Origin of the sequence: Geminisphaera colitermitum TAV2, assembly GCF_000171235.2 — a bacterium.
Taxonomy (GTDB): Bacteria; Verrucomicrobiota; Verrucomicrobiia; order Opitutales; family Opitutaceae; genus Geminisphaera; species Geminisphaera colitermitum.
In genome coordinates, this window is the sequence record NZ_ABEA03000157.1 from 1 (window position 1) to 57,671 (window position 57,671).

Below are 57,671 nucleotides of genomic sequence, written 5' to 3' on the forward strand. Positions count from 1 at the left end.
GAGGGAGTTGCCAGGTGTTTTTCCAGTCGGCGATGGCGGTGGTGTCGCCGAGGGCGAGTTGGAGGAGGTTGATGCGGTCGCCGCCGGGGCGATGGGGGGCGGTGAGGGTGATGTCGAGCGTGGTGGTGGTGGACGAGGCGATGAGGTCGGAGGGGAGGGGGGGCGTGGTGAGGGTGTGGAATTGCTTAAAGGTGGTCTGGTCGCGGAGTTCGGGGAAGGTGGCGACAGGCCGGCCGTTGACGCTGACGGCGAGGTCGAGGACGGCTCCGGATTCGTTGACGGTAATGAGGCCGATTTGGAATGGTGCGGTTGCTGCTGCGGCATCACGTGGTTTAGGGAGGGGGAGGCGCAGGCGGAGGGTCTGCGCGGCGCGGGAGGTGGGAGCGGTGCGGAGGACCTCCTGTTGTCCGTAATACCAGTTGCCGAGCCGCCAGACTTGCGCGGGGGCGACGAGCGCCGGGCGGGCGGCGGCACCGGCGCGGAGGAGGGTGAGGCCGGGTTGTTGGTCGATGCCTCCGGCGGGTGGTTGTAACGACATGGTGGATACGGTGGTTGCGGCGGAGGAGGGGAGGGGGACGGGGGCGGGTTGTTGCCGGCCAGTGAGTGGATTGCGGGGGCCGAATCGGTCGGGTGTGAGGGCCTGGCCGGTAAGGCGGACTTGGGCGATCATGCCGGTGAAACCGCGGGTGATGGGCGTGGCGGGGGTGACGGGGTCCTGCTTCATGCCGCCGATCCAGAGAGGGCGGTCGCTGGGGCCGATGGAGGTGTAGCCGCCGCCTGCGAAGGTTTTGCGGCCAAGCCCCGTCCCCTTGTCAACAGAGCGTCCGTCGATGAAGAGTTCAATGGAACCTTGGCGAAGGACGCCGGCGAGGTGGTGCCAGTTGCCGTCGTCGAGGGCGCCGTGGGCGGGAGCAGAGACGGCGTGGAGGCGGTTTTCCTGCCAGATGTTGAAACGGAGGCGGACACCGTCGGCTTCGGGAAAGAAGTCGAGGGAGAATTGTCCTTGTTTTCTAACTACAATGCCGCGGTGGGGAGAGGAGGAGGGGGGGAGTTTGATCCAGGCTTCGATGGTAAGGTTTTCTCGCATGGCGCCGTGGAGGCGGGCGTGGGGGGCGGTGGCGGCTTGCGTGCCGTCGAGTTTCCAGGCGGGAGCGCCGAAAAAGACATCGGGTGCGAGCGTGGGGGCGGTGGTCCAGGCAAGGGGGGCGATGCCGCCGAGGTCGGGGATGCTGGTGATTTGTGCGACGTCGGTGGCGGCCTGCCACTGGCTGACAGGCGCGGCATCGGTATTAACCGCTCCGGCTCCAAGGGGAGCGAGGGGCAGCAACACGATGGCAAATAGGAGTCGGACGACCGGGAACCTCATGGATGGATTTTTGCTTACAAACGCATAAACGGATGGGGAATCTTCGCCATCGGCAGGAGCCAATGGTTGCGATGCTGCTAATATCCGGGAGAGCTATCCGGCAGGCAAGCAGGCCTGCGCAAATGCAGCGGAACTGATTCAGCCAGTTGAACAGAGGGATGGAGGACGGCCTGAGAGTCAGTTCCAAGGCTCAGAGAAAACATTGCCCTTCATCGAACGTAGTCGCCGATGATGCGGCGGCTGTCGCGCACGCCGCAGTCTTGACGGGTGATCCGCCAAGCCCGGTAACCGAGCGATGTCACGGAGGGACCTTCAGACGGCCGATCCAACTTGGCCATTCCGCAGGATGGCGTCATCCGGTCACTGCCCTGCGTATTCGGGCAGGCGATTGTCTGCGAGAACGTGTCCGAATTCCGGATCGCTGGCGAAAGCGCGCAAAAAAATGATTTCACCAGAAGAGGTATCGCGGGAAAGGATACGGAGGGTTTCGTTGTGTTCCGCCATCTGGCCAACCAACTGGCCAATGGTGACGGAGTCATCCACGCGATGGATATGGGCGATCCGGGCCAGAAAGCGCCACGGGCCGGCCAGCAGGTTGTAAAGACCGGAAACATGCGGACGGCAGGCTGTCAGCACAAGCGCTCCGGACGCTGCGGAAAATACGGCCGGGTTTTCCGATATGACCCTGAAGACGATGGCGGGAGAAGCGGAGGCATCTTGCGTCCGCTGGCGGGCGTCCGCGAGGCGATAGATGGCGCTGAGCGGCCAGTCAGCTCTGAGCGGTAGCGGAGAGAGCACGGTGGCGTTCATAGACTGACGAGACTGGGCAAACATGAGTCCGCTGGAGGAGAAAAATAAACCGCAGGCGGGTTAAGTTTGCGTGACGATTGCCGGTCGCTGGCGATAGGTGTGCTTTGTTTCCAAATCGTAACGTGGCGGGCCTTTACTTTCCAGCGCAGGAAAGTCGCCTGTCCGGTTGTTATGTCACGACGCATGCCTACCACTGCGGACACGGAATTTCCCTTCGATGCCGCCAGAGCCGCCAAAAGACGGCTTACGCTGCTCGAACTGATCGACAATACCGACGGGGCGCTGCGACCCGGGTTTGTGTTCGACGACTGGATACGGGGACTGTTCTCCAAAAAAGGACTTAGCTCGCACGAACGGCATCTCTACTACGCAGCGTTGATGATGTGGCTGCGCATTCGCAACTGGTGTCGTCCCGTGCTGGAACTCGATCCCGACACCGGGCTCGCCCTGATCTGCCTGGCGCTGCCGCCCGGCCAGGTGCGGAGCGCTCTCGCCTCCGACCTCGCCCTCCCCGAAAGCGAGGCGGGCCGCCTGCCTTCGCCGGATGCGCTGGCGACCGTCGCCCCGGATTTCGCTCCGTTCAACCTCGCGAAGTTGATGCCGTCCTGGTTCACCGATCAGGCGCTCTGGACGTTTGCCGACGACACTCTGGAGCGGTGGTTCACCCCGACGCCGATGTGGCTGCGGTGCCGGCCCGGCTGGCGCGACATCGCGCGCGACATGATGGAAAAGGAGGGACAGCCCACGCAGGTGCATCCGTTGATCCCGGACGCCCTGGGCCTGCCGCCGGATACGCTGGTGAGCAACCTGCGGGCGTTCATGGGCGGACTTTGCGAGGTGCAGGACATCGGGGCGCAGGCCATCATCGCCATGTCGGAGCCGCAGTCGGGCGAGGTGTGGCTCAATACGTTTGCCGGTCTCGGGCGGCATGCCCGGGCGCTCGCCGATCTCGTCGGGGAAACCGGGCGCGTGGACGCCGCCGACACGCGCCAGAACGAGTTGTATTCCCTGATCCCGGGCAACGATCCGCATGCGCGAAAGAATATCCAGATCGTGGATACGAAGGGGGGGGGGGGGGGGCTTACGACGGCGTCTTTGCCTTCGCGCTGTCGTCGTGCTCCGGACTGTTGCGGCATCGCCCGTGGCTGCTGCACCAGATGTCACCCTCGACGCTGAACGATTTTGTGGGGGCGCAGCACGACCTGCTGCGCGAGAGCGCGAAACAGGTCCGTCCGGGCGGCCGGCTGGTGTATGCGGTGACATCCGTCTGCCTCGCCGAGACCAACAACGTGGTGGAGTTGTTTGCGGAGACGCACCCGCAGTTCGAGGTCGTGAAACCGGCGCTCGCGGACCGGCTGGCGCGGCTGGCCGGGCTTGGCTGGCGGATTCATCCGGCCGACCTCGACGGCGACGCGCGTTACATGGCGGTGTTCAGGAGACGCGCGAAGCCGGCCGGCGTTGCAAAACGAAAAGCACCGCGCTGCTGAGGAGCGTGGCGCAGGTGGCCATTGCCATCGCCCGGGCCATGTTGCCCTGCTCGAATTGCGTGAAGATGAAGCTGCCCACCGTCTGTACGCCGGGCGGGAGCAGGAGGATAGAGGCGACAAGGTCGCGCATGCACACGACGAAGGTTGTGATCCAGGCCGCCAGCAGCGCGGGCCGCAGGAGCGGCAGCACGATGCCGGCGAGGATGCGCCAGCGCGGCGCGCCGAGGATGGCGGCGGCGTGTTCGAGATTCTGGCCGATGCCGCGCATGCCGGTGTCGGCGAACCGGACGGCGTCGCTCTGGTAGAGGGCGAAATACGCGACCAGCAGAATCCAGATCGTGTTGTACACCGGCAGCACCACCCAGGGCGCGTTCCACGCGAGGATCATGCCGACCGCGATGACGATGCGGGGCACGATGCGCGGCAGCAGGCTGAGCTGGTCGGCGAGGCGGGCGAAAAAGCCCGGATGCCGCGACATCGCCCAGGCCGCGAGCCCGCCGACGAGCACGCAGACCGTGGCCGTGATGCCGCCGAGCAGCGCGCTGGTGCCGAGCGCGCCGAGCCCGTTGCCCTCGGCGGAAAACGACAGGAGATCGCGGTAATGCTGCAGGGTCCAGACCGGGGCGCCGGCGTTCCAGCGTTCGACGAGGCTGGCCAGGACAATGACGCCGAGCGGGAGCAGGCCGCTGATGACAAAAAGAAAGGCGAAGTAACCCTGGACCGCAGCGACGCCAGCCAGCCCGGGCGTGCGTTGCGCCGGGGAGCCGGGCCGGGTGCGGATGCCGCCGTGCCGGGCGAGGAGCCGCCGGGTGGCTTGCAGAAGCGCGATGGCGGCAAGGCAGAGGAGCAGCGAGAGCGCCGTGGCCAGCGGGATATTGACCGGCCAGTTGGTGACGAGCGCGTAGATCTCGGCGGGCAGCAGAGGGAGGTTAGCGCGGGGACCGAGGATGGCGGGGACGCCGAAGTTGGACATCGCCTCGACAAAGACCAGCACGCCGGAGTTGAGGATGGCCGGGAGCAGGAGCGGCAGCAGGATGCCTGCCCAGATGCGTGCCGGCCGCGCGCCGAGGCTGGCGGCGGCATCTTCGAGGCGGGAGCCGAGATTGAGCAGCGCCGCCTCGACAGCGAGCGCCACGCCGCCGAAGCAACCCATGACCATGACAAAGGTCACGCCCCAGAAACCGAAAAAGGCACGTTGCAGCCAGGGCGGCACGCCGCCGGTGTTGTCCCAGAAACCGCCCGGCTGCATCAGCAGGATATAGGCGAGCGCGAGCAGGTACGGCGGCGTCATCACGGGCAGCAGGAGCACGATGCGCGCGAGGCGTTTCCCAGGGAAATGTATCCGGGCGAGCATGACGCCCGCCGGCAGGCCGAGCAGCCATGCGCCGGCCGTGGTGGCGAGTCCCCAGAGGAGCGAGTTGCCGAGCATCTCGCCGAGGCCGGGCGTGCGGACCATCGCGGCGAAGGCGCTGAACGCCCCGTCGAATTTTCCGGCCAGCGCTTCGGGAAACACCGACTGCACGGCGAGGATGGCGAGCGGGTAGCCGACGGTGACGAGGACAAAGCCGGCGGCGAGCCAGAGCGGCCAGAGGGTGAGGACGGACGAAAGGCGGGAGGCGGGGCCGGAGGTCTTGAGGGTCATGGATCGATGAAGACCGCGCGCTCGATCTCGTATTGGAAACGGCGCATGGCGGCGGATTGCGTGGCGAGTGCGGCGGAGGCTTCGAAGGGAAAGGCATGGGCCTCGCCCGCCGCCCGCCGGACCGGGCTGGGCGGGATGCCGGTCCGCGCAGGCAGGAGGTGGACGCGAGCGGCCTCGCGCTGGGCGGCTTCGCCCAGACAATAACGGACAAACGCCGCGGCGGCGTCGGGCTGGCGGGTGCCGGCCAGCACGGCGGCGGGACGGGTGACATACACGCCGCCGGATTTCGGATAATAGATGCGGACAGGTTCGCCGCGTTCGACTTCGCGCAGGACCACGTAATCCACCGCGCCGATCACGGCTTGATTGGCACCGGTCATCAGGCCGGTGAGGGCCTGGGCGTTGGCCCCCGCGATTTCCAGTCCGTGCCGGCGCGCCTGTCGGAAATCGCTCCAGCCGGCCTCGCCGCGCGCGAGCAGCCAGGCCATCACGAAGTCGCCGGAGGCGCCGCTGCGTGTCGGCGACGGCAGGCTGATCCGGGTGTTTTTCCCTTCGGCCGAGGAGGGATAGCGGCTTTGCAGGAAATCCTCCCAGTCCCAGCCGCCGGCGGGCGGCGGCGGATGGTCGGCGCGCAAGGCCACGCCGATGACGGCGGCGGCCATGCCGTAATAATAACCCTCGGGATCGTGCCAGTCGGGATGCCCGGGCTGTTCCGTCGGCGGCAGCGTGACCGGGAGCAGGCGATGGCCTTGTTTCAGCGCCTCGGCGGCCACGCGGCTGGCGAGGATGACGACATCGGCGCGCGGATGAAACCGCTCGGCTTCGAGCTTGGAAAGGAGCTGGCCGGTGGTCGCGGTGAAAAGCTCCACCGGCATGCCGGTGGCTTCCGTGTAGCCGCGGCAGATGCGCTCGGCGAGCGGCCGGGGGCCGGCGGAGTAAACCACGAGTTTGGCCGACGGGCGCGCGCAACCGGCAAGGAGGGCGAGGCCGAACGCGGGAAGGATGGCGAGGGTCGCCCATTTCATTCGCGCACCTCCCGCAGGTGGCGAGCCTCGAAGTCGGCGACGACCGGCGTGCCGGACTCGATGCCGGCGGAGGCGAAACCGCGAATGAAGCCGATGCCATCGACATCAAGGGTGATCTCGTGACGTTCGCCGGTGAAACGCGAGCGCGTGCAGCGCCCGGGCAGGCGTTTGGCGCCGGAGGCTGCGGAGGGTTTGCCGGCGGCCCCGAGCGGGCGGACCGTCACGACTTCTTTGCGCAGGGCAAACACGCCATGCGCGACCGAGGTGCCGGCGAGGCTGTTGACCGCGAGGCCGGAGTGGAAGCCTGCCGATGCGGAGGGGGCGGAGGTTGTCGTGGCGGGAGTGCTTTCATGCGCGTGAAGCTCCACCCAGCGGCCGAGCCAGGTTTTGCCTTCGCGGCGGACGAAGGGTAGCAGGTTGGCACCGCCGAGAAAACCGGCGACATAACGGGTGGCCGGTTCGCGGTAGATTTTTTCGGGCGTGTCGAGTTGTTCGATCACGCCGGCGCGCATCACGGCCACGCGGTGCGCGATGGCGAGGGCCTCGCTTTGGTCGTGGGTCACGTAAACCGCCGTCATGCCGAGGGTGCGAATGAGGTGACCGATCTCGTCACGCAGTTCATCGCGCAGGTGGACGTCGAGCGCGCTGAGCGGTTCGTCGAGGAGCAGCACGCGCGGCTCGACGACGAGGGCGCGGGCAATTGCCACGCGTTGTTGTTGTCCGCCGGAGAGCGTGGCCGGCATCCGGTTGGCGGCGGCTTCGAGCGACACTCGGCGGAGCGCTTCGCGGACGCGGGCTTCGCGATCAGCGCGGGAGACGCCGCGGATTTTCAACCCGTAGCCGACGTTCTCGCCGACCGTGAGGTGGGGCCAGAGACTGAAATCCTGGAACACCATTGCGAAGCGGCGACGGGCCACGTCGGTGAAGGCGCCGGCGGCGGCGTCATCGAGCGTCTCGCCGGCGCAGCGCACGCGGCCGGTGTCGGCCCGGAGAAAGCCGGCGAGGATGTTGAGAAGGGTGGTCTTGCCACAACCGGAAGCGCCGAGGAGGGCGAGGCATTCGCCGCGGGCGAGCGTGAAGCTCATGCGGTGCAGGACAGTGGCGCCGCCGAAGGTTTTGCTCACGTCGGTGCATTCGAGAAAGGCGGCGGAGGGATCGGCAGGAGGCGGAGGTGTGGCGGAGTCGGGCATGCGGACGGAATGCGTGCGAGTATGGGAGAGGTAGGTTACAAGTGTGTTACGAACAGGTGTGATTCGGGTGACGATTTGCAGGAGCGGGCGGGCACGGGAACGGATGGAGGGGAATCATGCCTCGCCCGCGACGATGCGGACGGGGCCGGGATGTTACTGGCATTGCAGGAACCCTGACTTGGGGAAGGGGGGGGGGGGAGGGGGGGCGTCATCGTGCGGGCAGAAACTCCGCACTACGGGTTTTTCCAGCCGGGCAAATGGGCGGCTTCGGGCGAGCGGGCGAGGATCACGGCCTCGCGCACGGCGCGGGCGAAATCGGCGTCGTCGGTGTCATCCCACTGGAGTTTTCCCCGGAAAAAATCGGCCCAGAGAAACTCCTGAAAATACACGTTCTTGCGCTCCTCGAAGCCGCCGGCCTCCATCACCGCCCACATGAGGCCGCGCCAAGGGTTGCTGCGCAGGTCGAGGAGCGTGGTGGGCAGTTGCGCCGGCGGCAGCGGCGTGCCGTCGTCTGGCGAGCCGAGGTAGGTGTAGCGATGTTCGATCATGCGCCGCCAGAATTCGTCAGGCGAGAGACTGGACCAGTTGGCGAGGATGTGGCCGTAAGCGGTCTTGTCGGGCTGCCGGGAGTCGATGAGACCGCGCAGGGTGTGGTGGCCGTCGGTCATGTAAGGCATGCCGCCGGGGCCGATGACAACGGGTGTGTCTTTCTTTTTCAGATACGCAACGAGTTTGTCGGGCGAGAGGGCGCCGATCGTGGCGGTCTTGAAGGCGACTTCACGAAAGCCCACGGCGAATTGTGTGGGATGAAGCCGCCGGGCGTCGATGGTGACGGCGGCGCCAGCGGGAAGGTCGGGATGGAAGGGGACGTAGGTGGTCTCCCCCCCTTGTCCACTCCGCAGCACGGAGCAGAGGAGAACGATCAGCGGGAGGCCGAGGAGGAAAAGATAGTGACGTTGGTTTCTCATGCTGGCAGGCAGGACGAGTCGCTCGGAGCTAGAGGCTAGTGACTAGAAACTAGACTCCGCCTCCCGGTGACGTTTGGGCCGGAGGGCGGAGTGATGCAGGTTAGTTTGTTGTTTACTTACTATGGTGTGAAATCCGGGGCGGAATCGCTCCGGAAAGTGTTTATTGCAGCTACATCCCCTTGGCAGCGTATGAAAAAATCTGCCAGACGATGTCAGGTTTGTCCTGTTGCCCCAGACCACTTCCGGAGGGACTTCCGGCGAGGATGTAGCTTGTCTTGAAGCTGCGCACGCTCCCGTCCGCAAACAGCAGGTTGGTTCTCTTTCCGTAGCGCGATCCTACGTGATTGGCCTGCCCACGAGCGCGAAATACATCGGAGCCACCATTTTGGTTAGCATCCAGTTCGCTGTTTTCAGTCCTCCCCTCCGCCATCAGCGGGATCACCGTGGGAGAGCGAAGCCCGCTCAAGAGCACAAAATCGACTCCTCTTTCCCGAAGAGTGGAGCTGCCTACGCCGTGCACTTTCGCCGCATCTGAATTGTAGAGCTGTGAATTGATGAAATAGCACATGGGGATCATGTCCGCCGTGGAGCCGGTGCCCGCCTCCCGCAGGCGTGAGCCAGGCGAGTAAAAGAGCGTCCGGCGGAAAGTCCGCGCGAACTCATCCTTCTCCGCGCGACTGGCGCCGGGCAGCCAGTCCTTGAGCGGGCGTTCGTTGGCGTAGGGCGGCAGCACATTGAACCAGGCATTGGCATTGTAATCCGCTCCCACATCGCTCCACCACGCAAAGTCTTCTTTTTCCAAGCTTCCCGACTTGCCCTTCGAAGTGCCTTCCGTCGGAAGGCGGTTGCGGTTTTCTACAATATAGAGGCCGAAGGCCACGCCCCATTGCCGCAGGTTGCTGGCCGAGGCTGCACGATTGGCCTGCATGCGCACCCGGCCGACGACCGGGAGAAGAATGGCGGCGAGAATGCCGATGATGGCAATGACGGCGAGCAGCTCGATGAGCGTAAAACCTCGTTGTCTGAATGAAATAATCATAACGGCCTCAGACGCTGTTTTTTCTCCGCACAAAGTGAGCCGAAAAAGTGTTACGAACAGGTAACATCTTTACTCGCATTGAGGCATGACGGAACACGACATGGCGGCAAAAAAGTCCGCCTCCCGGCGATGATGCCGGGAGGCGGAGTGATGCGAATCGGATCGTGGCCTGCACCGTTTCAGCAGTGCGATTCCCCACCCGACTTATTTGGTGATCTGTACGTATCCGCTGCTGAAGCCGATCGTGCCGCCGCCCACGATGGTGACGGAGCTGATGTCAGCCGTGCCGGTGACCGCGAACAGGTTGTAGGTGCCGGTTCCCACGTTGCCGGTGTCGATCGTAGCGGTGCCGAGATCGAGATTGCCGTTGATGGTCAGGACCGGAGTGGAGCCGTCCACCACAATCGTGGCATTGGAGGCATACGCCACGCTGCCGACGACGGCGCCGGTGCCGCTCAGGCTGGCCGGAGCGGCCGCGCCAACCGTGGCGCCAACGGTGATGTCCACCTCGCCGCCAATTTGGCCGAGCACGGTGTTGATGACGGTCGCGCCGTTGAGGAGCGTGAACGTGCCGGCGTAGCCGGTGGCCGTTCCCGTGATGACGACGGTGCCGCCGCCCGTGCGGGTCAGGTCATAGGAGCCAGTGGAGGACAGGTCGCCCGCCAGAGTGAACACCTTTTCCTGGCCGTCCACGTGGATGTCGGAGTTGGCTGTCACCACGACGCCGGAGAAGAGGGTGGCCGAGTGCACGCCTGCGGCAGGATCGTAGCGGAGACCGCCGAGGATGCCGAGGCCGCGATCATCCTGCACATTGCCACCGATGGCGCGCTGGGTGCTGCCGAGGTAGACCAAGCCGCCGAATCCGTATTCGACGCCTTCTCCGTTGGTGGAGAGGCGAAGCTGGCCGCCTTGCTCCACCGTGATGGAGGCAACGCTGGCAAGCGCCGCCGGGGCGGACACATCGAGCACGCCTTGCGACACCGTAACCGTGCCGGTGAGGGTCTTGGCGTAGCGGGAGAACCGCAGGTAGCCGCGACCGCTTTTCACGAAGTTGCCCGCGCCAGTGATGTCTCCCTGGAAGCGGGTGTCGTTTTCAACCCATTCGCCAACCTCGTCGTCGTAATACACATCGTCCGCCTGGTTGACGGTGAGGGTCTTGCCCGAGGCAATTTGGAGGAAGGCGTTGTTCACGCCGGCTTCCGCCGGATCGGGCGAGTTGCCGTCGAGGAGGCTGACGGTGGAGTCGGCATTGAGGATGAGCGTGCGGGTGTCCTCGTCGTTGGTGAAGAGGAGCGGGCCGCTGCCGAGCGAACCGGTGGCGGGCACGACGAGCGTGCCGTTGCGGACGTTGGTGCCGCCGGTGTAGGTGTTGCCCGCGCTGGCGAGCGTGAGCGTGCCCTGACCCTGCTTGCGGAATCCGCCTTCACCAGTGATCGCGCCGTTGAGCGTGAGTGAACCGGTGGCGCCACGGGCAAAGATCTGGTTGCCCAGATCGGGACGGCCCTGCGCGTCGAGGTCAGCGCCAGTGGGGATCACAAGGACCACCGGGTTGGCGAGCGTCACCACGAGATTGGTATCGGTGGCCAGCCAGCCGCCATCGAGGGTGATGATCGGAAGGTTGGTGAGCGCGGAGCCAAACGTGTAGAGACCGTCACGATTGAGGAGGAGCTCTCCGTAGTCGAGGTTGTCATTGCCGTTTTCATCCTCGGTCGCGGGGCCATAGACTTTGATGGCCTCGGTGTGGGTGAGGATGCCATTGCGGGTCACGGCCAGGGTGCCTTGGACAATGGCGGTTTCGCCCGTGTAGGCTTTGGTCGTGGTCTGGAATTCCTGCAGGCCGACGCCCGTCTTGATGATGTCGCCGTTGCCGATGATCGCGCCACGGTAGCTGACGTTGCTGCCCTCCTGCTTGAGCGTGAGGACTGCGCCGTCGATATTGACCGTGCCGGATTCGGAGCCGGTGAGGCCGCGCACGGTGAGATTACCACCGAGCTTGAAGGTCGTGCTGTTGCCGAGATCGACGCGAGCGGTATTGGAAACAGTGAACGTGGAGGCGGTATTCACCGCGCCCTCGTAGACCTTGAGGTCGCCGGTAAGGTTGGCATTGCCGCCGAGCACGAGTGTGCCGGCGCCCTGCTTCACGAGATCGGCGCCGTTGATTGTGGCGGTGATTGTGGCGGTGTGGGCGCTGTTGGGAATGTTGACAGTACCAGAAAACAGAAGATTTCCAGAACCATTGGCGAGCGTCACGTTTGTAGCGCCAAATTCGATACCATTAACAACGAAATTTCCATTCACTGAAATCGTATTATTGGCATTAGAAAAGACGGCCTTTCTGCCACTGATCCAATTATCGCCATCCCAGTTGGCGCTCGACCAGTTGCCGTTGCCACCATCCCAAGGTAGCTGGACCCCTCCCGTAGGGACAGCCTCAATCTCGATGTCGGTGATGCCGAGACCGTCGCGGGTGCCGCTGCCGCTGTTGGTGGAATACTGCCAGCGGAGGTAGGCGGTGGCATTGTTGGCCAGCGGACTGGGCAGGACGATGACCACTTCGCGCTGGCTGCTGTAGGCGGGCAAGTTGCCATCGTAGGCGATGTTGCCGCCGGCGTTGATCGGAGCCACCCACACGTCGGAGTCGGGCACGCTGCTGAAGCCGCCGGTCGAGGTGTTGTATTTGAGACGGATGGAGTTTTCACGGGCGCCATCACGCCAGATGGCCGCTCGATACTTGACGCGCAGCGCCGTGATCGCGTTGCCGGACGTATTCTTGATCTCAGCGAAGAGGCGGGAATCGCCCAAGCCGCTGCCTTCAAGGATGCCAAACCAGCGTTTGTTCAAATCCTCCGTGCTGGCCGGGTCTCGGAAGGTGCGGAAGCCAATGGTGCCGTCGCTCCCAGTCACCGTGCCGCCAGCGCCTCCGGGAACGAAAGGCGGCGACGATTGCTCCGCCTCGGCAAAGAAGCCATCCGGGAGAGAGCCGCTGGTGCCGTTGAACCCGGAAAAATCCTGGGTGTAGGTCCCGCTGCCATTCCATGCAATTTGGGCGGCCAGTGGATTGAACGCGAGCAAGCTCGCGGAGAGGAGCATGAAGCTCCGGGTCATGTCTTTATTCATGATGTTTTCTCTGGTTTATATTTGTTTGTTGCCTGACGATGCCGGAATGGGGCTGGCGCCCGCCTCGCTCCGACGCACGCACTATCGGGAAGGGCCTCGCCGGGCGAAACGAGAATATCGTTACAGTCAGGTTAATTTTGCGGCCGGGTGCAGTGAATAACTTTTTAATGCATTCGTTGATTGTGTATTGCGGAAGATCGGCGTGAACGATTTTTTGGAGCCGGAAGGGGCTTGACAACATGCGGGAGGAACCCGGATCCTCGTCTTTATTAATCGGATACGATTCCAGCAATGAATTGACCTCCAACGGGAAAGACTGCGCTTCCGAAAAGCATCCGAGCGCGAAAAAAATGCCGGATAATTTTCCAAGCAATGGAATTATGAATACAGCTAGAAATGCGTTTCCGTAACCTGGTTTTTACATTGGCCGCTGCAACCGAACCCAAGAACCACGGATGGCTTGGATTGGCTGCGCCAAAACCGAAGGACCCAAACAGTAACCGCAAATGAACGCGAATGGTCGCGAATAAAACAATGAATCCAGCCTCCTTATTCGCGTTTAGAGCATTTTTTAAAAATTTGAATGGCCACAAAAAGGCACAAAAATCCAAGCTGACGACGAGGCCGCCCCGCGCGCCTATAGGCGCCTGCAACGTCTCATCCGCTCCTGGATTTTTTGTGCTGCCTTTTCGTGGCCATTCTCTCCTCCCGTTGCGGCTCTGCCGCCTCAAGAGATCCGTGGTTAAAAAATCGAACGTACCACTGAAAACGTCGAGGAACCTATTTTCATAATTCCGTAAAAACTCTGTGTCTTTGTGTCTCTGTGGTTAAAAATCGGTTTTTGAGAAGTTCCCATAAGCCTGCCCAGTGTCTGGTCGCCAGTCTCAAGACGCTAGTTGCCAGGATGCAAAAAACCCCGCCCCGGAATCAACCGGAGCGGGGTTGTATTCATTCTGATATGACTCCGACCAAAATCATCCTGCCGCCATCCGGCGGCGGCGGATGACCAGCACGCCGGTCAAAGCCAGTCCGCCGAAAATCGCTACATAGGTGGCAGGCTCGGGCACTGCGGCCGCGGATACAGTTAATTTCAGATCGTCGAAAAACATCTCCGGAAACGCGCCGGCTGCGGTCGGATTGGCAGTGATTCGAAGCCACACTGACTCGCCTTCAATCGTCTGGGCGGTGCCGACCACACTCTTCCATGCGTCCGATGCGCCGCTGCCCTCTCTGATCCCATTGAAAAAGCTCAGTTCCACCTCTGTAAAAGTAACACTGTCCCAACTTATGGAGAGGGTGAAATAGTCGCTGACATCAGGGAAGGCGCCAGGCGAGAGACCGCGGAACAGGAATTCGATGGCGAGGGAATCGCCGACATGGTCGGTCAGCGGTATCGCGTTGAACTGATACCACTGCGTTGTAGTGCTGGAAGTTGAGCTAAACTCGGAAAATCGCAGCAGGTTGCCTCCCGAAGCTCCGTCTATACCATCCCAGGAGCTGTCGGAAGAGTAAAAACCGAAAAATGGATTCTGGATTCCTGTGCCTAGATTGGTTACAGTATCTCCAAACCAGATACGGTAAGAACTTGCTTCAACATTGCCTCGGTTATCTCCATATTGTGAATACAGTCCTATGTTGTTTCCGCTCGGACTGGTGCTTCCGAATGTCTCGAAGAAAACCACTTCAGTGGTCTGGCCGAAGGAGACAGTGAGGCAGGCAATGCCAAAAAAGGAAATCAGGGCCAGCGGTCTGAATTTCGGGAATAATTTCATGGTAATTTCGGAAGAGAGTCAGTCAGGCTTGTATCCGCATGTTTCGGCGGCGCAGGACGACAAAAAGTAACGCACTGGCAGCCATCCCCAGGACGTACACCGCAGGCTCAGGCACGGCTGCAGCCGTGATCGTCAGGGAATCAATGCGAATCGGAGCGCTGTATTCCTCATAAACGCTTGAGGTGCTGTATGCTCCCGTCTCCTTCAGAAGTGACGTATCCTGGAACCGGAGTTGCAGCTCGGTGCCAACCACGGTGCCCAGATCCGCTTCCCATATCGTCCAGGGCCGGGTGGGATCGACCGTGGTTCCGGGTGTGCCGATATCCTTCTGGTAGAGCGTCAGCTCCGACCAGGAGACTCCACCGTCGTAACTGGCCTCGAACTTTACATAATCGTTCAGATTGGCTGTCAGTTCGCGTGAGGTCGCGACTAGGTCTCCCCACTCATCGGTCTCGGAGGTGAACGCGGGGTAAAACCCCGCCCCGCCATTGTTCGCAGCCCAGCCGATGAGCGCCGATAGTTGCAGGGTTAGCGACTGACCAATGACTGAAGACGTATCAATTCCCGAGATACCGAGTCCTCCTCCAGCTTTGGCGATTACAAAGTGAGCATCAGGAGCGATGTTGGGGGTATACCCAGCATTCTGATTGGTTCTCCAGTTATTCCGGGTCTCTACTTTTACAAACAGACCTGAGGTGGAATAATTGTAGTAGGCTACATCGGGTGCCGTGAAATTGGCAATCAGCTCATTGAAGTTATAGTTAGTAGTCCCCGGATCAGTCCAGGTAGCGGTGCCAAACGTCTCCTCGTAGATAACTTGGGCGGACGCGGTGGCGGCCGAGACGGCGAGCAGCGCGCCAAGGGCGGCGCTGCGGACAAGACTGATGTGCGTGTTGTTCATGTTTGTAATGAATGAAGGTTGATTGTAACTGAATTAATGGTACAAATTGGGAGAGGCGTTTATTATCGGTATAAGGAATTCCAGACAGCCCAGATGACGTCGGGTTTGTCGGCGCGGGGGTAATTGCCTCCGAGTTTTTTGACGAGGTAGGCGCTGTCGTAGGTGCGCACACTGCCGTCGAGGAAGACGATGTTGGAGCGCTGTCCGTAGCGGCCGCAGACGGAAAGACCGTCGCCCTTGGCCCGGCCTTCGCCCCCGTCGCTGCCCTCGGAAGGTTTCTCGGCGTTCCAATCGAGCACCGATTCGGTCATGAAGGCGATGCGGGAGATCGGAACACTTTCTGGCAGGAGGCGCAGGGACATGCCGCGCGAATCGTTGCGGACGGCCATGCTCTCCTTGCTCTCCTTGGTGTAAATCTGCGAGTTCATCATGTAGCAGAAGGTGGGCAGGGAGCCGAACCCGCCGCCGCGGTATTTTTCCACCGGCGCGCCCGGCGCGTAGAACATGCTGTTGCTCGCCATGTAGGAGGGGTGGAGATTGTCGGTGGCGCGTTCCGAATCAGGAGTGGCGCTGAGCGGAAGCTGGCCGACATAAGGAGGCAGGGCGTTGAACCAGCAGGTGGCGTACTGGGGATCGTCGATCTCGTTCCAGCGGGGAATGTCGGCGGTGCTTGCCACGACTTCCCAAGGAAGCCGGTCGCGCGAGTCCTGAAAATACATCTGGAGGGCGATGCCCCACTGGCGAAGATTGCTGGCCGAGGCGGCGCGCCGGGCGCTGGTGCGGACCTTGCTGACCACCGGCAGGATGATGGCGGCGAGGATGCCGATGATGGCGATGACGGTGAGCAGCTCGATGAGCGTAAAGCCGGAGCGGATACGGGAGCGGCGGGCGGCTGGCCCAGCCACCGACCGGTGTGTGGTAGTGGTGTCGTGAGTTGGTGTGGTGTCGTGTCTGGTCATGTCTGAACGGGCTGTGGTGCGCCCGTGAAACCAGCGAAGCGACGGAGCAAAATTCCGAAACAGGAAGATTGTTACAGGAAGGTTAAATCTGTTTCGCGAGAGGTCTGGTTTCTTTTTTAGTGATTCGTAATTGGTGAGTTGGGTTTTTGGGAGAAAGTCGGAAAAAGTGGATGTCAAAAGGCTTGACAAGCTGTCGGGAACGGTCGGGTCGCCTGTATTAGTCATTGGTTCTCAAGGCAGTTAGCGGGCGGTTTCGATGTTCACGGGTTTTCCGGGGAGCGGGACCGTGCCGAGCGTCTGACGGGCGACGGTATCGTAGATCACCAGCGTATCCGGATCAGTGATACCGATGGCGACGAGCGCCGGGTGGCCTGGCAGGCCGGCGATGCGGACGACTTTGCCGGGCATGGGCACGCGGGCGAGTGCGGAGGAGTCGCCAGAGGCGGCGCGGGACACGTCGATCAAGATTAGGTCGGTGCCGGGTGTGGTGATGTTTTCAAGGCTGTCGGCGAGGCGGCGTTTGCGCTTTCCGGATACAACGGTGGCCACGGTGTGGCCTTCGTCCACGAGCACGGGATAATCGCAGCCAGCCTCAACGGGTAGGAAGGCAACGCGGCGGCGGGCGGCGACGTCGAAGACCGTGATACCGCCGTCCTGCGAGGCGTTGCTGACGAAGGCGAGGGTGCGCCCTTCGTGCGGGGCGAGGATCACGCGGTCGGGGAACGCCGTGCCCCATTGGCCGGCGTCGGCTCCGGTGGGCAGGTAATCGGGGTTTTGCCATTTGCCGGCGAGCGCGGCGTCGAGATCGGCGAAGGCGAGCGCGCCGTAGAGGTCGAGCGTGACCAGCAGGGTGTTCGATGCGCGATCCACGCGGATGACTTCGGGCGAGGGGCCGGCCTCCTTGTCGGAGAGGTGCAACTCGGGGTGGTTGCGGGGGAGGGGGAGGTCGGCGACGAGCGAGAGGTCGGTCGCCTTGAGGATGACGATGCGGCTGCCCTGACGGCCTTTCTTGCCGTCTTTCTGGTGGCTGACGAGCAGGAGCTCTTCCGTATCCATAATCTGGATATCCTCGGGCTTGTGGCCGGGCGGGGTAAGCTGTTTGCGGGAATTCCAGCGGTGGGTGATGCGGCCGGAGGCGAGGTCGATGGCCACGAGGTGGCCGTCCTTGCCGCCGACGAAGGCGCGGTCGCGCCAGATGCGGTGCTCTTCCGGAAGGAAGTCGAGGGTGACGAGGATAGGCGGCGTGCCGGCGGAGGCTTGCAGGTCGAGGAGCGCGAGGTTGGGTTCGCCGCTGCTTTCCGTCTCCGCGTTGAGGACGGCCCGGCGGCCGTCGCCGGAGATACAAAGCTTGGCGGCATCGCGGAAGGACGGGGCGCGGAAGAGGACGGTGGCGGCATCGGGGGCGCCGTCGGCACCGAGCACGACGCGGGCAAGCCCGCCGTCGTCTCCCGACCGGAAGGCGACAAAAACGCTGTCAGCCCACGGGGTGGACAGCGGTAGGATCGCGAGAAAAATCGACGCGAGGACGGTGAACGGGAAACGGAGACTCAGACGGAGGCGCGGGTGATCGTGTTGGTGCGAGTGGCTGGTGGTGGTCATGCCACACACACGATGCGAGACGATGGCGGCGGGGCGGCGGCGGAATTGTCACGATTTTGTAATATTTTTGACGCCGTATCTTCGCCATGCCGGTGCCGGTCGGTGTTGTGTATTCGAAATTTAATGACGGTTTCCTGTGCATGTCATCGCAGGTCCCTCGTCGCAATTTCATGGGCTGAGGTTGGGTTGGAGTTTCAACTTACAACAGCATATCGTAAACTGGCGGAGAGGGGGGGATTCGAACCCCCGGTAGGCTGTTACACCTACAACGCTTTAGCAAAGCGCCGCTATCGACCACTCAGCCACCTCTCCGGAAGTGGAGCAACAGAGGCAACGAACCGAAAAAAAAAGTGCAAGGCCTTTCTCCCCCTATTTTCACCTCCGTTTTCCCTCCTCTCCGTCACAATCAAGCCCGACACCCATCCGCATCAGTTGGATTTTGAAAATAATCCCCTTTGCACCGATGCATTTATCTGTCCACACATTCTCTCAGCGATTTCTAAATCCTGCTTCCCCTCCTCATCTATTTTTCCTAACTCAGTCACCATGCAAACGATCGGCGAACGCCTCGAAGAAGCCCGCAAACGGAAAGGCATCTCCATCCGTGAAGCCGCGGAAGCCACCAAAATCCGCAGCGACTACCTGCACAAATTCGAAAGTAATCAATTCGATATCAAGCTCCCAGATATATACTTGCGTGGTTTTCTGCGCAATTACGCAAATTTCCTGAAGCTTCCCGGTGATCGCATCGTGGCCGATTTTCAGGCGCTCGGTTTTGGCGAGGTGCGCTCCGCAAAGGCTCTCAATCGAGAGGTCTATGGCCGCATGGACATCTCCGCGTCCAACGCCAAGGCATCGGGAGATGAGGCGCCTTCCTCCAACACCGCCCCCGGGCTTCCCCCGTCAGCGGCAAATGCGACCGCGGAACAACCGCCGCGCAAACTTGCTTCGGGACCCGCCGCAGCTTTGCCGGTCACGGCTCGGCCTTCTTCTGTCGGCTCCAGCATTGCCGGACTCAATCTTAACCGGGGACTGCTCTTGAAAACCGGCACGCTCATCGCGGGTGCAATTCTCCTGCTGATGCTTGTCGTGTGGGGCGGGGTCGCTCTTGTCAGGGGGAAAAAGAGTCCGGTGCAGCAACCGTCATCAAATCCGGCCTCGGCAGCCTCGACGTCCGTGCCGACGCCTGTGGGTGACTTCGTGTCTCTGATTGTAACCAACCGCCCTACCAATCTGAAGGTCACCCGGGTCAGCGATGGCCAGGTTCTCTACCAGAGTGACACTCCGAAGCCGGTCGGTTTCTCCGTGCGGCTGTCGCGTGAACTGGTGACGATTACCACCGATGCGGCGGAAAATATTGCCATTGATTACCGGGGGCGCCGGTTCAGCCATGGCCAGGTGGGTCGTAGAGAGTTTCCGGTTGATCTGAACTCATCAATCATCCGCTAGTGATGTTGTGCCATGCGGGATAAGTCGGTTCCCGCTTGGCGTGGAGGCACGAGAGACTCTTAGTGGCGGGCTTTTCCATGATCTCCATTCGCCATCTCCTGCCTGCCGTGGTTTTAGGTTTTGTGACTTGGGTTGCGGCTTCCACCCAGCCCGCGACTGCCCCGGCGATCTCGTTCAGTTTGTCCAGCTCATCGGCCTCGATTGCGATTGCCGATGCTCCGAGTCGCAATGTCGTGCCTCTGACCCGTCTGGCGGCGCGCGATGCGTTTTTTGTCGCTTATGTCGCCGATGTGCCGGGCCTTCTCGAATGCGTGGAAAAGAGTCCGTGGGCGCGGGGGTTGAATGACCCGATGTGGGACAAAACAATGACGGTGCTCCGCCCCAAGCTGGCTTTTCTCAGTGGATGGGATGGCGGCACGTTCAAGTCAGCCTCCGGATTATCTGCACTCGATCTGTTGTCCTGCGCGAAGGGGGATGCGGTGCTGTTTATCCCGCAGTTTGAACTGCCGGGCAAGTTGGGTCTCGACGTGGACAAGATGTTGGGTGCGACGAAGGGGGCCGGGGCGGTGCTTGCCTTGCGCGTGGGAGAAGAGGCGGCGCGATTGCGCAAGCTTTTGACGGAGGCGGCAACGAAAACGCGAGGCGAGGCCGTGCTTGTGGCTGTCGAGCAGGTGGAGGGCGCAACGATCCACACCGTGACGGTGCGGGAAAAAAACACGGAAACAGGCGCATGGGAAACGACGGCCACGGTTCACTACACGTTTGGCGGGGTTGATGGAGGCGTGTTTTTGGCAACGTCGGGCAGCAAGGCTTTGTTGCAGGCTTCGCTTGCGCGGCTGGCGAGGGTGTCGGCGGACGGCGGTGCGGGGAGGGCGGACGTACAGGACGACATCACGGCGCATCCGGGCTATGTGGCGCTCCGCGATGGGACTCCGGGGACGCAGGTGGTGGCGTTTCTCAACTGGCAGGCGATTTATCCGCGTCTTGCCGCTGCTGTTGATCAAAAAAGCGGAGCGGGAGAGGACGGCGAAGGGGGGGGGGGGGGAGCGGTCAATTTGCTGATTCCACAGGGCGGGCATGTCCTGCGGGCGTTGGGGCTGGATGTGATTCAACATGCGGGGATCGCCGTTGCGATTGGCGCGGCTGAGATGCGTGTGGATGGCGTGCTCGCCTACACGGAGGAGCGGGGGTTGATAAAGCTGCTTGCATATGAGGCGGGGCCGGTGGCGCGTCCGGATTGGGCGCCGTCCGCTGGATTGGTGCAGATCAATTCGTTCAACTACAACTATGCGCGTGCTTACGCGGGGTTGGAGGGGATGATTGGCGAGGCGAGTCCGATGCTTTTGGCGATGGCGCAGGGGTATTTGGGGCAGATCAACATGGCGGCAAAGGTCGATCTCAAACGCGACCTGATCGGGAGTCTGGGCAATCGCTACGTGACGTGCGTGATTGCACCAGGCGCGGGTGGTGCGGGCGGGACGGGGCGCGCGGCTACGATGGATGAGGCGGACCAGTTGATGGGGTTTTCGTTGCGCGATGCCGCCACGTTTGAACGGGCGGCGCTGGCGCTGACCAAAATGTTTGCGCGGAGTGACCGGGCTTTGTGGACGGAGCGGGTGTTGGGCGGGACGAAGATTCGCAGTGTTGATTTGGCCGGCACGGCAGATGGCGGCGCGGGTGGCGAGGGCAAGGGGGTTCACTTTGCGATCACCAAGGATTGGTTGTTGGTGTGCATCGGGCGCGCGGGGTCGCTGGAGGCGGCGCTGTCGGCATCGGACAAAAACGTGGCGGTGGATGGGACGGCGGCGATGACAGGCGGCCGGGTTTCGTTCTGGCAAAGTCCGGCGGCGGCGGAGTCCTTCGCGCGTGTTCCATTGCCAGCGGAGGCAGTGGGTGTTTCCTACACCGATTTGCCCCGGATGTTTTCACTATTGGCCGGCACGGTGCTGGCCTCGGTTGCGGAAGGGGAGGGGGGGGGAGTCGATCCTTCCGTGCTGCCGTCGGCAGCCGATGTGGCGCGCTTCTGGAGTTATGGCCTCTCCCACGTGAAACGGGAGTCCGACGGGCTTCATGGCCAGACGGTCATCGTGCATCCGAAGTGATGCAAATGACGCGTGTCGGCGGGGGGGGGGGGGGGGGAGGGGAGGGCGCGGCGATGGGAGCAGTGTGGGCGGCGCGGGTGGCTACGTTGTTTCCGAATTCAGAAGGGAGGCCTGCCAGGGGAGGAGGATTTCGTTGATCTTGGCCGGTTCGCGGGCGATTTGCACGAGTTGGGAACGGTTGGCGATCAAGGTGGGTTCGAGTTTGAGCTTGGTGGCCACTTTGTCGCGGGTGGCTTTGATGCGATCCTGGCGGGCGGCTTCCTCAAGGGAGAGTGATGTGCGTTCAGTGCGCGGGCGGCGGGGGAGGCTCTGCGGGTCGCGGGCGATGCCGGCGGTGAGCGCGGCGTGAAGCGAGGGGGCGAGGCGCGAGTGGCGTTTGCCAAGGTTGATCGTGCTCATGATGAGCTCGGGGGAATCTCCGCGTTCGGCGGCGAGGGCGATGCGGGCAAGAAAGTCGTTGTTGCAGACTTTGAACGGGGGGACGTCGATTTTTTGCGCCCATTCTTCGCGCCAGTGCCAGATGGCGTGCAGGGCGCCGATTCCGTGGCCGCGGAGGCGGTCGGCGGGGCCGATGCGCCAGGCGTGCTCGTCGTCGTCAGGGAAACCGATGGAGCCGGATTCGATCTGGCGCCGGCATTGCTGTTCCATCCATTCCATGCGCCCGAGGCGGGAGAGTTCGCGGGTGAGGATGTCGCGCAGGGCGGGGAGGTGCCAGACGTCGAGCGAGGCGTAGTCGAGGAGCTTGGGGGTGAGGGGGCGCTTGGACCAGTTGGCTTTCTGGCCGCCTTTGTCGAGGGTGACGCCAAAGTGTTCGGAGAGGAGGGCGGCGAGGCCGATGCGCTGGCGGTTGAGGAGTTGGGCCGCGAGCATGGTGTCGAAGAGGCTCTTGGGGCGAAATCCGCAGAGGTCATGCAGGAGGCGCAGGTCGAAGTCACTGCCGTGCATGACGAGGTGCTTGGTCGCGAGCTTTTCCCAGAGCGGCTTGAGGGGCAGGGGAGTCATCAGGTCCACGAGCCAGACTTCGCCGTCGATCAAGAACTGAAGCAGGCAGACGCGGGTCTGATAGTGGTACATGTTGTCCGCCTCGGTATCGAGGGCGACTTCCTTGACCCGGTCGAGCGCGGCGAGGAAGGGGGCGAGTTGGGCGGGCTGGTCGATCAGTTGGTAGGTGGGGGGGCGGGCCGGCACTTTGACGCCGAGGAGACAGCGAAGACGACGTGGAAGGATGCGTGAAAACAGGCGCTTGGGCATCGATTGACGAGAAAAACGGAAGAGATAAATGGAATAGTTCGTCCGGGGCGAGCCGGAAGGAAAGGGAGAGGCTTGAGGCAAAATTCGTGCAATGGCGAGCGCGCACTTATTCGCCTGACAAATTTGAGAATGGGTGAAGAAACAAAGCCTCCGCCCATGTTTTCTCCCAAGGATCACGATCTCGCTCTGCCCGATTGGGGGCCTTACTCAAATTGTTTCGTAGGCATTTGTGCTTCCCGTTGCCTGCGTCGGTGGCGACGGACAACGTGGCGACGGTGCGGGGGGGGGAGGGGAGGCTTTGGAGGTAATTGAAATATGAATACGAAAACGCGTGTGTCATTGCGCCAGGTGGCGGCGAGGGCGGGAGTTTCGCACTCGACGGTGTCGCTTGCGTTGCGTGCGCATCCGAGCATCCCGGCGGCAACGCGCGAACGGCTGCTGGCACTGGTTGAGGAGATGGGCTACCGGCCCGACCCAATGCTGACGGCGCTCAATGTTTATCGGCAGTCGCGGCGCGGGGCGGCGTTTCAGTCCGTGCTGGCGTGGTTGAATGCCTTCGTCGAGCGCGACATGTTGCAGGACAATCCCGACTGCGTGCTTTACCGCAAAGGGGCGGAGGCGCGGGCGCGCGAGGCGGGTTTTGTGCTGGAGGAATTTTGGTTGCGCGAGCCGGGCATGACGCCTGCGCGCTTGGCGCAGATTCTTACGAGCCGGCAGATTCAGGGGGTGTTGCTGCCGCCGATGCCGGTTGCGGACACTTCGCTGGGGATGCCGTGGGAGCGTTTTTCGGTGGTGGCTTTGGGATATTCGCACCAGCCGGTTTTCCATACGGTGGCGAACGCCCAGTATCGCGCCACGCGGCTGGCGGTGCGCAATCTTCACCGACTCGGTTACCGGCGCATCGGGCTGTTTACGTGGACGGAGTATGAGGACCGTTCGGACTGCAATTTTCTTTCGGGTTACATCTGCGAGTGTTCGAGGTTGGGTGTGCCTTCGATGTTGTGCTCGGTGGACAGCCAGCTCGACCGGCGTGAGCGCGACGCGGTGTTTTACGAAACATGGAAACGCCAGACGAACGCGTGGATTATGCGCGAGCAACCGGATGCCTTGTTGTTGCCCGACCCGATTGTGGCCGAGCGTCTGGGTTTCGGGGGCAAAGGACGTCCGGCGGGCAAACGTCCGGCGATGGCCGTGCTGGCGCACTACGCGCAGCATCCGTGGTTTGCCGGCATTAACCAGAATCCGGGGCGCATGGGCGCGGCGGCGGTGGACCATCTTATTCACATGATCCAGCGCAACGAGCGGGGGCGTTCTGATTTGCCGTTGCGCATTTTGGTCGAGGGAGAGTGGCGCGAAGGGGCGTCTGCGCCGGGGGTGGAAAGGCGCAGTGATATGAAATGTATCACGAAGCGCGTGGATGCAGGATTGGGATAGGGTTGTTACGCAAGCGTCGGTAAACGGAAAAGTGCGCGGTGTCAGTGGTGATGACTTTGGCGTGGGGAAACATTTCCGAGAGGCGGACAACGGCTGCGTCACAAAAATCCATCTGCGGATATTTTGCAGACAAGGCCCGGAGATGGGAAATGTGCTCAGGAAGGAGAGGAATGATTCTAAGCGCGCCAGACTCCACCATACCGTAGAGCTGATCGACTGCCTCTTGGGAGGAACCTAGTTGCCAGATAGTTTCAGCAATGACGGCTTCGCATGTGATCAATGGTGGCTCCAACAATTCCAAGACGCTCACGCTCCATGCGTGCCATTGGTCCCTTCGGTTTATCCACCCAACGAGCGGGCCGGTGTCGGTAATATAGTCGGACATGGGGATGCTTGGGAAAGTGCGTGTGCCTGCGAGGGGGGGGGGGGGAGCCGTTGAGTTCGTTTAACGACTGAAACCTTCGCGAGTGGAGAGATTGCGCGGTCCAGAGTAGATGCCTTTGGCCGAGGCGGCCAGTTCCCCAAATGTCCGTGTCGGTTTAGCGTTCAGCAAAAAAGTTTCGCCGGTTTTCCCGTCATGGATTTCCACGGTTTGTCCTTTGCGGGCAGCCGCTTTGATTTTGGGAAATTCACGGACGAGTGACCGGGTGCTAACCTTCATGTCAGACACGGTGTTTGACATGAGTTAGGTGTCAACATCGGTGCCTCGGTGCCGGATGCCCGGTTCTTCTGTTCAAGAGCTTGCCATCTGCCACAGACAAACGCTGGTAAACGGCCCCTCCCCCCCCCCCCCACCCATGAATACTCACCACGGAAAGTGACGTGGCATTTGATTTCGTTTTTTGCGCTGGCAGGGCTATCGGCGTGCCGCAAGGCGCGGCGTATATCCAAACACCCGAAAAATTCCGGAAATCCTATGAAAATCACCTCCCGTCTATTCGCTGTTGCCATTGGTCTCGGCACTATTCTGCCACTTGGCATCGCGGGCACTTATACCTATAATTCAACCATCTCCGACTGGTTTACTGCCTCGGAAAACCTTCCCTCTTTCACTGGCTACGTCGTCAAAGGCGGGCCGACACCTTCGGATACTTTTTATGTTTCAACAGTCGCCACAAATATCCTCAAGGTGGCTAGCAACCAAGGTAACGCATCCAAAGGCATTTTGCCTGCCGGCACTTATGCCGGAGCCACATGGGCCGTTCCCAATGGAGAACGCATCACCAGCATCACCTTTACTTACAAGGCGATTTTGACGGAAGGGCTTTCGCTGTCTCTTTATGGAGGAGAAGGCAACTACAGCACCAAGCTCGGAGAGGTTACCAAAAGCGCCCCGGCGGCCTCGCAGACTGGCACCGTGACATGGACGGTCAACCAGGGCGTAGTTGTTACCCAACTACAGTTTCGCAACTGGGAACTCAGCACGGCGAGCGACGGAAAAACTCCCGGCATTTCCAATGCCACCAGTTGGTATTCTCAAATCACGGACGTCACCATTAACACCACCCCTTACACCCCCGGCGTTCCTGAACCCTCAACCTTCACCCTCATCGCAGCGGGCGGCGTGTTCGCGGCAGCGTTCTGGCTGCGTCGTCGGCACATAAAAGCCTGATTCTCGTTCGTCTGTTTGTCCGCAAGGTTGCGCGTTGCGAACGATGACGCGTGCGCGCATACTCGAAGCCTGCCCGAATTCAACCTTCCTCGAATCCCCATGAGCATATCCCGTAATGAAATATCAACTACGAATGCCTTTACTCTGGTCGAGCTTCTGACCGTCATTGCCATCATCGGCATTCTGGCGGGCATTCTCATCCCGGTTGTCGGCAAGGTCAGGGCCACCGCGCGGGCCGCGCAATGCCTCTCCAACGTGCGACAACTCGGAACCGCGGTGATTCTTTTCGCCGAATCCAATCGCGGGCGATTCCCCAACGATGTTGATAGCGGCAAGTCAGTCTGGGACAAAGAGGCTCTTACGATTCTTTCCTCAGCCAGTCCCGTGCCTTGGAATGCCATGCTCCATTGCCCTGCCGATTTCGTCGAGCGCACCGCAACCAACGCGACCGAGCCTCGTTCCTATGCCATCAATCCTGTGATCACCAACCTGGACGGCGGCTACGACGGGGGCGGCTGGAACCCGGCTAATCCCGGCACTCGAGGTAGCAAGGCCACAGGCTTGCCTGCCCAGCTTGTGGGGAATCCTTCCCGCATGGTTTTGCTCTCCGAATGGCACGTCGTGACGAACACCTACAGGAACGGCAGCAATCGTAGTTACGCGGGAATAAGCGATACGCACAACGGCGGCATGAACGTTGTCTTCTGCGACGGCCACGCCAGCCGGATCAGGAAAACCGCCGAACTGACCGCGCCGGACCCGAAAGACAACGCGCGCAGCGTTTACCAGACCACCTACATCAGGAACAACTGAGTTTCCTCCCCCCCCCCCCCCCCCACACACACACACCTGTATCCAATTTACATGACACTGATACCACTGCGACTTTTCGCCTCCCTCGCAATCGCCGGCGTTGCGACAGGCACCTCCAGCGCTGCTCTCCATAATCCCGGCATCGTTGTCATCAATGCCGCCAAGTTCCCTCGCGCACTGGTCGAAGTCAAAACACCCGGCGCTGGCGCGACGGTATGCTTGCCGCTTGAAAACTTCGGTCCCGTTTTGATGAGGGAAGGGAAAATGCTGCTTCCCGGTGAATACGAAACCCGGCTTGTATCGGAAAAAAATGACGGAATCGCCACGCGGCTGACTTATCAAATCGCATCGCCTCAAAACACCGCGGCAGGAAGCGCGCCAACGTTTACCCTCGCAGTTGAGCGTCCCGCGCTAGGGAAAATTATTCTGACACTCGAAAGCGCACATCCCGCGTTGGTTGGCGCATATCCCGGACGCCTTGCTGCCTCGAATGATCTCATCGGGTTCAGCGTCCCTACGCGCTACAATGAGGATTACGCACGGCATGGACGTTTTCCCGATTTGTTCTATCATCGCAAGGCCGCCCTTTGGATGCGCGCCCGCTGGGATCTCGACTATGGGAACGCCTCGCGTACAGAAAGTCCTTACCCGGCAAGCACCGCCAAAACGCTGCAAGGTGAAGATGCTGTGTTTTTCCCTGGGCTCACCGAAGAATCACTGGCAACGCCCGGAACAAACTCCGCCTCCGCATCTGGAATGCTAACCTCGTATTTTCTCGATAGCCGCATGGTTTACCAACCGCTCGTGGATGGCGCTCGTCGCCCTCTGTGCGAACGCCTCGTGTTCACCTTCTCCCCCCGACTCTGGGATGCCGTTGCCGTTCCGTCCAACCAGCCAAGCCAATACCGTGAGGCCCTGAAAAATCTCATGTATCTCGACATTTGGGCCGGTTTTTATGCCGACCGTTCGGCCTTCACCGCATGGATGCAGGAAACGGTTGGCCGTTATATCGGCGGACTTTGCATCGTGCAAAACTGGCAAGGCGGCGGTTTCGATTCCAACCTGCCGCACGCCATTGCCGACGAACTCCCACCCAGCCCGCGCATGGTCGGAACGCCTGACCAACTGAAGTCGTGGATGGAGCAGATGAAAAGCTGGGGACTGGCCGGACTGCGCACCAACTATCAACTCTACCGCAGCAAGGAAAAACCGCTGCCGCAAACAGTGCGCCGCGCACGCGCCGCGGACGGGAAACCCAAATGGCACACGCAGCCGCAAGATGTCCTCCCGGTCATCGAAAAACAGGAACGTTACATCCAGAATCTTCTCGGCACCACGGCCTCGTTTTCCGACCAGCTTACATCGGGAGGCCCGGCCGCGCCTTATGTCGAGTTCAGCCCTGACAACCCCGACGCCGGCACAATCCGCGGCGCGCGCAACGCCCTCCGCGGCGAGGCCCGGCTCATCAAGAGCATCGTCGGTGGCCCGCTCCTCTCTGAAACTCTCAATAGCGAATTTCTCATCGGCGAATTCGTGGACTCCGGCGATTACGGGATTTTTGAGGGATTCAATCGCATGGTGACGCCCGACTACAAACTGCGCCGCTTGCACCCGCTCACCGTCACCCACGGCATGGGACTTGGCTACCGTTACTTTTTCGGTCCTCCGTATGGCGGCACGGGCAGGCAGAGCAAAGGAAGTCGCATGTATCGGGACATCTACGGCGCAGGTTCCGACGACTACCGCGCCATGACGATTGCCTGGGGCAACGCCGCCTATCTCGACTACGCGCCCGGCCCCTCCGTCCATGACAAAGCGCTGACCGAAGCGATGACGGTGGGCGTTTTGCAGCGTCATTACCTGCTTCAACCCGTGCGCGAAATCACCTATGCCGCACCCGATTCATCAACGGGCTGGCAAACGCTGGAGGAGCTGCTTCTTGCCGGTAAAAATCCGCTTCCCTATTTTTCGCGTATCAAGGTCGTTTACGAAAACGGCCTCACGGTCATCGTGAACCGTCAGGACGATTCGCTGGCATTGAGACTCCCTGTATTCGGTAACGTGATACTACCAAAACATGCCTGGGCTGTCTGGACGGCGGACGGCGCAGTGGAGGGTTTTTCCGGTATTCCGGTCGCCTCCGGCGATTTTGCCGCGACAGGCAACGAAACGCACAAAGAACAAAACCATCGTATCGACTACACACGCGACGATCATCGTGAACTCCTGTTTATAAATCCCCGTGCCACTGGCTGGCGCGGTCTGGCGGCCCCGACGATTTTCGAAAAAGGAGAAAAAACCTACGAGTTGCCCGTGGCGCTGCGTTATAGTTCCCTCCCTCCCCCTGCCGAACCTGCCAAATGAAGCCGCCTTGTCCGCGTTTTTTCCACATCATCGCCGGCGCACTACTCATTGCTGTTGAAAGTGCGCTAGTGGCATCGTCCGGGGCTATCGCGTCTGTGGTATCCGAAAACAAGTTACCTGAGACACGAGTGCCCCGGGTGGATGCTCCCGTAAAGCTGGATGGACGGGCCAGTGATCCAGCTTGGAAATCGGCGGCGTTTGTAGAACTGCGCGATTTTTGGGAAAAGCCAGGGGACGCAATGGCGCAACGCACACGCGTGTCGTTGTTGCACGATGGGACAAAGCTTTACCTCGCATTTGATTGTGAGGACCGCGACATTTTGGCGGTCCGGACAGCGAAGGAGGACCAGACATTCCGCGACGATTGCATCGAGATAATGCTCGGAGCTCCCATCGAACGGCTGGCCGATGCCGCGTGTTTGGAAATCAATGCGCTCGGCACGTTGGCGGACTACTACTATCGGCACGCCGACTGGATCAACTATCGCTTCGTTTCGCAGGCGGAGATCGCGGTCTCGCGCGTGCCTTTGACCGAGTGGAAGGGGATGGGTGGCCAAGGCTACCGGGTGGAAGTGGCGATCCCGTTCGCGGTCTTGCAGCCTGTGATGAACCTTTTCCCCGAAGAAGGCTCAGCCGGGGCGCCGGGGCATCCTCCCGCAAAACTCCGGGCCAATTTTGCGCGTTGGGATCGGAACGGAGCCAAGGCGGGCGGTGACCGTTTTACGATTTGGGCAGATCCACGTTTTCCGTTTCCTCATCCGCACCGTCCGGAGCGTTACGGCTGGCTGGTGCTGGAATGACAGTCGGAACAACGACGCGCAGAGCGGCTGACTGCGGAATGGCAACGGGTCGTTGTTTCCCGCGAGTCCGCCCGTGCGCCGTCGAATCGCTCACCAGCGGTGCGGATGGGGGCCGAAGTTGGCTTCGTAAAAGGGCGCGACGTGCGTGCCGGGCGGGACGATTTCGTCGATCTTGCTCAAGTCGGCTTCGGTGAACGTGACGTCGAGCGCGCCAAGGTTGTCCTCAAGTTGCTCAAGCGTGCGCGGGCCAATGATCGGGCTCGTAATGCCGGGCTGGTGAATCGTCCACGCCAACGCGAGTTGGGCAAGTGTCACGCCTTTGGCGGCGGCCAGCACGGAGAGCGGTTCGATGACGTCATACACGCGTTCGGTGAAACGCTTCGCCTGAATCGGGTTCGGGTTGGCGTAACGTGAATCCACGGGCACGGGCTGGCCGCGTTGATATTTGCCGGAGAGAAGGCCGCCACCGATGGGGCTCCAAGGGATCAGCGCGAGGCCGAAGGTGCGGGCGGCGGGGATGAGTTCGCGTTCGATGCGGCGGTCGAGAAGGTTGTAGGGCGGTTGCTCGGAAACGAAACGGTTGAGACCGAGTTCCTTGCTGGCCCAGAGCGCCTCGACCACCTGCCACGCGGCAAATGTGGTGGTGCCGGCGTAGCGGATTTTGCCGGAGCGGATCAGGTCGTCGAGAGCGCGGAGGGTTTCGTCGATGGCGATCTCAGGACGCGGACGGTGGATTTGATACAGGTCGATGTAGTCGGTTTGCAGGCGGCGGAGGCTGGCTTCGCATTGCTGGATGATGTGACGGCGCGAGTTGCCCTGACAGTTGGGATCGGTGTCGTCCATCGAACCGTGGACCTTGGTGGCGAGAAAAATGCGGTCGCGCTTTCCGTTGCGTTTGAGGGCTTCGCCGGTGAATTCCTCGCTGCGTCCGCGCGAGTAAACGTTGGCTGTATCGAGGATGTTGATACCGGCGTCGATGGCGCGGTCGATGATCCGGCAGGAGTCGTCGAGTTCGGTGCGGCCACCAAACATCATGCAGCCGAGGGTGAGGGGTGACACTTTGATTCCGGTGCGGCCAAAGAGGCGATAGTCGGTGAGTTTCATGGAGCCGATGATAAGGAACTACTCTCCGCGGCGTCCAGTGTGGAGGGCGACGATGCCGAAGGTCATGCGCAGGACTTCGATGTCCTTGAAGCCAGCCATGCGCAGTTCGTTGCTCATGGCGGTGTGCGTCGGGTAGGTTTCGATGGAACCGCAGAGATAATCGTAGGCGCTTTTGTCTCCTGTAACGATGCGGGCAATACGCGGGAGCAGATGTTTCAGGTAGAAAAAATAAACGGGGCGGAACCAGCGCCAGGGTTGGGAAAATTCCAACACATGCACGCGTCCGCCGGGACGAAGCACGCGGTGCATCTCGCGCAGCGCTTGCAGGCGGCTGGCCATGTTGCGCAGGCCAAAGGAAATTGTGACGGCATCCATGCATTCGTCATCGAGAGGGAGGTCCATGCCGTCGCCTTGACGGAATTCGATGCGGGCAACAGGGGAGTCCGGCGTTGTCGATGAAACCGGCGCGCGGGCGGTGAAGGCGCGTTGCTTCGCGGTGGCTTCGTCGAGCATCGGCAGGCAAAAATCCATGCCGGTGATGCGCGTCGCGGGCGGGAGGGCTTGGGCTAGGGCAAAGGCCACGTCGCCGCTGCCAGTGGCGAGGTCGAGCACGTCGGCGGGCGCGGCGCGGCGCACGCGGCGGACGAGTCGCCAGCGCCACCAGACGTCACTGCCGCCGCTGAGCAGCCGGTTGGCGAGGTCGTAGCGGCGGGCAATGCGCCCAAACATGGTCTTAACAGCGGCGGGATCAGGCATGGTGGGAGAGACTGGTTGTTTAACCACTAATGGACACTAATAGGCACTAATCTGAGAGGCAGAGGGGGGGGGATTTCGTTGGTATTCATTAGTGCCTATTAGTGTCCATTAGTGGTTTAAAAATCAGCTTTCAGCTTTTTCCAGGTCGTAAAGGGCGTAGCCGGCGAGGAGGTTCGGGGCGAAGTTGCAAGTGGTTTTCCAGTCGCCGCGCAGGTGGGCGTGACGAACGATGTGGATGCGTTTTCTGGCGCAAAATTGTTCGAAATCGTAGATCGTCACCGGATTCGTGGGGCGGCTCTCGTACCACGTTGTCGTGTAAACGGCATTACACGGTTTGCGTCCGCGAAGGGCGCCGTCGATTCGGTTTTTCCAGTAGGCGTGGTTGACGAAACCGACGGTGACGTTGCGCGCCACGCGGAGTCCTTCAGCGATGGCCTGGCCGGGGACGGGCAGTTCTTCAAGCGTGCGGGAAAAGATCACGCGGTCGAAATAACCGTCGGGGAAGCGCTGCATGAAGGCGAGCATGTCGGCCTGATGCGCGGTAAGGCCGCGTCGGATACAGGCGGAGATTTTGTCGAAATCCATGTCCACTCCCACGGCAAACACGTCCTTCGTGTGGCGCAGGTAGTCGAGCAGCACGCCGCGTCCGCAGCCGAGGTCGAGCACGCGCGAGCGCGGCTCCACCCAGCCGGCGATGATCTGCATGTCCACGCTGCGCTTGCCGCCGCCGGCGTGCGGAGCGCGTTGCCGGGCCCGGGGGGGGGGGGGGGGGATGCGTGGTAGGCGGATGCGTGCTTATGGCTGACATGTATGGTGCTGGGAACGGAAACATTTAACGCTGAACATTGAACATTTAACATTTAGTAATGAACGTTGAATGGCGGCGGTGGCAATGTAAGCGGAGCATCCATTCAGTGTTCAGTTTTTAATGTTAAATATTAAACGTTAAACGGTTAGTGTTCAATGTTAAGTGTTTGGCATTCTTGAGTCGCAGGGTTCGGGCTAAAGCTCCGAACTACGGAGGGGGGGATGTTGGGATTACCAGCCCGCCACGGTGGCGGCGAAGGCGGCGCGGTCGGGGGCTTTGAAAAAGGCGGTGCCGGCAACAAAGGTGTCGGTGCCGACGGCAGCGCACTCGGCGCCGGTGGCAAGGTCGATGCCGCCATCGACTTCGAGGCGGAAACGCAATCCGCGTTCGGCGCGCCAGCGGTCGATTTGGGCGATTTTGGGGAGCATGTCGCGGCGGAAGGATTGACCGCCGAAGCCGGGTTGCACGGTCATGACGAGCACGAGGTCAACGTGGGCGAGGTGGGGTTCGATGGCGTCGGCGGGAGTGCCGGGGTTGAGGACGATGCCGTTCTGGCAGCCGAGTTCGCGGATGCGGCGCAGGGTCGCGGCGTGGTCGTAAGCGGGTTCGATGTGGATGCTGATGAGGTTGGCACCGGCCTTGGCAAAGGGCTCGATGTAGCGGTGCGGTTCGTCGAGCATGAGGTGGGTGTCGAAAAACAGGCCGGGCAGGGTGGGGCGGAGGTCGGCCACGGTTTGCGGGCCGAAGGAGAGATTGGGCACGAAGTGTCCGTCCATGATGTCGAGGTGGAGCCAGGGGATCGCATGGCTGGCGACGATTTGCGCGCTGTCGGCGAGCCGGGCGTGGTTGCCGGCGAGGAGCGACGGTGCAAGGAGGGAGGCGTGGTGTTTCATTCTGAAAGAAAAAATCCCAAAAGGGGAAAATCCCAAAGACACAAAGGGGCAAATCCCAAAGATCGGAAAATCCCAAAGATACAAAGGGGCAAATCCCAAAAGGGATCCATGCCTTGGAGTGCTTCGCTTGTTTGGGATCTGCCGACTTTGTGATTTGGACCTTTGGGATTTGTGACTTGGGATTTCCCGGCTTCGCCGGGCATTTATTTCAGCAATTCGTCGAGTTTGGCGTCGATGGCGTCGGCCCATATCTTGTAGCCGGCGGGACTGAGGTGGAGGAAGTCGGGCATGATCGACTTGGAGAGCGAGCCGTCGGGTTGCAGGAATTTTTCTCCGATATCGAGGAAAAACACGCGCTGACCGTCGTCGAGGTTGGCGATGATTTTGTTGATCCCGGCGATTTTGACGCGGGCAGGCGTGCCGGGCTTTTCGTTGCGCGGGAACACGCCGAGGAGCAGCACCTTGGCTTGCGGGGCGCGCTTGCCGAGTTCCTTCACGATGGCGGTGATGCCTTCGGAAATTTGCGCGGCGCTGTCGCGTCCGGTGTTGTTGGTGCCAATCATGAGGACCACGGCCTTGGGCGCGATGCCGCTGCCGAGCGCGCCGTTTTGCAAACGCCAGAGGACGTGTTCGGTGCGGTCGCCACCGATGCCGAAGTTGGCGGCCTTGAGCGAGGTGTAGCGTTCGGCCCACACTTGTTTGCCGTTGTTGCTCCAGCCGGCGGTGATCGAGTCACCGAGAAACATGACTTCGCAACCGTCCTTCTTGGCGGTGGCGATCTGGCGGTTGTGTTGTTCGAGCCACGTGTTGCGCGTCAGGGGGACGGTGGCCGGATTGGGCTTGGTGGAGCCGCTGGTTTCGGGCTGCTGGGCGAAGGCCGCGACGGAGCCGGTGAGAAGGAGGGTGAAAACAAGCGCAATGCGCGTGACAGGGTTGGTTGAGATCATCGACGCCTTGGATAGCGAAATTGCCCGCGTCCCGACAATCACCAATCTTCGTTGTGACGTCGCCGCCTTCCCGCGTCTCCACGGTACAGCAGAATCCGTGCTAGAATGTTAATACCGCTTGCCAGATGACGGAGGCGGGTTTCTCTCCTGCGCTGTGCCAGCTATCAAACACATCTTTAATGAACTGCATTACGAGATGACCCGGAAGATTGCCGAGGGGGGGATGGGCCTTGTCTATGAGGCCGTGCAGCGGGGCGTTGGAAATTTCAGCAAGGTGGTGGCAGTCAAACTCATCCGTGAGGAATACTCCACCATCGTCGAATTCCAGAAAAACTTCATTGGCGAAGCCCGGCTGGTGTCCGACCTCATCCACACCAACATCGTCCAGACCTATCACCTCGGCCAGATTGGCGGGCAGTATTTCATGGTCATGGAATTTGTTAATGGAGTGAATCTCGAACAATTTCTTGACCGCCACCGCACGCTCGGCCGCCTCGTGCCGGTGGACATTGCGGTCTTCATCATCTCGCGTGTGGCGCGCGGGCTCGCCTACGCGCATTCGAAGCGCGGGCGGGATGGACGCCCGCTCAACATCGTCCATCGGGACATCGGCCCCAAAAACATCATGATTGCCTACGAGGGCGACGTGAAGCTCACCGACTTCGGCATCGCGAAGGCCCTCGACCTCATGTACAACGAGGAAGGCCAGGTCATTGCGGGCAAGGACGAGTATCTCTCGCCCGAGCAGGCCACCTACTCAGTCACCGATGCGCGCGCCGATCTCTTTGGCCTCGGCATCGTGCTCACCGAACTGCTGCTGGGGAAAAACATCTTTCGCGCGGCCGACCGCCTCGAATCCCGACGCAACATCCTGGAGATGCCCATCCCCCTCTTCGCCACCCTGCGCCCGGAGATCGATCCCAAGCTCGAACCCATCATCCAGAAACTTCTCACCCGCGACCGCGAACAACGCTACCAGACCGCCAACGAAGTGCTCAACGATCTCGAACTCTATCTTTACAGCGACGGCTACGGCCCGACCAACGAAAAGCTCGGCGCCTACCTGCGCGAGCTCATGGAATAAACGCGCAGCCCCGGCCCCGGCTCACGTCTCCGACCACTCACCATCCTACCACACGCCAGCGCCAATAAATGAGCGGCCCATCCTTTAGTCACGAACTCCGGCAGAAACAGACGCAGTCCCTGGTCCTTGCGCCGCAACTGCGCCAGTCCCTCAAAATCCTGCAAGTTGCGGCCCTCGACCTGCGCTCCGTCATTCAGGAGGAACTTGAGTCCAACCCCACCCTCGAAGAACTCTCCGGCGACACCGTCAGCCTCGAACACGAACGCGAAAAACTCGACGCCGGCGACCGTGCCGACGACTCCGGCGGCGGCAACGATGACGACGGCGGCAACCTCGCCGGGGACGACGGCGCTGGCGGCGATTACGACCGCGGCGCAGGCAACGCTCCCGCCGAACGCGATTCCGATTCCGACGCCGCCGGTGACCGCGAATCGCTCGATTTTTCCAAGGAGTTCGAAGTCCTCAGCAAGCTCGACGAAGACTGGCGCGACTACATGTCGCAGGCTGGCGGCAACCAGCCCTACACCTCGGAGGACGCCGAGCGGCGCCAGCACTTTTTTGATTCCCTGGTCAGCGAGACCTCCCTGCAAGAGCACCTCATGCGCCAGGCCGAGCTTTCCGACCACGCGCCCCACGTCCGCGCCGCGCTCGAACACCTCATCGGCGGCCTCGACGAACGCGGCTTTGCCACGCAGACCCCCTCCGAAGTTGCCCTGCAAACCGGCCTCCCGCTCGACGCCGTGCAGGAGGCCGCGCGCCTGCTCAAGACCTTTGAACCCGCCGGCATTGGAGCCGCCGACCTCGGCGAATGCCTCCTCCTCCAACTCCGCGCCAAAGGCCGTGGCGACAGCCTCGCCGCCCGCATCGTGCGCGACCACATGGCGCTCCTCACCCGCCGCCGCATTCCCGAGATCGCCCGCAAATCCGGAGCGCACGTGGACGACGTGCAGGAGGCGATTCTGGAGATCGGCGCGCTCGACCCTGCGCCCGGACGCCGTTTCGCGGAGGACACCAACCGCGTCGTCACCCCCGACGTCACCGTGGAAAAAGACGACAGTGACGGCGGCGAGAGCGCCGACGGAGGCTGGCGCATCACGCTCAACAGCGACTACATCCCGCGTCTCCGAATTTCCAATACCTACCGCGACCTCATTGCCAGAGGCACGCTCAACAAGCAGGAGCGCGACTACCTGCGCGAACGCATTCGCTCGGGCAAGTTTTTGATCAACTCCATCGAGCAGCGCCAGCAGACCATCGAGCGCATCACGCGCGAGATACTCAAGGTGCAGCGCGAGTTTTTCGAGGAAGGCGTTTCCAAGCTGCGTCCGCTCACCATGACCCAGATTGCCTCCGCCGTGGGCGTGCACGAGACGACGGTGAGCCGGGCCATTGCCAACAAGTTCATCCAGACCCCGCATGGTGTGTTTGAAATGAAGTATTTCTTTACACCCGGCTATGCCTCCAGCGGTGGCGAATCCGTGTCCAACACCAGTGTGAAGGAGATGATCAGCGACCTCATTGCCGGCGAGGATCGCAGCCATCCCCTGAGCGACGAGGAGATTGTCAAAAAACTCTCGGGCAAAGGCATCAAAATCGCCCGCCGCACCGTTGCCAAATACCGCGAAGAACTGGGCCTGCTCCCCAGCAACCTGCGCCGCGAGTATTCGTAACTGAAGAGACTACGGAGGGCGGGTCTCCCGACCCGCCGACGGTGCGAAGCACCGGCCCTTCCGTTTTCCCGGATGGGCGCGGCTACGCCGCGTCTGGCGGGTCGGGAGACCCGCCCTCCACCCTTGGCTGCCATCTGCGTGAAAGGGCAGGGGGGGGGGGGGGGGGAGGAGCCCCAGCTTATCTGTATCAATGACGGCGCGCTCGTTCTCTGCGGGGTGGCGGATTCAGATGCGCGCATGAATTCATTTTCCTCCGCCGTTGCCGATGTTTCCCCGACAAACGACGATGCCTCCGTCGCCACCGCCGCGTTTCCCGCCGCCGTCGCGCTCACGCGCGGACCGAAGCATCATTTTTTTGGCTACTACGAAAAATGTCCCTGGGATGCCTCCGGGCGTCGCCTGCTCGCCATGGAGTCCGCTTTCATGCACCGCCCTCCGACCGCGGATGACGTGCTCACACTGGGCTTCGTCGAAACGGACAGGGCAGGGGGGGGGGGGGCGTTCACGCCCTTTGCCGAGACGCGCGCATGGAACTGGCAGCAAGGCTGCATGCTCCAGTGGCTCGGCGACGGATCGAGCGGCGACGTCATTTTCAACGACCGCATCGACGGACGGCTGGTGTCGCGTATTTTTAATCTCAATACAGGACGCGAACGCGTGCTCGACCGCCCCGTGTATGCGGTCAACCGCAGTGGCACGACCGCCGTGTCGCTCAACTTCGCGCGTCTCCAGCACCAGCGTCCCGGCTACGGCTACGCGGGCGTGCCGGACGCATGGCGCGAGGTGCTCGAACCGGAGGACGACGGGGTTTACGCCATCGATCTGGCCAGCGGACGCAGCCGCCTGATTCTCAGCGTGGCGGAGGCGGCGCGGTTTCAGCGCGGGGCCGATTTCGGCGGACTCACGCACCGGTTCAATCACGCCCAGTTTGGCGCGGACGACCGGCGGTTTGCCGTCCTGCACCGGCGCAAGTCGCCCAATCAGGAAGTCGGCTCCACGCGCCTGCTCACGCTCGACATCGACGGCGGCGGACTGCGCTGCCTCACCGATCACGAACTCGTGTCGCACTACGACTGGCGCGGCGGCGACGCGATTCTGGCCTGGGCCAATCGCAACGAGAGCGGCCCGCATTATTATCTGTTCGACGACAACGACGCCCCCCCGGCCCGGCGCATCGAGATGATCGGCGACGGCGTGCTTACGTGCGACGGCCATTGCTCGTTTTCGCCGAACGGCGAATGGGTGCTCTCCGACACGTATCCAGACAAGCGTGACCACCACCGCACCCTGTTTCTCTGGCACATGGAATCGCGCCGGCGCGTGGACATCGGACGTTTCCTCTCGCCGCCGATGGAGTGGCAGATCCGCTGCGACCTGCACCCGCGCTGGGCGCGCGACGGGCGCAGCGTGTGCATTGACTCGATCCACGAAGGCCCCCGGCAGATGTATCGGATCGACGTCAGCGAGATCGTTGGACGGTGAACAACTGCGCCGCGCTCGTGGTTGTGGCCATGACCGTGATTTTCTGACGCGGGCACTCTACGATTAGAGTTTTTTGCGAATCGCTTCAGGTGAACGTCGGAAGGAAGTTTGTGGAAACATATGTTTCAAAAGACCCACCAGCCGCTTCCCGCATGGACTCCCGGCCAGCTCGTTTGCTTCTCCGGCCTCGATGGGCGGACCTGCCATGACGATGGCATTGTCGCGCGCACCCGCCCCGGTCTTGTATTGAGAATCGAACTACCGGCGACGCTTGAGGTGCGGTTTCCCGGAGCCCGATCCGGCGCGAACCTGAGCAATGATGTCATCATCACGGAGCGAACGCAGGCCGTGTTGCTTGACGCGCACCATCTCCTCATCGTCGGTCCCTGCCAGATTGCCACACCCATCCCGGACATTCCCTCTTCGCTGCGCGTGTTGGATAACCGTGCCAACAACAGTGTTCCCTCCTCCATCCCCCCCTCCCCCCGCACCCTCATCGGCGTCGCGGCCCACTGGAATCCCGCACTCATCGACGCCGACATCGACATCGCTAGGGCTGATCGCCTGCGCTGGCTCGCTGCGCAGACCCTGCCCGCCCATATCGCGCGACACCCCGCCTCCGCCGCCGCCTGGTGCAAGGCTCTGTGCATGTTCAAAAGCCAGATCTATTCTCCCGAAGGCCGCTTCCGCCATCGTTGGACGACGCCCGACCGCTGGCCCCACCGTGACCTTTGGCTTTGGGATTCCGCCTTCCATGCCATCGGCTGGCGGCATCTCGATCCGGCCCTTGCCCGCGAAATCCTGCAAGCCGTCTTCGACACGCAACACCCTGACGGCTTCATTCCACACATGGCCACGCCGACGGAAACCTCCACCGTCACCCAGCCGCCGATTCTCGCCCTTGCCGTCGGCCTCGTCGATGAAGCCGCACCCGATGACGCATGGCTCGCCGCCCTTTATCCCTCCCTCGCCCGCTACCTCGAATGGGACATCGCCCGCCGCGACCGCGACGCCAACGGCCTTTGCGAATGGGCCGTGGACCCCTCCAACCCCAACAACCGCAGCGACGAAAGCGGCATGGACAACAGTACCCGTTTCGACGCCGCCGTGCTCCTCGACGCCGTTGATTTCAACAGCTACCTCGCCCACGAATGCGAATGGATGGCCCGCTTCGCGCTCCGCCTCGCCCGCCCCACTGCGGAAATCGCACTCTGGCAACACCGTCATGCTCGTTTCATTACACTCATCAACGAACATCTCTGGGACGACGATGCCGGATTTTATTTCGACCGCGACATCGCCACCGGCCACCGCACCGGCGTCTGGTCCGGACCCGGATTTCTCCCTCTCCTGTGCGGCGCCATTGACCCCGCCCGCGCGCGCCGCCTCCTTGAGCACCTGCGTCCCGGCGGCGGCGGACGTTTCGACACGCCGGTCCCCGTTTCCAGCATCCCGTCCGGTTCTCCCGGATACACCCGCGACATGTGGCGCGGCCCCATGTGGGTCAACCTCAACTGGCTCGTGATCCGGGGACTCGCCCGCACCGGCAACGACATCGCCCACGCCGATCCCCGGACTGCCGATGCTCTCCGGCAACTCGCCACGCATCTCCGCCACAAAACCATCGCTGAACTCGAACGCTGGCACGCCAAGCTCGGCACCTTTTTCGAGTTTTACGACGACTCCGGCAGTATCCCGCCGCCTGATCTCCCGCGCAAGGGTCGCAACGCCCCCGACGTGTCGCCTTACCACCAGGTTATTCACGATTTCGGCTGGAGCGCCTCGCTCTACATCGACCTCTGCCACACCGCCACGCTCGCCGCCGTCCCCGCAAACGCACCCGCGCCCACCCGCGAACCCGAACCCGCGTCCGTGGTGTAGCCCGCAAGTCAACTACCTGCTCCGCACCGGCAGCGTGGTCCCCTCGTGCCACACCGGGGTCGTCAAGAGGATCGCCGGGGTTCCCGGCAACCCCAGCCGGTTTCGGTATAACTTCCCCACGATCTGGTCGATCGCCCGCCGACTGCTTTCCTCCACGCACGTGTAGAGACCGCTGTGTCGGTTTTCCTGCGCGTGTATGTTAATTTCAACTACGGCCAGATCGTCCGGCACCGCCAACCGCAGTCGCTGCAAGACCGGCTCGCAACGCTGCAACGACAGACTGTTTGAAACCAGCACGTCCGGCTTCCATCGCGCCAGCCATCGTTCGAACTCCGCGTCAAACTCCGCCTCGTCCACCACCAGCGGCGGGATCAACGACAACCGTTTCTTCCCGCTTTCGCGTTCCAGCCCGCTGGCAAGAAACCCGCCGCGCCACCGCCCCTGCGACGCGACATCCGAATGCGACAGCACAAAAAATCCCGGCTTCCGGTAGCCCCGCTGCCACGCCGTATGCACTGCCTGATACGTCGCCCCGAAATGATCCGTGTCCACCCGGTCCATCGGCGGCGTGCGCAGGTTGGTGCTGAACGTCACCACGGCGAAATGCTCCCAGTTGAGCGCCACCGGACCGCCTTCCGGCTCGTCCGACGGCGGCAGAAACACCCCGCGAATTCCCCGCGTGTGCAACGCCTTTTCCAGCCGCGCGTGCGACCCGAACTCCGCCGCTTCGAACGCCTCAAGTTTAAACCCCAACTCCTCTGCATGTGTCCGCGCCGCCTCGAACATCCGCGCCACATACGCATTTTCCGCCAGCACCTGCCGTCCCGCTTGCGAGCGCGTGATGAAGGCCAGCGCCCCCTGAAACTTCCCCGACCGCGCCGTCCGCCGCTGCTGCACCAGCGCTGTCAGCAACGGATTGACCCGATACCCCATCTTTTCCGCCAGCGCTCGGATGCGTTCCCGCGTCGCCACCGGCAACTGCGGACTGTTGCGCAAGGCCAGCGAAACTGTCGTCACATGCACGCCCGCGGCCTCCGCCACATCGCGCATCGCCACCCCGCGTCCGCCACTCTTCGCTGCGACCTTCGAACTCATGCCCGTAACTCTATGATTAGAGTAACGCCTGTGTCGACTCTCCAAACCAATCCCGGCAACTTTTCCGAACCGATTACCTCCGCCGCCATGTCATCACCCACCATTAGAGCCAGTGTTCATTCGCTGCCCTTGCCCGCCGAGTTATTTGCCGGGTGTCCCAAATCTCCCGGGACACGTCCAAAAGCATTCGGGACCTGTCCAAAATCACTCCGGACGAATCCCAAAGTATTCGGGACGAGTCCAACCTCCCTCCGGACAAGTCCTGGACTGCTTAGGACAAGTCCCAAGGCATTCAGGACAAGTCCTAAAGAGCTCCGGACGTGTCCTAAAATGCTCAGGACATATCCCAAGCGAACCCGGATCCCGCCTCCTCCCTCCCTTTGCCTGCCCACCGATAAAAACCAGACAGCCAACGAACCCACACCAGAACTGAAAGCCAAAACATCATGAGCAATACCGGATATATCCCCTCCGCCGACGAGAGTTTCCACGCTTGGCAGGCCAACTTCGCGCTGAAACTCGGCCCCATGGTCACGCGCATCGGCATCCCTGCGGCCAAAATGACCACGTTCGAGAGCCTCCAAGGACTGTGGATCGACGCCTTCCAACTCGCCAGCCAGCCGAGCACCCGCACCCCGCTGGCCATCGAACAAAAAAAACACGCCCGCGACGATTACGAAGCCCACATCCGCGCCCTCGTCCGCCAATACATCACCCACAACGACGCCACCACCGATGATGACCGCGTGAGCCTCGGCCTGCCCATCCCCAAGACCACGCGCACCCCCGTCCCCGTGCCTGCGGACTCGCCCGCCTTCGAAGTGGGCATCTCACACCTCCGTGAAATCCATATCTACTATCACCCCACCGGAGCCAAGCCCGCCGGAGCCAAACCCTACGGCGTGCACGGCGCGGAGTGCTGCTGGGCCATCCGCGATACACCTCCCACCGACGACATCGAAACCGACCTGCCCTATTCTCGTTTCGACACCCACTCTCCCCTCATCCTCCCCTTTAAGGAAGGCCAGCGCGGCAAAACCGTCTATTTTGCCCTCCGCTGGGAGAACACCCGTGGCGACAAAGGTCCTTGGGGCGACATTGGCTCCGCCATCATCCCCTGAAGGGAAAAGCTAAACATCTTCAGTTTTTTTTTACTCAAGATTTGCCTCTGTTATTACGCTGCCACGCTACCGCCCTTCCTCTGAATAAACCAACATCCTCCAAACAATGAAATTCAACTCCCCAAAGTTATTCCTCGCCCCACTCGCATCGTTGCTTCTCGCATCGCTGCCCGCCCCTGTCGCATTCGCGCAAGCTCTCATGATTGATTTCGGTCCCATAACCGTCGCCGGAAGCAATCTAACCAACAGCCCCTTGCATGCCGCCAATGCTCAGTTCACCGATAAAACTTGGAACAAGGTCGAACTGGAAGACGTTGCTGCGGGCGGGCTAAAATGGTCAGACAACACCACCGCGCAAGGTGTCAGCCTGCGTTTGGGCGGAGGCTTGAATTACGCCAATCATGTCAAATTCAATACTCTCGCCAACAATCCAAACCTTTCAGATTATCGTGGAGGTGCCATACGCACAGGCATCTATAGTGGCAATTCCGTGGGTAGGGACGGCATCTCGGTTAATTCTGATGGCAGCGTTATTGCGTTGCAAATTGGCGGACTTCAGTCCGGCACCTACGATGTTTACGTCACCACGCGCAACACTAATTCCAATTCCGCGCATAGCCAAAACGTCTATGTCGGCAAAACATCGACGGCGGTGGATACCATAGCCTACAGATTGGGCACCGGGACAGTCACCCAAAACGGTTTTGTTGCCCAATCGATTTCCTATCCAGCCGGAGTGACAGCCACAGACAGTTGGGTTCAGGGCACAAACTACTTCAAGTTTAGCGTTACCCTTGAGGCAGGAGAGTTCCTGAATATCATGACTTCTTCCGCAGGTGGTGTGAACAAGGGATCCCTCACCTCGCTGCAAATCATTCCATAGCCTGTTCCAGAACCAGCAACAGCCATGTTGTGTGCCAGCAGTTTTGTAATGACCGTTATTGTATTCAGCTGCATTTGACAAAAGTTCATCCGTTTTGCCTTCCCCCCCCTTCCATGAAAAAGACCTCCGCCTTCACTCTGATCGAATTGCTCACTGTCATTGCCATCATCGGTATCCTCGCGGGTATCATGATTCCCGTCGTCGGCAAAGTCCGGGGGACGGCAAGAGGTGCGCAGTGCAAATCCAATCTGAGGCAACTCGCCACAGCGATTTCCATGTATGCCGACGAGCACAAGGGACTTTATCCGACGGCGTATCCGCCGCCTCCGGGTGCCACGGACGGCAATATCAACTGGTTTTGCGGCGACAACAACAAGAAGAACTGTCCGATCGCTCCTTACATCAGTGGAGGCGAGACAGCGGATGGGAAAGTGGGGCGCGCCACCATGCGCCTTGTTGTTTGTCCGTCCAATGAAGTTGGCCAGCCGTATCCCTCTCACTGGATATTTCCCAACGGCAACGCCTACGGTTATCCCTATGCCGTGAACATGTCTGTAATATCCGACACATCCACACAAGTTGCGGCAAATAGCATTACGGTGCCCAGCCAGACGGTTCTCATGACTGATAATTCGACTCCGGTCACGGGGGGAGGAACATGGACCTACGGTTTCAAGTTCACAGCATCCGGCTTTGACGATCCCTACTGGGGAACTCGTATTGTGGAACGCATGGGCGCTCTGCATGGGGAGAAAACCAACATCGCTTGGTGCGACGGCCATGTGACAACGACGTCGGTCGAAAATTTCAAACAAACCTACAAGGTTCCTCAATAGATCTGGCGGCAGTTTCCCACTACTTCACAAAACGCATCCCCCCCTCCCCCCCTCCCCCTGAGTGAGGGGGGGACGATTACTCCACTCTCGCACGTATCATTTTTCTATTACAAATTGCCGTTTATTTCATCATGACCGTTCGCATTCCCAAACTATTTTTCTCTAGTGTGATTTTGTCGTTTGCTGCCACGACATGCTCCGGGATTGCAGCCACTGCGCTTGACGATGCGCTCAACGATGCCGATGGCGCTGCGACTGCAACTGAATCTGCCGCCACCGCGAAGTCAGAGCAGATTGTTTTTACCACGAGCGAGGATTACATTCCCGTCAAGGGACCGAGGCGCGTCAAAAAGGGAGGCATTTTCGATTTTTCCACCAAACCGTGGATCTTCGATGCGCCCGCCGGCAAACACGGATTCATTCGCGCTGTTGGCGAGCATTTTGAGTTTGAGAATCGCCCCGGAAAGCCAGTCCGTTTTAACGGTCTCAACCTGATGGATGTGCCGTCCGCCGACAGTGCTTTGGTAGAATCCGATGCCGACGCGATGGCTGAAGCCGGCTACAACTTGCTTCGACTTCATCATTTCGACGACTGGATTGCCGACTACAAGGCGTCCGACCCCAAACGCTATCATTCCGGAGAACTCGATCCCGTGAATCTCGATCGCCTTGATCGTATTGTGGCTGCCTGCAAAAAACGAGGCATCTATACAACGCTCGATTTTTATACGATCCGCCGTATCCGAAGGGCTCATTTCCCCGATTATCCAGGAACAACCGACGAGAAGTTCAACCGTCTGGAATACAAGGCGCTGGTCTGGGTTGACGAACGCACAGCCGACGATTTTTGGGCATTTGCCGAGAATCTCATGAACCACGTCAATCCTTATACCGGTCTCGCGTGGAAAGACGATCCGGCCATCGTCTTTATCAGTCTGATCAACGAGGGCCCCATGACGAAGTTGCCCGGCGTCACACCAACGGTGCAGGCGATGTTCGACCGGAAATTTGACGAATGGGCTGCCAAGCGTGGCTATGAAAACACTCCCGAATTACGCAAGGAACGACATCGGCAGTTCATCACGGAGTTTTACAATGAGACCTACGCGCGTTTTGTCCGGAGCGCCCGTGACATTGGTATCCGGGTTCCGCTCACAGACCAGAATCTCGACACCTTGCGGTATGAGACGATTTTGCAACGTCGCCAGTTTGATTACATTGATCTCCATGCCTACGGATGGCACCCTACATCGCTCGATAAAAATTTCAGATGGCATGAAAACAAGGCCGCTTTGAAAGTAGGCGCGGTCAGCACCATCAAGGCGTATTACAGTGGAGGGCCGATGTCGATACTCGCTTCGGGACGTCACTATGGGAAGCCGTTTGTTGTTAGCGAATGGGAATACTGCATGCCTGCCGAATCCGCCCAGGAAGGCACATTGCTCATGGCGTCATATGCCGCCGCGCAAAATTGGAACGGATTGGTGCGTTTTGGCCTCGGTCACGGTTTTTCGCGCGGTAATTTCGAAACCGTCAAGCCACGAGCGATCCTTGCAATCGCCAATCCGCAGACAGCACTCGCCGAAAGAATGACGTCTCTGCTCTTCCTGCGCGGCGACGTTCTCCCCTCCGTGGATAATTATCCGATTCTGATGCCGCTTGATTATGCGGAGGAGCTAAAAGCAGAGAAAGTCTGGCCAGAAAATCTCCGTCGCATCGGTTTGTTGGGCCGCACCGGTATCCTGTTTTTCGATCCGAAAAAACCGGAGGCTGTCGCGTCTATGCTCCCTCCGAACACGAAAGGCGTTTTCCAGATAGGCTCCACTCCGGTCGTCACGAACGGCGTGCCTGTCTATACCGATACCACAGTCAGGCTGGGACTGAATCTTCCGCGCAATCCTGCCGTAAACGACACGGGGGAACTTACGCTTGATCGCGACTTGGGCGTCTTTTCTGTTGTCACTCCACGCAGCGAAGGATTTGCCGTGCCGGAAGGGCAGGAGGTAAAAGGCGCGTTTGCCACGGCCAAAAGCAAAAAATCTTTTGCCACGGTATTCGTCTCCGCAATGGATGAAAAACCGCTGAGTACGAGCGAATCTTATTTGATCCTCCACCTGACCGGTAGCAAGGGGGAGGGAATGCGCTTCAGAAACGACGAGTTGGCGATTCTCGACGAATGGGGAAATGCACCGCTTTTGGCCCACCGCGGCGAAGTTGAATTCACATTCAACCGTAATTTTCCTGAAGAAGGTTTTGTTCTCTACGCTCTCAGTTTTTCGGGCGAACGGCTCTTCCGTGTTGCCATGGAAACACAGAATGGGCGCTCACGATTTACCGCCAAAAACACATCAGACGGACATGTCATCGCCGCCTACGAACTCGCACGATGATACATGTTGAAAAACAGAACACCAAAACCTCATAAGTTGCTTTATCCCGCACCGACCAATCACGGCAATTTTCAACAATCTGAAAGATATGGCTACCGCTGAAAAAGTCATTGAGACCGTCATCAAAAATCCTGGCCTCGTAATGAGCGATGCTTACCTGAAACTATGGAAGGCGGAGTATGAAAAGATCGACGCCGACATTGAGGCAAATCGCAAGGCAGACGCTCTTGTTTGCTTGGGTGATAAAATCGCTCCCGGCACAGAAGTTCGCGTCGAACAGGTGTCGCATGAATTCGTTTTCGGCGCGCATATTTTCAACTTCGACCAGTTGGGAAGCGATGAGTGCAATGCTCGTTACAAGGAACTTTACGGCACACTCTTCAACTCGGCGACAATTGCTTTTTATTGGAAGTGTTTTGAACCGGAAGAGGGGACGCCGCGCTTCAAGGCGAAGTATGAGGATACGGCGGAGTTTTGGAATTCGATCAAAGAACCGAAACGGCAACCACACTGGCGGCGTCCGGCAACCGATCCCGTGGTGGAGTTTTGCGAGAGCAAGGGCATCCGCATGCATGGGCACACTCTCGTATGGGGCAATGCCCAATGGCACATGCCAGACTGGGTGTTTGAGAAAATTCCCGAGTCGTATCGAAAAAACGCCCGTCCGCCGGAAAACCCCAGCGTCACTCCGCGCATCGAATTATTCGATTCGATGACACCTGCCCAGATTGAAAAATTGCTGCCCGGCTTCACCAACGAGGTGAACACACTCATGACGCGACGGATCATTGAAATCGCCCTGCGCTACAAAGGCCGCCTGCACAGTTGGGACATCGTCAATGAAAGCGCAACCGACTTCGGACTCGGCTTGCACATCGCAGGCGATGGTCTTTGTAAAAGTGGCAATGGACTTATGCCCGGCGACTATGCCTGCCGCTCGTTCAAAATCGCCGAGAGCGCTTTCCCAAAAAAAGTTTTCCTCAACATCAACGATTACAACCTTGGGGAGGATTATTTGCGGCAGGTGCAGGATTTGCAGACACGCGGCTGCAAGATTGATGTCATGGGAGCGCAGATGCACATCTTCAATCCGCAACAGTGCAAGGACATCGCCGATGGCAATAGTGATGAGAAGACCGATGCCAAAGTTCGTCCTGACAAGATTCGCGCCACCATTGAACGCCTGGCCACGGCGGGAGTCCCCATTCACATGAGTGAAATCACCATTTCCGCACCGACCACCACCGCAGGTGAGGAACAGGGCCGGTTGATTCAGGCGATTATCGCGAGAAACTTGTATCGCCTATGGTTCAGCCTGAAGCCGGTGATGGGCATCACTTGGTGGAACGTCGTTGATGATTGCGGCGCGCCCGGCGAGCCGTCCGTATCCGGTCTGTTCACACGCGACATGAAGCCCAAGCCGGCGCATGATGTCCTCAAACACCTCATTCATGACGAGTGGAAAACACGGCTCACCGTCCGTGCCGGAGCGGATGGGACGGTGCATTTTCGTGGGTTTCGAGGCGGATACAAATTGACGTGGCAGGATGATTCCGGACGCACGCACGTCACCCCTTATATTTTGGGCACGGAGTGCAAATGAGTTTTTCAATTTCTGAAAACAGAATTGTGATTATATAACTGAAGTTACGCGGCAGGAGCGGCGGCGTCCCCGCCGCCGGACGGACCGGCAGGTCCGCCAAAATAAAGCACTTGTGTTATTCGGGCGCGCTGTCGCGCGTCGGGCGGCGGGGACGCCGCCCCTCCTGCCGCGTAACATCAGTTAAAAAGAAAGAGAGGGGGACGAAATTTTCGTCCCCCTCTCTTCTTTTTGAAAACGTCTGACGACGATCCGTGATCTCACCACGCAGTCACATTTGTTTGCGAATACGACGACGATAAAGGGCAATGGCTCCTATCGTCACCACACCGAACGCCAACCCGATGCTGGCCGGCTCGGGCACGGCGATTGCGGTGATTTGAAGATTATCGACACGCAGCGATGAGCCGGAAGGAATATCGGCAAACGACCAGCGCAACGTCACCGACGACTGATTATTGATGGCAACGAGACTTGAAAGATCCAGTGACCAGACCGAGTAGCCCGTTCCGGTTGAGAAAGACGCAAGCGAGAGTCCCGATGAACCCCAGCCCGAACCCGTGTCATATTGCAAATTAGAGAACGACGTCAGTCCGCCGGTGTAGGAGCGGAGATCCATGCGAACCTGCAAGGAAGACAGTCCTGTTGTATCCAGTGTGACACTGAAGGAATTTCCCGTGGAGCCGCTGTTCCACGCCAATGAATGTCCTGGCGTGCTTCCCGTTCCGCTGCCCGACCATGTTGTGCCATCGAATGCCTGAAACGAAGCGGCACCGCCGTTGTTTCCGCCCGAAGTAATGTTTGAACCCGTATAGGAAAGCGTTGGGATGGTTTGAAACGTCGAGGCTGTCACGATGCTGGTAAATGTCCCCCCGGTTCCGTTTTGAGTGGTTTGGAAACTCCAGAATGCAGCGGTTGACTGAGCTTGGATTCCACTGACGGCGACCAGTGCGAGCGCAAGCGCTCCTGCGATTTTGTGGGTGTAGGATGTTTGAGATTTCATGGTGGTTTTGGATGGATTGACTGTTAGCAGCTCCTTGGGAGCAGCAACCGGTGACACAGCATCCGGCTGATCGGATAGAAGTCGATAGGTCGGTTACTCTAATCATAGAGTCATATCGTGACCGTCTCCTCACCGTCTTCCGGCCATCCATATATTGACTGCGACAAAGGAGGGCGCTCAGGGCATTTGCCGTGGGCCAGCTCAAATATCGTCATTTGCATGTTGCGTATTAACCAGCTTGCTTGCCGCGATGGCATCGCTCCCGTTTTCTCTCGTGTTCGAAATCGTATGTTTTCCGCAACCATGAAACGCCTCCTCCCAATCGTCCTGCTCTTCTCCGTGGCATCCGCCGCCCTTGCCTCCCATGTGGAAGAGAAAAACGTCTCCTATCTGGAGGAAGCGGCCTTTGCCAAAGCGGATGCCTACCGGCAGGAGCAATGCCGCATGGACTTGTGGCTGCCGACCGGGAAACCCGGTTTCCCCACCCTCATCTGGTTGCACGGCGGAGGACTCACCAGCGGGAAACGTTTCATGCCGGTGCTCCGCGACAAAGGCATCGGTCTGATCGCGGCCAGCTATCGCCTTTCGCCGAAAGTGGAGCATCCCGGCTATCTTGAGGATGCGGCTGCCATCACGGCTTGGACGCTCCGGCACATCGCGGAGCGCGGCGGCGATCCGAAAAAAATCTTTCTCGCCGGACATTCGGCAGGCGGCTACCTCGCCGCCATGGTCGGCATGGACCCGCAATGGCTGGCCGCTCAAGGCGTTTCCAACCGCGACCTCGTCGGCCTCGTCCTCGTCAGCGCGCAGGTGACAACTCACTTCCTTGTCAAAAAATTGCGTGGCGACACCCGTCCGGAATATCGTCCCATCATTGATGAATTCGCCCCGCTTTACCACGCGTCGAAGGACTTGCCCCCCGTTTGTCTCATTCTGGGTGATCGGAAAATCGAATACAAAAACCGCGTCGAGGAAAACAATCTGCTGGCTGCCAGCCTGCGCAATCTCGGCCATCCGATGGTCGAGTTTTACGAAATGGGAGGACTCACTCACGGCAGCGTGGTGAGCGGTTCCTGGATCATCGTGCCGGATTTTTTGAAACGAGCGGTCGCGTGGCGCGCGGCGGACACGTCCTCCGCCCAGGGCCGTTGACCCATGCTCGGCTTCATGGAAGTAAAATCTAAATGGCGCAAAGAGCCGTGGCGCGGGTGGAACGCCCGCGCCACTTCAAGGCCGTCTGTGTAACATCGGTTTATCAGTATCAGCGAACGAAGTCTGGACACTCCTTGGCCTGACCTGTCTGGCTTCCCGCTTGTCCTTCGTCATGCCATCCTTTCCCTTGCGCACGGTCACGTCTCTCAACGGTCTCTGGGACTTCGCGTTCCCGGGTCGCATCGACCTCGATGCGTTTTCGCCCGCATCCTTCCCCTCCGAAACGGAAAAAACGCCTGTCCCCTCGGCCTTCGACGCGCTCCCGGCACACGCGGGCAGGCGGGGCGCGGCGGTTTACCGGCGGCGCTTCACGGTGCCTGCCGGAAGGCGTGCGCGGCTGGAGTTTGGCGCGGTGTCGATGTGGTGCCGCGTGTGGATCGACGGCGTGGCGGTCGCGGAACACGCGTGTGGCTACGCGCCCTTCACTGTCGATGTGCCGGTGCGCACGGACTCGTCCGGCGAACGCGAACTCGTCGTGCTGGTGGACAACCGCTACGACTTCGCCCGCGTGCCGATGCATGAGGAGTATTTTGATTTTTACCAATACGGGGGACTCCTGCGCGACGTGACGCTGCACCTGTTGCCCGTCGCGTCGGTCGAAGGCGGCGTGTTTATCGACCACGTGCAGACTCTCGTCGGCGAAGGTTATGCGGAGGGACGGTTCCAGTTGCGCGTGCACCTGTCCGGAAAAAGCATTCCGGCAAGTGTTGCGCTCGTCACGCAGATCGACGACAACGAGCCGCGTGTCGCGGAAAATATCCCGGTGGACGCGGATGGCGTGGCGACGCTGCAACTTCAGGCGGGCGCGCCTCGTATCTGGTCGCCGGATACGCCGCATCTGCACCGCCTGACGGTGCGGCTGCCGGACAACGGCGACGCCTTGGAAATCCGTTTCGGACTGCGCCGCATCGAGGCGCGCTCCGGCAAACTCTGGCTCAACGGACAACCGCTCGTGTTGCGCGGCTACAACCGGCATGAGTGGCATCCGAATACCGGCCCCTGCACGCCAACGCTCCAGATGGTCGCCGACATCCAGCTCATGAAGGACCTGGGTTGCAATTTCGTGCGCGGTTCGCACTACCCGCAGGACCAGCGGTTCCTCGACTTGTGCGACGAGTTCGGGTTGCTCGTCTGGGAGGAAAATCTCGGGTGGGGACAGCGCGAGAAGACATTTGCCAGCACGAAGTGGCGCGCCGATCACGCACGGGCCTTGCGCGCGATGGTGCGCGCGAGTTGCAACCACCCGTGCGTCATAATCTGGGGTTTCCTCAACGAGGCCGGGACAAACGCCGATTACGTGCGCCCCGTCCTTGAAGAAACCACGAAGACGCTGCGCGCTCTCGATCCCTCGCGGCTGGTGAGCTACGCTTCGATGTATGGCAAGGTGGACAAACACTTCGATCTGGCCGACCTGATTGCGCTCAACATCTACCCTGGCTGGTACGGATGCGAAGGCGTGGAGCATCCGCTCGACTTGATTGCGCCGGCGATGCGCGAATTTTTCGCATCGATCGACGCGCGCGGTTTCGCGGACAAGCCCATCATGATTTCGGAGATCGGGGCCGAGGGGCTTTACGGATGGCGCGATGCGCACAACGACTTTTTCACCGAAGAGCATCAGGCCGAGTATATCCGCCGGGCCTGCGAGGAGGCGTTGTCCAATCCGCGCAGCAGCGGCATCGCGCTATGGCATTTCAGCGACGTGCGCACCTACGGCGGCGGCTGGTCTCTGAAACGTCCGCGGGCGTTCAACAATAAAGGCACCTTCGACGAATACCGCCGTCCCAAGGCCGCGGCGCGCGTGGTGAAAGAAATTTTTCGGCAGTCATCCGGAGCCGGAAAATAATAACCGGGCTTCCGACCCTTTACTTCAAACAGGCGTTAACTACGGTTTGTGCTCATTCGCAACATGAGCACACCGTCCGCCGCCGCATCCGCCACCGTCCCCCCCCCCCCCCCGCCATCCGATCTCGAAAAGGCCACGCCGCAGGAGCGTGTGCGTTGGGCGGTGGACACGTTTGGCGATGGGCTGGTGCTGACGACGAGCTTCGGCATCCAGGCGGCGGTCATGCTGCATCTCGTCACACGCATCGTCCCGGAGCTCCCCGTGGTGTTCATCGACACCGGCTACCTGTTTGCCGAGACCTACCGCTTCGCCGACCAGTTGACGGAGCGGCTCAGGCTCAATCTCAAGGTTTACCAGCCGCGCCTCACCGCCGCGTATCAAGAAGCCCGTTACGGCAAACGCTGGGAGCAAGGGATCGACGGGCTCAAAGCCTACAATTTCGACAACAAGGTGGAGCCCATGGATCGCGCCGTGCGCGACCTCGGCGCGCGCGCCTGGCTGGCGGGCCTGCGTCGTTCGCAGTCCGGCACGCGCGGGGCGCTCGGCGTCGTGCAGGAACAAAACAATATCACCAAAATCCACCCGATCATCGACTGGGACAACCGCACGGTGCACCGCTACCTCACGGAAAACGACCTGCCGTATCACCCGCTCTGGGAACAAGGCTACGTCTCGGTCGGCGACTGGCACAGCACCTCGAAACTCGAACCCGGCATGACCGAGGAACAGACGCGCTTCGGCGGTCTCAAGCGCGAGTGCGGTCTGCATGAAGAGTGGGGGAAGGGGAATTAACCACAGAGACACCGAGGCACAGAGAATCAATCCACGGAGAAGATCAGAAACCGCATGGATCAGTTAATGATAAAATCATCTCTGTATTTTTGCTGCCCCAGCCACGCGGCCAGGCCGGCGTCGTCGGTGATCGTTTCGCCAAATTGGTAGTCGCGGTCGAGTAGTTGCGCGTAGCTCAGTTCCACGAAGCGGCGGCAATGCAACAGCACCCGCGCCCGCTGTCCCGGCGCGCGCACCAGACGGCCCAGTGCCTGGTTCACCTTTTGCATGCCCGGCGCCTGATAAACCCTCCGGAACGCCTCCTCGCGCGACAACGCCCGCAGTGTCGCCATGCGCGCCTTCTGCACCGCGTTGACCTCCGGTAGCGCCGGGCCTACGACCATCGCATGACTCACGCGCCCGCCCAGTGCGTCAATGCCCTCGGCAAAACTGCTGCCCAGCACCAAAAACACCGCATCGGCCATCACCAGCGACTCCTCCACCCACGCCGTCTGCGCCGCAAGGTCGTTGAGGCGCGGCTGGATCGCCACTCGCACCGCCGGAAACGCCGTGTTCAATTCGCGTTCGATCATCTCCGCATACGCATAGCTTGGAAAAAACACTGCAACGCATCGCAACCGCTCCGCCCCCCCCCCTCCGCGTGAAGCCGCCTCGTGCAACGCGGCCACGGTCGCGGCGGTTGTTCGCGCGTGGCGTCCGCGCTGCAGGTAAGTCGTGTCGGCGCGCACATCGTAAGCGATGTCATAAGCCGCGTCGCGCCACGGCGTGCGGGCAACCACGGAGAAAGGCTGAAAGGCTGAAAGATTTAAACCCACCAACCCGCACGACTCCGCAAAAATTCCCGCCGGTCCCGGTGTCGCCGTGGTGAACACCACGCCGCCAAACTCCGCGACCGCCGCCCCGATTTCCGCCGCCGCGTCCAGGCATGTGAAGCGCAACTCGCCCTCCGCCGGGCACCACAGCAATTTTTCCAAGCTCGTCCGTTCCAGCCAGTCCGCCAGCGCCGGGATCATCCACAACGCCTCGCTCGCCACCGGCCCCAAGTCCGCGTAATCGAGCGGCGTTTGCTGGATGCGGCTGGCGAGCGTGCGCAGCGCGTCGGCCACGTCGTCCTCCTGGTCGAGTCCCAGCGCCTCGCACGGGCGCAACCTTGCCAGCAACAAAGCCCACTCTTCCCACGCGCGCACCAAGGGCGCGGGCACATGGTGATGATCCAACTCCGCCAGCACCGCGTGCGCCGTTCCCGCCTGCGCCGCGTGCGACCACGCATCCGCCACGCGCGAGGGCAGGTTGTGCGCCTCGTCGATCACCAGCAGCGTCTCCGCGGGTTCAAACCCCGGCTGCTCGAAAAACAGGCCCCGGTTGTTGGGCGCAAAAACGTAGTTGTAATCGCCCACCCACACGTCCTGAAACGCCAGCGCCACGCGCGTGATCTCGTAGGGGCAGACGCGCGCCGTCCGCCCCGCCGCGCGCAGGGCGTCGATCTCGCACGCCTCGTTTTCAAAACGGTAAAACCGCGAAAGTCCCGCCGCCTCCCAGCGCCGTTCCATGCCGTCGAGATACCCGCACGCCTCCCGCACGCAGTGAAACGTGCTGTTGACGCAATGCTCGCGTTTGGGCCGCACCTGCCAGGCGCGGACGAATGCGGAATGCGGATTGCGGATTGCGGAATGGCAAACCTCCGCACTCCGCATTCGCCTGAGCGTTTGCATCACTTGGAGTTGCCCCGTCGCCTTGCTCGTCAGGTAGATTAATCGTGAAAATCGTCCCGCCCGCATCTGCCCCAGCGCGCACTCCAGCAGCACGCCCGTCTTGCCAAACCCGGTCGGGGCGGTGAACAGCACCGACGGGTGCAACACCATCGCCGCCTCCAGTTCCGCCGCCGTAGTCTCCTGCCCGATACGCAACTCGGAGAACGGGGGATGAAACACCAGTCCGCGCAGGCGTTCGCGTGACTCCGCCCGCAGGTCGAGAAAACCGCGCACGGCCTCCAGCCGGGCGCGAAACAGCGACTCGTCGGTGTCCGTGCATGTGAGCGTCTGGCTCAGGCCGCTGCCCGCCTCGACGAACACCAGTTCCCCGCGCACGGGGGTATCCGGGTCGCCGATACGGCGCAGCATGACGTAGGCCGCCAGTTGGGCAAAATAGTCCGGGTGCTCTGCACGAAGTTCCTCCTCCGCCGCCGGGATGGCGCGCAGGGTGGTCTTGATTTCGCGCAGCACGACGGGGCCGGTGCGTGTCTTAACCGGCAGCACCTGGTCAATGCGGCCTGTCAGCGTGATGACCCAGCCGCCATGCGCCACGCTGCCCGACACCGGCACTTCGAACTCGGCATCGGCCCGTTCGGACGCCAGTTGCGCGCGCATTTCCTGATGCCATTGCGTGCCCAGTTGCGCCCGCCATATCCCTCTCTTCGTGCCTTGCTGTCCGTTCCCCGGCGCGCGCGGCCCGATCGCAAAGGTGGCGAATTCACCGATGCTCAGCGAGGCGGTGCGGTGTTCGAGGTCAAATTCCATGGGCCGTTAGCGCATTTGTCGTGGGATGGTATCGGTTGTTTTAACGGTAGTGAGGTCTCTCCGAGACCTCCGCTGTGCGTGGTGTGAGGATGGCAAAACTCATGGGTGGGCGGCGGCGTGGTGAGGTTATCGCGAAGGTGACGCGGAGTCCTCGGAGAGGCCTCACTACCTGGATAGGTTGTGGCTACAATTTTTTTGAGAATGTTCTAAACACGCCTGTCCGGTGGATGAAATGCAAGCTGCTTGGAACGGCGAAGGGCGGACAATGGTGTCCGCCCTTCGGTCAAAGCTAGTGCTGGTGTCGGGTTCGCTTACCGGGCGTCGGCGTAGCGGGCGATGGAGGTCACAGTGTAAGTTTCCTCGGCACTGCCGATCTTGACTTGCACGGTGTCGCCCACGCGCTTGGTGAGGAGGCCCTGGCCGAGCGGGGTCTTGTAGGCGATGATGTTCTTCTCCGGGATGCTGTCCCAGGCGCCAAGAAGGGTGTAGGTGGCGGTCTTGCCGGTGGAGCCGATCTTGAGTCCGACGATATTGCCCACGCCGATGCTGTCCGTCGGGGCGTCCTTGAAATCAGTGATGCGGGCGCGGCTGAGTTCTTTTTCGATGAGGGCCTTTTGCGCCATGAGAACCTGCTGGTCCTGCTTGGCCATCTTGTACTCGGAGTTTTCCTTGAGATCGCCGTGCTCGCGGGCGGTGGCGATGGCTTTGCTGTTCTCAGGGATTTTTTTGGAAACGATGGTTTCGTATTCCTCGCGCTTGCGTTCGTAGCTCTCGCGGGAGACGAGGAGTTGTTCTTCCTTGCCTTCGGAGTCGCCGGTGAGGAGCGACTGGATGGAGGGGAACAGTTTGATGAAGCGGGCGAGGAGGGATTTTTTGGTAAGGTCTTCGAAGCCTTGGTTGAGCAGGAGGGTGTTGGCGAGGTCGCGCGCGGTCTCGGTGTCGGCGGCGGCAAGGAGGTCGGGGATGAGTTCGGTGTCGTCGCTGAGGATTTCGGCCAGCGGGATGCGGCGCGCGCTGGCGGCTTGCAGGGCTTCGTAGTCGATGGCGTAGAAGACGGAGCTGAGGAGGCGGGGGGTCACGAGGTCGCCGAGGATTTTGGCGAATTTCTTCGAGTGGCGGTTCTTGACGATCCACAGGAGAACGGGGGCGCGGAGGTTTTGCTCGATCTGCCAGCGTTTGAGCGAGTCGGCCAGCTCTTCGGTGTGACCGTTCTCAACGAGGAAGTTGATGCACTCGGTGGTGAACTTGCCTTGCGAGATTTTGAGGAGGTTGAAGATGATGTCGCGGTGCTCGATGGGGAAGGTCTCTTTGATGAGGTCGAGGAGGTGGGCTTGGAACTGGACGGGGATTTTTTCGACGATGTCGGGGATGTCGCGCTGGTTGGCAATGAGGGAGGATTGCGTGGGGACGAAGGCGTTGGCGTCCACGTCGGGGGCGAGTTTGGCGAGTTCGTCGCGCACGTAGGCGCCGTAGAGGCGTTCGGCGGGGGTGAGCTGGTTGGAGTCCTTCACGGCGTCGGCAATGCCGGTGAGCACGGTCTTGATGGTCTCGGGGTTGGTGTCCTTTTTGTCGGCGGCGGCAACGAGTTCGTCGGCGAGCTTGATGCGGCGGCGGGCGGAACGGGTGCCGTTGAAGAATTCAAGGATTTCGTCTTCGTTGGAGATGGGCGTCTCGCGGATGTAGTAGCATTCGGTCTTCTTGAGGGGGAGGCCGACGCGGGGGTCTTTGAGGACGATTTTCTTGGCGGCGCTCCACCAGCGTTTAAACTTGTCGGGGCCGACGACCTGGGCGAGGACGGATTCGATTTCGATGCCGGTGGCGGCCTGGTTGGGGTAGGCTTCGAGGCCTTCGACGAAGAGTTGGGCGGGGTCCTCGGCGATGAGTTTGTTGATTTTTTCGGTCTCGGTCTGCTTGCGGACGAGCAGGTGATTGGCCGGGAGAACTTCGAGGGTTTTGACGCAAAACACCGGGTCCATCGGGTGGCCGGGCTTGCCGGTGAAATCGATAATCAGGCGCTGGGTCGCGGAGTTATAGGATTTGATCTGCCCAAAG

General features: G+C 60.8%; 45 protein-coding genes and 1 tRNA gene (1 of these 46 running past the window's edge). 21 read left to right on the forward strand and 25 right to left on the reverse strand.

Annotated elements, in window-relative coordinates:
- Together OBACDRAFT_RS17335 and OBACDRAFT_RS17340 are read right to left on the reverse strand one after the other, a co-directional pair.
- On the reverse strand, window positions 1-1,366 hold a 1,366-nt coding region (locus tag OBACDRAFT_RS17335; RefSeq protein ID WP_043587854.1), incomplete at its 3' end, for a LamG domain-containing protein.
- A gap of 360 nt (window positions 1,367-1,726) precedes the next feature.
- Complete coding sequence (locus OBACDRAFT_RS17340; RefSeq protein WP_198529932.1) at window positions 1,727-2,164, reverse strand: hypothetical protein; 438 nt, start codon at window positions 2,162-2,164, stop codon at window positions 1,727-1,729.
- Between the two features lie 195 nt (window positions 2,165-2,359).
- On the opposite strand from OBACDRAFT_RS17340, the gene OBACDRAFT_RS17345 reads away from it, so the two are divergent.
- Both OBACDRAFT_RS17345 and OBACDRAFT_RS30065 read left to right on the forward strand, forming a co-directional pair.
- Window positions 2,360-3,352 carry an RsmB/NOP family class I SAM-dependent RNA methyltransferase gene (locus tag OBACDRAFT_RS17345; protein ID WP_232767328.1) on the forward strand — a complete coding sequence of 331 codons (993 nt, stop codon included), beginning with the start codon at window positions 2,360-2,362 and terminating at the stop codon, window positions 3,350-3,352.
- A complete protein-coding gene (locus OBACDRAFT_RS30065) occupies window positions 3,304-3,663 on the forward strand; it encodes an RsmB/NOP family class I SAM-dependent RNA methyltransferase (RefSeq protein ID WP_232767330.1) in 360 nt (119 codons plus the stop codon). The genes OBACDRAFT_RS17345 and OBACDRAFT_RS30065 overlap by 49 nt, the downstream gene beginning before the upstream one ends.
- On the opposite strand, the gene OBACDRAFT_RS17350 is transcribed toward OBACDRAFT_RS30065, so the two are convergent.
- From OBACDRAFT_RS17350 to OBACDRAFT_RS17400, 11 genes are all read right to left on the reverse strand, one after another.
- The gene (locus OBACDRAFT_RS17350) at window positions 3,608-5,305 is read right to left on the reverse strand and encodes an ABC transporter permease (RefSeq protein WP_043587856.1); all 1,698 of its coding nucleotides are present in this window, start codon (window positions 5,303-5,305) and stop codon (window positions 3,608-3,610) included. The genes OBACDRAFT_RS30065 and OBACDRAFT_RS17350 overlap by 56 nt on opposite strands.
- Window positions 5,302-6,330, reverse strand: coding sequence for an ABC transporter substrate-binding protein (locus OBACDRAFT_RS17355; protein ID WP_043587859.1), 1,029 nt, complete (start codon window positions 6,328-6,330; stop codon window positions 5,302-5,304). Before OBACDRAFT_RS17355 ends, OBACDRAFT_RS17350 begins: the two co-directional genes overlap by 4 nt.
- Window positions 6,327-7,520, reverse strand: coding sequence for an ABC transporter ATP-binding protein (locus OBACDRAFT_RS17360; protein WP_043587862.1), 1,194 nt, complete (start codon window positions 7,518-7,520; stop codon window positions 6,327-6,329). Before OBACDRAFT_RS17360 ends, OBACDRAFT_RS17355 begins: the two co-directional genes overlap by 4 nt.
- A gap of 233 nt (window positions 7,521-7,753) precedes the next feature.
- Window positions 7,754-8,488, reverse strand: a complete 735-nt coding sequence (locus tag OBACDRAFT_RS17365) for a ParB-like protein (protein ID WP_043587864.1) — start codon at window positions 8,486-8,488, stop codon at window positions 7,754-7,756.
- Window positions 8,489-8,657: 169 nt separating this feature from the next.
- The gene (locus OBACDRAFT_RS30865) at window positions 8,658-9,527 is read right to left on the reverse strand and encodes a type II secretion system protein (protein ID WP_052362190.1); all 870 of its coding nucleotides are present in this window, start codon (window positions 9,525-9,527) and stop codon (window positions 8,658-8,660) included.
- 204 nt (window positions 9,528-9,731) lie between these two features.
- Complete coding sequence (locus OBACDRAFT_RS17375) at window positions 9,732-12,644, reverse strand: beta strand repeat-containing protein (protein ID WP_043587865.1); 2,913 nt, start codon at window positions 12,642-12,644, stop codon at window positions 9,732-9,734.
- A 974-nt stretch (window positions 12,645-13,618) separates the two neighbouring features.
- The gene (locus OBACDRAFT_RS30070; protein WP_043587867.1) at window positions 13,619-14,416 is read right to left on the reverse strand and encodes a PEP-CTERM sorting domain-containing protein; all 798 of its coding nucleotides are present in this window, start codon (window positions 14,414-14,416) and stop codon (window positions 13,619-13,621) included.
- Between the two features lie 22 nt (window positions 14,417-14,438).
- The gene (locus tag OBACDRAFT_RS17385) at window positions 14,439-15,317 is read right to left on the reverse strand and encodes a PEP-CTERM sorting domain-containing protein (RefSeq protein ID WP_043587869.1); all 879 of its coding nucleotides are present in this window, start codon (window positions 15,315-15,317) and stop codon (window positions 14,439-14,441) included.
- Between the two features lie 62 nt (window positions 15,318-15,379).
- Window positions 15,380-16,276: a DUF1559 family PulG-like putative transporter gene (locus tag OBACDRAFT_RS25705; RefSeq protein WP_081722167.1), complete on the reverse strand. Its 897-nt coding sequence runs from the start codon at window positions 16,274-16,276 to the stop codon at window positions 15,380-15,382.
- Between the two features lie 240 nt (window positions 16,277-16,516).
- Complete coding sequence (locus tag OBACDRAFT_RS17395) at window positions 16,517-17,875, reverse strand: hypothetical protein (RefSeq protein WP_052362192.1); 1,359 nt, start codon at window positions 17,873-17,875, stop codon at window positions 16,517-16,519.
- A 220-nt stretch (window positions 17,876-18,095) separates the two neighbouring features.
- Window positions 18,096-18,187 (reverse strand) — tRNA-Ser (locus tag OBACDRAFT_RS17400).
- A 234-nt stretch (window positions 18,188-18,421) separates the two neighbouring features.
- On the opposite strand from OBACDRAFT_RS17400, the gene OBACDRAFT_RS17405 reads away from it, so the two are divergent.
- Together OBACDRAFT_RS17405 and OBACDRAFT_RS25710 are read left to right on the forward strand one after the other, a co-directional pair.
- Window positions 18,422-19,324, forward strand: a complete 903-nt coding sequence (locus tag OBACDRAFT_RS17405) for a helix-turn-helix domain-containing protein (RefSeq protein WP_043587871.1) — start codon at window positions 18,422-18,424, stop codon at window positions 19,322-19,324.
- A 77-nt stretch (window positions 19,325-19,401) separates the two neighbouring features.
- Entirely contained in the window at window positions 19,402-21,426 is a 2,025-nt protein-coding gene (locus OBACDRAFT_RS25710; RefSeq protein WP_052362193.1) for a hypothetical protein, read from the forward strand.
- An 81-nt stretch (window positions 21,427-21,507) separates the two neighbouring features.
- Here the strand turns inward: OBACDRAFT_RS25710 and OBACDRAFT_RS17425 are convergent, their stop codons facing one another.
- Window positions 21,508-22,677, reverse strand: a complete 1,170-nt coding sequence (locus OBACDRAFT_RS17425) for a ribonuclease D (protein ID WP_052362194.1) — start codon at window positions 22,675-22,677, stop codon at window positions 21,508-21,510.
- A gap of 315 nt (window positions 22,678-22,992) precedes the next feature.
- Between OBACDRAFT_RS17425 and OBACDRAFT_RS17430 the strand changes: the two genes are divergently transcribed.
- Entirely contained in the window at window positions 22,993-24,111 is a 1,119-nt protein-coding gene (locus OBACDRAFT_RS17430) for a LacI family DNA-binding transcriptional regulator (protein WP_052362195.1), read from the forward strand.
- Here the strand turns inward: OBACDRAFT_RS17430 and OBACDRAFT_RS26890 are convergent.
- Window positions 24,080-24,496 (reverse strand): type II toxin-antitoxin system VapC family toxin, encoded by a 417-nt coding sequence (locus OBACDRAFT_RS26890; RefSeq protein WP_081722163.1) that lies wholly within the window; start codon window positions 24,494-24,496, stop codon window positions 24,080-24,082. The genes OBACDRAFT_RS17430 and OBACDRAFT_RS26890 overlap by 32 nt on opposite strands.
- Window positions 24,497-24,556: 60 nt before the next feature.
- Window positions 24,557-24,793: a hypothetical protein gene (locus tag OBACDRAFT_RS17440; protein WP_043587878.1), complete on the reverse strand. Its 237-nt coding sequence runs from the start codon at window positions 24,791-24,793 to the stop codon at window positions 24,557-24,559.
- A gap of 234 nt (window positions 24,794-25,027) precedes the next feature.
- Here OBACDRAFT_RS17440 and OBACDRAFT_RS17445 point away from each other — a divergent pair, with 234 nt between their 5' ends.
- The 4 genes from OBACDRAFT_RS17445 to OBACDRAFT_RS17460 all read left to right on the forward strand — a co-directional run bounded on the left by OBACDRAFT_RS17445 (window position 25,028) and on the right by OBACDRAFT_RS17460 (window position 29,700).
- Window positions 25,028-25,723 (forward strand): PEP-CTERM sorting domain-containing protein, encoded by a 696-nt coding sequence (locus tag OBACDRAFT_RS17445; protein WP_043587879.1) that lies wholly within the window; start codon window positions 25,028-25,030, stop codon window positions 25,721-25,723.
- 99 nt (window positions 25,724-25,822) lie between these two features.
- Window positions 25,823-26,536, forward strand: a complete 714-nt coding sequence (locus OBACDRAFT_RS17450) for a prepilin-type N-terminal cleavage/methylation domain-containing protein (RefSeq protein ID WP_043587880.1) — start codon at window positions 25,823-25,825, stop codon at window positions 26,534-26,536.
- A gap of 51 nt (window positions 26,537-26,587) precedes the next feature.
- Complete coding sequence (locus OBACDRAFT_RS17455; protein WP_052362196.1) at window positions 26,588-28,900, forward strand: hypothetical protein; 2,313 nt, start codon at window positions 26,588-26,590, stop codon at window positions 28,898-28,900.
- Window positions 28,897-29,700: a carbohydrate-binding family 9-like protein gene (locus tag OBACDRAFT_RS17460; RefSeq protein ID WP_081722164.1), complete on the forward strand. Its 804-nt coding sequence runs from the start codon at window positions 28,897-28,899 to the stop codon at window positions 29,698-29,700. The genes OBACDRAFT_RS17455 and OBACDRAFT_RS17460 overlap by 4 nt, the downstream gene beginning before the upstream one ends.
- Window positions 29,701-29,790: 90 nt before the next feature.
- Here the strand turns inward: OBACDRAFT_RS17460 and OBACDRAFT_RS17465 are convergent, their stop codons facing one another.
- The 5 genes from OBACDRAFT_RS17465 to OBACDRAFT_RS17490 form a co-directional block, all read right to left on the reverse strand.
- Window positions 29,791-30,804, reverse strand: coding sequence for an aldo/keto reductase (locus tag OBACDRAFT_RS17465; RefSeq protein WP_043587881.1), 1,014 nt, complete (start codon window positions 30,802-30,804; stop codon window positions 29,791-29,793).
- Window positions 30,805-30,822: 18 nt separating this feature from the next.
- Entirely contained in the window at window positions 30,823-31,560 is a 738-nt protein-coding gene (locus tag OBACDRAFT_RS17470; RefSeq protein WP_043587882.1) for a ubiquinone/menaquinone biosynthesis methyltransferase, read from the reverse strand.
- Between the two features lie 123 nt (window positions 31,561-31,683).
- On the reverse strand, window positions 31,684-32,265 hold the full coding sequence (locus tag OBACDRAFT_RS17475) for a methionine biosynthesis protein MetW (protein ID WP_043587933.1): 582 nt from the start codon (window positions 32,263-32,265) through the stop codon (window positions 31,684-31,686).
- 333 nt (window positions 32,266-32,598) lie between these two features.
- Window positions 32,599-33,261 (reverse strand): ribulose-phosphate 3-epimerase, encoded by a 663-nt coding sequence (rpe, locus tag OBACDRAFT_RS17480; protein WP_043587883.1) that lies wholly within the window; start codon window positions 33,259-33,261, stop codon window positions 32,599-32,601.
- Between the two features lie 203 nt (window positions 33,262-33,464).
- Window positions 33,465-34,208: a GDSL-type esterase/lipase family protein gene (locus OBACDRAFT_RS17490; protein WP_043587886.1), complete on the reverse strand. Its 744-nt coding sequence runs from the start codon at window positions 34,206-34,208 to the stop codon at window positions 33,465-33,467.
- A gap of 154 nt (window positions 34,209-34,362) precedes the next feature.
- On the opposite strand from OBACDRAFT_RS17490, the gene OBACDRAFT_RS17495 reads away from it, so the two are divergent.
- From OBACDRAFT_RS17495 to OBACDRAFT_RS17510, 4 genes are all read left to right on the forward strand, one after another.
- The gene (locus OBACDRAFT_RS17495; protein ID WP_043587935.1) at window positions 34,363-35,292 is read left to right on the forward strand and encodes a serine/threonine protein kinase; all 930 of its coding nucleotides are present in this window, start codon (window positions 34,363-34,365) and stop codon (window positions 35,290-35,292) included.
- Window positions 35,293-35,360: 68 nt separating this feature from the next.
- Window positions 35,361-36,962 carry an RNA polymerase factor sigma-54 gene (gene rpoN / locus OBACDRAFT_RS17500; protein ID WP_043587888.1) on the forward strand — a complete coding sequence of 534 codons (1,602 nt, stop codon included), beginning with the start codon at window positions 35,361-35,363 and terminating at the stop codon, window positions 36,960-36,962.
- 123 nt (window positions 36,963-37,085) lie between these two features.
- Window positions 37,086-38,444, forward strand: coding sequence for a hypothetical protein (locus tag OBACDRAFT_RS17505; RefSeq protein ID WP_232767332.1), 1,359 nt, complete (start codon window positions 37,086-37,088; stop codon window positions 38,442-38,444).
- A gap of 120 nt (window positions 38,445-38,564) precedes the next feature.
- Complete coding sequence (locus OBACDRAFT_RS17510; protein WP_052362198.1) at window positions 38,565-40,325, forward strand: amylo-alpha-1,6-glucosidase; 1,761 nt, start codon at window positions 38,565-38,567, stop codon at window positions 40,323-40,325.
- Window positions 40,326-40,337: 12 nt separating this feature from the next.
- On the opposite strand, the gene OBACDRAFT_RS17515 is transcribed toward OBACDRAFT_RS17510, so the two are convergent.
- Window positions 40,338-41,420 (reverse strand): LacI family DNA-binding transcriptional regulator, encoded by a 1,083-nt coding sequence (locus tag OBACDRAFT_RS17515; protein WP_081722166.1) that lies wholly within the window; start codon window positions 41,418-41,420, stop codon window positions 40,338-40,340.
- 446 nt (window positions 41,421-41,866) lie between these two features.
- Here OBACDRAFT_RS17515 and OBACDRAFT_RS17520 point away from each other — a divergent pair, with 446 nt between their 5' ends.
- The 5 genes from OBACDRAFT_RS17520 (at window position 41,867) to OBACDRAFT_RS17540 (ending at window position 48,253) form a co-directional block, all read left to right on the forward strand.
- The gene (locus OBACDRAFT_RS17520) at window positions 41,867-42,541 is read left to right on the forward strand and encodes a hypothetical protein (RefSeq protein WP_043587893.1); all 675 of its coding nucleotides are present in this window, start codon (window positions 41,867-41,869) and stop codon (window positions 42,539-42,541) included.
- Between the two features lie 106 nt (window positions 42,542-42,647).
- Window positions 42,648-43,424, forward strand: a complete 777-nt coding sequence (locus tag OBACDRAFT_RS17525) for a hypothetical protein (RefSeq protein WP_064501126.1) — start codon at window positions 42,648-42,650, stop codon at window positions 43,422-43,424.
- Window positions 43,425-43,537: 113 nt separating this feature from the next.
- Window positions 43,538-44,260 carry a DUF1559 family PulG-like putative transporter gene (locus OBACDRAFT_RS28990; protein WP_052362199.1) on the forward strand — a complete coding sequence of 241 codons (723 nt, stop codon included), beginning with the start codon at window positions 43,538-43,540 and terminating at the stop codon, window positions 44,258-44,260.
- Between the two features lie 131 nt (window positions 44,261-44,391).
- Entirely contained in the window at window positions 44,392-46,650 is a 2,259-nt protein-coding gene (locus OBACDRAFT_RS17535) for a glycoside hydrolase family protein (protein ID WP_043587895.1), read from the forward strand.
- Between the two features lie 88 nt (window positions 46,651-46,738).
- Window positions 46,739-48,253: an endo-1,4-beta-xylanase gene (locus OBACDRAFT_RS17540; protein WP_052362200.1), complete on the forward strand. Its 1,515-nt coding sequence runs from the start codon at window positions 46,739-46,741 to the stop codon at window positions 48,251-48,253.
- A 268-nt stretch (window positions 48,254-48,521) separates the two neighbouring features.
- Here the strand turns inward: OBACDRAFT_RS17540 and OBACDRAFT_RS17545 are convergent, their stop codons facing one another.
- Window positions 48,522-49,253 carry a hypothetical protein gene (locus OBACDRAFT_RS17545; RefSeq protein ID WP_043587897.1) on the reverse strand — a complete coding sequence of 244 codons (732 nt, stop codon included), beginning with the start codon at window positions 49,251-49,253 and terminating at the stop codon, window positions 48,522-48,524.
- Window positions 49,254-49,556: 303 nt separating this feature from the next.
- Here OBACDRAFT_RS17545 and OBACDRAFT_RS17550 point away from each other — a divergent pair, with 303 nt between their 5' ends.
- The 3 genes from OBACDRAFT_RS17550 (at window position 49,557) to OBACDRAFT_RS17560 (ending at window position 53,103) form a co-directional block, all read left to right on the forward strand.
- Window positions 49,557-50,405, forward strand: coding sequence for an alpha/beta hydrolase (locus OBACDRAFT_RS17550; RefSeq protein WP_043587943.1), 849 nt, complete (start codon window positions 49,557-49,559; stop codon window positions 50,403-50,405).
- A gap of 172 nt (window positions 50,406-50,577) precedes the next feature.
- Complete coding sequence (locus OBACDRAFT_RS17555; RefSeq protein WP_043587898.1) at window positions 50,578-52,311, forward strand: glycoside hydrolase family 2 protein; 1,734 nt, start codon at window positions 50,578-50,580, stop codon at window positions 52,309-52,311.
- Window positions 52,312-52,374: 63 nt separating this feature from the next.
- Complete coding sequence (locus tag OBACDRAFT_RS17560) at window positions 52,375-53,103, forward strand: phosphoadenylyl-sulfate reductase (protein WP_043587900.1); 729 nt, start codon at window positions 52,375-52,377, stop codon at window positions 53,101-53,103.
- A gap of 59 nt (window positions 53,104-53,162) precedes the next feature.
- On the opposite strand, the gene OBACDRAFT_RS17565 is transcribed toward OBACDRAFT_RS17560, so the two are convergent.
- On the reverse strand, window positions 53,163-55,619 hold the full coding sequence (locus OBACDRAFT_RS17565; RefSeq protein ID WP_043587902.1) for a helicase C-terminal domain-containing protein: 2,457 nt from the start codon (window positions 55,617-55,619) through the stop codon (window positions 53,163-53,165).
- Between the two features lie 311 nt (window positions 55,620-55,930).
- Window positions 55,931-57,671, reverse strand: partial view of a GreA/GreB family elongation factor gene (locus tag OBACDRAFT_RS17570; protein ID WP_043587903.1) — the 3' portion only. It continues 113 nt past the right edge of the window; the window shows 1,741 of its 1,854 coding nt (coding positions 114-1,854); the start codon falls outside the window, past its right edge; the stop codon is at window positions 55,931-55,933.

Excerpts from the sequence above, each read along its gene's own strand:
- OBACDRAFT_RS17350 (WP_043587856.1), bottom strand. The coding sequence starts at position 5,305 with ATGACCCTCAAGACCTCCGGCCCCGCCTCCCGCCTTTCGTCCGTCCTC.
- OBACDRAFT_RS17520 (WP_043587893.1), top strand. The coding sequence starts at position 41,867 with ATGAGCAATACCGGATATATCCCCTCCGCCGACGAGAGTTTCCACGCT.
- OBACDRAFT_RS30865 (WP_052362190.1), bottom strand. The coding sequence starts at position 9,527 with ATGATTATTTCATTCAGACAACGAGGTTTTACGCTCATCGAGCTGCTC.
- OBACDRAFT_RS17565 (WP_043587902.1), bottom strand. The coding sequence starts at position 55,619 with ATGGAATTTGACCTCGAACACCGCACCGCCTCGCTGAGCATCGGTGAA.
- OBACDRAFT_RS28990 (WP_052362199.1), top strand. The coding sequence starts at position 43,538 with ATGAAAAAGACCTCCGCCTTCACTCTGATCGAATTGCTCACTGTCATT.
- OBACDRAFT_RS17365 (WP_043587864.1), bottom strand. The coding sequence starts at position 8,488 with ATGAGAAACCAACGTCACTATCTTTTCCTCCTCGGCCTCCCGCTGATC.
- OBACDRAFT_RS17345 (WP_232767328.1), top strand. The coding sequence starts at position 2,360 with ATGCCTACCACTGCGGACACGGAATTTCCCTTCGATGCCGCCAGAGCC.
- OBACDRAFT_RS17555 (WP_043587898.1), top strand. The coding sequence starts at position 50,578 with ATGCCATCCTTTCCCTTGCGCACGGTCACGTCTCTCAACGGTCTCTGG.
- OBACDRAFT_RS17510 (WP_052362198.1), top strand. The coding sequence starts at position 38,565 with ATGTTTCAAAAGACCCACCAGCCGCTTCCCGCATGGACTCCCGGCCAG.
- OBACDRAFT_RS17395 (WP_052362192.1), bottom strand. The coding sequence starts at position 17,875 with ATGACCACCACCAGCCACTCGCACCAACACGATCACCCGCGCCTCCGT.
- OBACDRAFT_RS17525 (WP_064501126.1), top strand. The coding sequence starts at position 42,648 with ATGAAATTCAACTCCCCAAAGTTATTCCTCGCCCCACTCGCATCGTTG.
- rpe (WP_043587883.1), bottom strand. The coding sequence starts at position 33,261 with ATGAAACACCACGCCTCCCTCCTTGCACCGTCGCTCCTCGCCGGCAAC.
- OBACDRAFT_RS17490 (WP_043587886.1), bottom strand. The coding sequence starts at position 34,208 with ATGATCTCAACCAACCCTGTCACGCGCATTGCGCTTGTTTTCACCCTC.
- OBACDRAFT_RS17475 (WP_043587933.1), bottom strand. The coding sequence starts at position 32,265 with ATGCAGATCATCGCCGGCTGGGTGGAGCCGCGCTCGCGCGTGCTCGAC.
- OBACDRAFT_RS17540 (WP_052362200.1), top strand. The coding sequence starts at position 46,739 with ATGGCTACCGCTGAAAAAGTCATTGAGACCGTCATCAAAAATCCTGGC.
- OBACDRAFT_RS17430 (WP_052362195.1), top strand. The coding sequence starts at position 22,993 with ATGAATACGAAAACGCGTGTGTCATTGCGCCAGGTGGCGGCGAGGGCG.
- OBACDRAFT_RS17450 (WP_043587880.1), top strand. The coding sequence starts at position 25,823 with ATGAGCATATCCCGTAATGAAATATCAACTACGAATGCCTTTACTCTG.
- OBACDRAFT_RS17455 (WP_052362196.1), top strand. The coding sequence starts at position 26,588 with ATGACACTGATACCACTGCGACTTTTCGCCTCCCTCGCAATCGCCGGC.
- OBACDRAFT_RS17545 (WP_043587897.1), bottom strand. The coding sequence starts at position 49,253 with ATGAAATCTCAAACATCCTACACCCACAAAATCGCAGGAGCGCTTGCG.
- OBACDRAFT_RS17460 (WP_081722164.1), top strand. The coding sequence starts at position 28,897 with ATGAAGCCGCCTTGTCCGCGTTTTTTCCACATCATCGCCGGCGCACTA.
- OBACDRAFT_RS25710 (WP_052362193.1), top strand. The coding sequence starts at position 19,402 with ATGATCTCCATTCGCCATCTCCTGCCTGCCGTGGTTTTAGGTTTTGTG.
- OBACDRAFT_RS17385 (WP_043587869.1), bottom strand. The coding sequence starts at position 15,317 with ATGAACAACACGCACATCAGTCTTGTCCGCAGCGCCGCCCTTGGCGCG.
- OBACDRAFT_RS17515 (WP_081722166.1), bottom strand. The coding sequence starts at position 41,420 with ATGAGTTCGAAGGTCGCAGCGAAGAGTGGCGGACGCGGGGTGGCGATG.
- OBACDRAFT_RS17445 (WP_043587879.1), top strand. The coding sequence starts at position 25,028 with ATGAAAATCACCTCCCGTCTATTCGCTGTTGCCATTGGTCTCGGCACT.
- rpoN (WP_043587888.1), top strand. The coding sequence starts at position 35,361 with ATGAGCGGCCCATCCTTTAGTCACGAACTCCGGCAGAAACAGACGCAG.
- OBACDRAFT_RS17560 (WP_043587900.1), top strand. The coding sequence starts at position 52,375 with ATGAGCACACCGTCCGCCGCCGCATCCGCCACCGTCCCCCCCCCCCCC.
- OBACDRAFT_RS17470 (WP_043587882.1), bottom strand. The coding sequence starts at position 31,560 with ATGCCTGATCCCGCCGCTGTTAAGACCATGTTTGGGCGCATTGCCCGC.
- OBACDRAFT_RS17360 (WP_043587862.1), bottom strand. The coding sequence starts at position 7,520 with ATGCCCGACTCCGCCACACCTCCGCCTCCTGCCGATCCCTCCGCCGCC.
- OBACDRAFT_RS30070 (WP_043587867.1), bottom strand. The coding sequence starts at position 14,416 with ATGAAATTATTCCCGAAATTCAGACCGCTGGCCCTGATTTCCTTTTTT.
- OBACDRAFT_RS17550 (WP_043587943.1), top strand. The coding sequence starts at position 49,557 with ATGAAACGCCTCCTCCCAATCGTCCTGCTCTTCTCCGTGGCATCCGCC.
- OBACDRAFT_RS17535 (WP_043587895.1), top strand. The coding sequence starts at position 44,392 with ATGACCGTTCGCATTCCCAAACTATTTTTCTCTAGTGTGATTTTGTCG.
- OBACDRAFT_RS25705 (WP_081722167.1), bottom strand. The coding sequence starts at position 16,276 with ATGACCAGACACGACACCACACCAACTCACGACACCACTACCACACAC.
- OBACDRAFT_RS17355 (WP_043587859.1), bottom strand. The coding sequence starts at position 6,330 with ATGAAATGGGCGACCCTCGCCATCCTTCCCGCGTTCGGCCTCGCCCTC.
- OBACDRAFT_RS17440 (WP_043587878.1), bottom strand. The coding sequence starts at position 24,793 with ATGTCAAACACCGTGTCTGACATGAAGGTTAGCACCCGGTCACTCGTC.
- OBACDRAFT_RS17425 (WP_052362194.1), bottom strand. The coding sequence starts at position 22,677 with ATGCCCAAGCGCCTGTTTTCACGCATCCTTCCACGTCGTCTTCGCTGT.
- OBACDRAFT_RS26890 (WP_081722163.1), bottom strand. The coding sequence starts at position 24,496 with ATGTCCGACTATATTACCGACACCGGCCCGCTCGTTGGGTGGATAAAC.
- OBACDRAFT_RS17375 (WP_043587865.1), bottom strand. The coding sequence starts at position 12,644 with ATGAATAAAGACATGACCCGGAGCTTCATGCTCCTCTCCGCGAGCTTG.
- OBACDRAFT_RS17405 (WP_043587871.1), top strand. The coding sequence starts at position 18,422 with ATGCAAACGATCGGCGAACGCCTCGAAGAAGCCCGCAAACGGAAAGGC.
- OBACDRAFT_RS17465 (WP_043587881.1), bottom strand. The coding sequence starts at position 30,804 with ATGAAACTCACCGACTATCGCCTCTTTGGCCGCACCGGAATCAAAGTG.